This window comes from Sphingorhabdus sp. (assembly GCF_046154385.1).
Lineage (GTDB): Bacteria > Pseudomonadota > Alphaproteobacteria > Sphingomonadales > Sphingomonadaceae > Sphingorhabdus_B.
Genome location: NZ_JBJXFW010000010.1, coordinates 1 through 54,475, shown reverse-complemented (window position 1 = coordinate 54,475; position 54,475 = coordinate 1). Strand labels below are relative to the sequence as shown.

Here is a 54,475-nt window from a genome sequence, read left to right as displayed (position 1 = left end):
TGCTTCTTGCCAAGCTGCCTCACTACTCGGTGCACCGTGCGATAGTACTTTGGCCAAAGCTGCTCGCAGCGCTGCCATATCACGATTAACCGTAGAGTGTGCCCGCGCACGCTTGACTGGGTCTTCGCTATTGCGACGGCTCACAAGGACGGGTTGCACTTCTAACCGCTCCCGCCATTCTTTTACGTGGCGTCGCCGCAGTTTATCCAGTCTCACTTTCGCGATGGCATCGTCATAAACGTATCGTTGAAATCGTTGCTCTGCCTCTGGCCGGTCACTGGCGTAGTCGCGACAAGCATCAGCCACTGTTTCGACCTTGGCGCGGAGTACACCTCCAGTTTCTAACAGTTCAGCCAACTTTTCAGTCTCTCGCTTCGCCGCAGCGAACATCTCGTTCCCGAGAAGTGTTCCGAAGTCGCCCAGCGATTTTACGTGATACCTACTGGCGTCGTCATCGTAGATACGAGCAATCCAAGTTCCCTTACCTCCACGCTTGGACGGTCGGAATCCCAAGAAGCAACCGGCACGGAGCCTCTGCCAATGTGGCTCGCGCTGCACTTTTAACCTTTCCCGGTTGCCGACCTTGCTCAGGTCCAACGCCATTATCCGTTTCCTCTCAAACTACTGTATGGAATGAGTATGGAATATATATGGATATCACTAGACACAAGAAGATATATATTTCACTAATTTTCATGCTGTTAAGTGTATTCAGTTGCTTCCCATTGTCCGTATACCCTGCCCTCCGAAGGCAGAGGCCAGAGGTTCGAATCCTCTTGGGTGCGCCATTTTTCGGCTGTTGAAACGCGCCCCTCATGTCTGGCTCTCTTACATATTGGTCAAATGCATTACTTGCCTGCACTTTAATCGATTAAAACGATTACTGATTGCAAAAACAGTTGCTGGACGATTCTGTCACAATCCGCTCTTAAGCATGCATCGAATTACGCTTCAAAATCGAAAGGACAGAATATGGGTATCATTGGTTCAACACTTAAGCCGTTTACGACACAGTCTTACAAAGCCGGGAAGTTCGTTGAAGTTTCCGACACGGATGTGACTGGTAAGTGGGCCGTATTTTTCTTCTATCCTGCCGATTTCACATTTGTGTGCCCGACCGAGCTTGAAGATCTGGCCGACCAATATGCTGATTTGCAAGCGATGGGCGTAGAGGTTTACGCCGTGTCCACCGATACGCATTTCAGCCACAAGGCATGGCACGACAGCTCGCCGGCAATCGGCAAGATCAACTATCATATGCTGGGTGACCAGAATCACGTCATCAGCAACAATTTCGGCGTCCTGCGTGAAGGCCAGGGCCTTGCCGACCGCGCGACATTTGTTGTTGATCCAGACGGCGTTATCCAGGTTACCGAAATCACCTGCGAAGGCGTTGGCCGAAACGCGGTTGAACTGGTTCGCAAGATCAAGGCCGCCATCTATGTGCGTGAGCATCCCGGTCAGGTTTGCCCTGCCAAGTGGGAAGAAGGTAGCGAAACCCTGGCTCCTTCGATCGACCTTGTAGGCAAGATCTAACCAAGTCCGACAGGTGCCGCGCCGCTTTCCGGTGGCGCGGCCCTGCCTTCCCCTTATCGCAATCCGTCCCGTCGCTCATTTGCGGCTCCATTTCGCTCGTTTTGAAAAGACATCCTCATGCTAGATTCCTCAACAACAGCTCAGCTAAAAACCTATTTGGCCAATTTGCGGACGCCCGTTGAGTTGGTCGCGACGCTGGACGACAGCGCGAAGGCAGCCGAGATGCGGTCGCTGGTCGAAGAAGTCGTGGCGCAATCAGATCTGTTGAGCGCCCGCTTCGATGGTCAGGCAGACCGCGTTCCATCCTTTGCAATACGCCGGGCCGACGGGACAGCCGAAACTCACTTTGCCGGCCTGCCCTTGGGGCATGAATTCACGTCGCTCCTGCTCGCATTGCTCCACATGGGCGGCCATCCGCCCAAGGAAGAGGCCGAGCTTCTCGATGCCGTGCGGGCGCTGGAGGGTGAATATTATTTCGAGACTTTCTATTCGCTCACCTGCCAAAATTGCCCGGATGTGATTCAGGCGATCAACATCATGGCGGCGCTTAACCCAAATGTCAGCCATGTTGCCATCGATGGCGCTTTGTTCCGCGAAGAAGTGGAAACCCGCAAAGTCATGGCGGTTCCCGCGGTTTACCTGAATGGTGAGCCATTTGGCCAAGGGCGAATGGACCTCGCGCAAATCATGTCCAAATTGGACAGCGGAACTGTGGCACGCGCTGCCGAAAAAATTGCAGGCAAAGCACCATTTGACGTTTTGGTTGTCGGCGGCGGCCCTGCCGGCGCGGCGGCGGCAATTTATGCGGCCCGCAAGGGTATCCGCACAGGCGTCGTGGCCGAACGCTTCGGCGGCCAGGTTCTTGATACAATGGGCATCGAAAACTTCATTTCGGTTTCGCATACCGAAGGCCCCAAGCTCGCGTCGCAATTGGAACAGCATGTCCGCGATTATGAAGTCGATATCATGAACCTGCAATTGGCGGATGAACTTATCCCGGGAAAGGCAGGCGAATTGCATGAGATAAAGCTTGTGAACGGCGCGCGTTTGAAGGCGAAAACAATCATCTTGTCCACTGGCGCACGTTGGCGTCAAATGGGTGCGCCGGGTGAAGATGCCTATCGCAATAAAGGTGTTGCATACTGCCCCCATTGCGATGGGCCATTGTATAAGGGCAAGCGCACGGCGGTTATCGGCGGCGGCAATTCCGGCGTTGAAGCAGCCATCGACCTTGCCGGCATTGTCGCACACGTCACGTTGATCGAATATGACGGGCAACTGCGTGCCGATGCTGTTTTACAGGCCAAATTACGCAGTTTGCCCAATGTGGACATCATCACCTCGGCGCTTACGACCGAAGTACTGGGCGACGGCGAAAAAGTGACGGGTTTGTTGTATAAGGACAGGACAACAGACGCAGTGCATCAAATTGATCTGCAAGGGATATTCGTACAGATTGGTTTGGTCCCCAACACCGAATGGCTGAAAGGCCCGTTGGCGCTATCGGCGCGCGGCGAGATTGAAATAGACTCGCACGGTGCAACCAATGTGCCCGGAATATTCGCGGCGGGGGACGTGACCACCGTACCGTACAAGCAGATCATCATTGCAATGGGCGAAGGCACAAAGGCCGCCTTGTCAGCCTTTGACTATCTCATTCGGTCCTGACGTCAGGGTCGAACAGGCAAACTACCCAAGTAACAAGTGACTCAGTTTGGCGCGCTGCCATGCGGCGTCGCCAAATTGGGACGCATGGAAAATTGCGGCGCGGCGATGCAGCCCGGCGTCACAATCATGGGTAAAGCCAAAGCCGCCGTGAAATTGGATCGCGCGGTCTGCCGCAAAGCTATACACGCCGTCCGCAGCAGCCTTTGCCATTCGAACGGCAACTTCGCCCAATCCCTGATCGCTGAAGCTGCTGGCAGCGCTGTACAAATGCGACCGCGCTTTTTCATAATCTACATAAGCGTCGACCGTCGGATGCTTCAATGCCTGATATTCACCGATTATTTTCCCGAACTGCTTTCGCGTTTGCAGATAGCTGACGGTATAGTCGATCACGCTTTGCGACCCGCCACACATTTCGGCGCTCTGCAACAAAGTCGCCGCCTGTTCGATGTGCGCCAATATTTGCATGGCCTTGCCGATATCAAGCGCGGCGGATTTGGGTATTGAAAGTCCATCGAGCATTAAGGCAAAGCTGCGTTTGGTCTCGTCAATAATCGCTTCGCGGCGCAATCGGCCCGCAACCTGCGCCGCGTCGAGCAGAATGAGAGCAGCTTTGCCATCCAGCATCACAGAAGCGATGACCAATTCGGCATTTCCGCCCCACTGCACAAACAGCTTTTCACCCGACAATAGCAAAGAGTCGCCATCGGATTTTGCTGCGGCTGTGATATTGCCAAGGTCCCAATCTCCATGCGCTTCAAACAACGCCAATGTTCCGATTGCACCTTCGGCAAGCTTGGGAAGCCAATGTGATTGCTGGGTTTCTGTTCCCCCGGCAATCAGAGTTTGCGACGCGAGTGTTGATGCAACAAATGGCGAGGCCATCAAATGACGGCCCATTTGCTCCACGACCGGAACAACTTCTGCCAAAGACAGGCCAACCCCGCCATGCACCTCGGGGATCGCAATTGCCGTCCAGCCGAGCGCGGCCATTTCAGCCCAAATGTCGGCATCGAAGCCCGTGTCGCTTTCCATCAGCTTGCGAACCTTGTCGATAGGGGACTTGTCGCGGCAAAAGCTTGTCGCAACATCAAGCAGCTCTATCTGCTCCTCGCTATAGCCAAGTCCCGCCATCTGCATCGCACTCTCCCGTCTGGTATTTATTCCTCTATGACGCGATGGAGCACAAGAAATCAAGCGTGTTTAATCGCACGGTTAAATACGGCCGGTGTTTGTGAGCAGATTTTATCGCCCTTACGCAGATTCCAGAACCTTGCGACCCGGCCGCACTTTCATGCGATGGCTGGTTTTTGTCTCCATGGAAACATCTTTGACCGACTGCATAAACACCCACTCATTCGTCGCAGCCTGTTGCGTGAGTGACAAATGCATATAGCCACGATTGGAGGTATCGACCCAGCGCAGCTCCTGCTTGCTGCCTTCAACCAGTCCGCGTGCGATGACGGCGGGATCAGTGCCTTGCGTCGCACTTTCAAAACCGGGGGAGGACACGCTGTGCCCGCCAAATTCGACACCAGCCGGCTTGCCACCTTCGGGAAGATCATAGGCCCAGGCATTGTGACTATCGCCCGTGACAACGACCAGATTGGCATCATTGCGCTGCACCGCCGCCAAAAGCCGAGACCGGGCCGCAGGATAGCCGCCCCAATTGTCCAGATTATAAGGCAGCCCGGCTTTTGCCGTCGCAATGCCCTGCCGTACAAAATTCTTTGTGCGGTCAGGCGCATTTGCGGGGAACCAGTTCAAAGCGTCTTCCGGGGTGTAATTATACCCCATATTTGTGCCCGATCCGACAACCGCCCAAAGGCCCTGATTACGGCCGATTGCCTTGTACAGCCAGCTTTCCTGCTCTGTGCCCATCATCGTCATTGACGGATCGAGCCAATCGGTTTGGCGAAATTCTGACAACGCTTTTGCAGGGTCGGCCGCGCGCATATAATCGCTTGCTTCATAAGGTCGTGAACGACCGACTGCACGCGTGTCGGTGCGGTAATAGGTCGCTAAATCGCCTATCGGATATTCTTTCCAGGGTGTTTCACCGACCGGCAGCCATTCGCGCCAAACTTGCATCGCGGCGTTTTTGCGGTTGGTCCAATCGCCCTCGTCCGCTTGGTGATTTTGTGCGCCGCCTTCCCACATGTCATTGGTGCCTTCATGATCGTCCGTGCTCGGGACCATGGGGAAATTCGCGTGCAAAGCCTGCAACTGTTTGTCGGCGCGATAGCTGGCATAGCGCAACCGGTAATCGGCCAGCGTCAAAATTTCATCGGATGGGAAAATGCGCGCGGCAAATTTTGCGCCGCCGTCATATCCGCCGCGACCATATTCGTAAATATAGTCGCCCATGTGCAGTACCAGATCAATATCATCGCGCGCCGCCGCATGGCCATAAGCGTTAAATTCACCAAAGCCGAGGTTCGAGCAGGAAAATATAGCGATGTTAAATTTTGCGGTTTTTCCAACCGGAAGCGTCTTTGTCCGGCCAACGGGCGAAATCGTACCATCGGGCGCGATGAAGCGGAACCAATGCCATTTGCCCGGCGCCAGATTATCCACCGTAATCTTGACCGTATGGTCACGCCACGGCCCCGTGACCATTTGGCCTCCGCCGGCAATTTTCACAAAATCCTGACTTTCCGAAATTTCGACACGAACCTTGGAAGGGCCGCCGGTGGGGTTCACATAGCGGGTCCATAGCAACACAGAATCTGCGGATGGTTCACCGCTTGCAACATTATGTGTAAATCCGGTTAGCCCGAGCAACGCCTGTGCCATTAAAGCACCGCCAGGAAGCATCAGTCCGCCTATGCCGAAACCCGCAGTTGCCAACAAAGCGCGACGATTTATGATGAATGACATTCCTGTTTCCTTCTATTTTCAGTCTATTAACTTCAATATGTCGTGCAATCGGTCAACGTCTTTTTCATCTTGATAGATACCGAACCCGAATCGCAGAACGTCTCCTCTGACGTCGGTCACAACGTGATGCCCCGCCAAAGCCGCATGAATCTGTGACGCCCGCGGGCCCTTTAGCGCCAAAAACCGGGCATGGGGTTTATCGCCAAGCGGATTGACAATTTGCATATGCGACACATTCAAATTGCTAAGAAATTGCTGTTGCAGACGTGTGACATAAGCTGAAATAACTTCCGTTGTCAGGCCTTCAATTTCCAGCATATTGCGAACGGCGCAAAACCGGTAAAGTCCGGAAGGATCAAATGTACTCCCAAGAAACCGTCGGCCATCGGGCGCGTAACCGACGCTTCCGGGCGATAGGGCAAGGTCATCAAACTCCGCATACCAGCCCGTTATCTCCGGCCTCGGCGCAAATCCGGGTGGCGCGTGCAGGAAGCAAACCCCTTCGCCCGCCATGGCATATTTATACCCACCCGACAGATAGAATATCCTGTCGGCAACATCGGTCAGATTAGTGGGGATAGCCATGAAGCCGTGATAGCCGTCTACAACAACCCACGGCCCCTCGGGCTTTGCCAGCGCAGCCAACGGCGCAATGTCGACAACCCGGCCCGAATTGAACAGCACATGACTCGCAAAAATCAGATCATATTCGTTTCGGCCCGCTTCGGCCGCCAAAGCATCCGGCTGCACCTGTCTCCAGACGATTTTCCCGCTTTCCACCCAGCGCGCCATTTGCCGCCGGAAACTGTGAAACTCGCCATCGGTCGACAATATGCGCAACGTTGGACGGTCCATGGCGGAAATAATGCGCACCAGGAAATCATGCGTGTTCGGAGAAAAGCTGATCGTCGATGGATCGGGCAAGGCCAGTTCCGAAGCAACATGACCCTGCGCCGCTGACCAGAGGCTGCCCATGATGATGCCCCATTTATGATCCGCCATATGGGCGGCGTCCGCCCATGCCGCCATCTGCCCATCATGGCTCGCATCCGGCCACAAATGATGGCTATGTGCGGCAAAGTGCAGGCGATCGGGCGCAGCGGTCAGCGATCGGCTGAAGAGATGCTTGAAACTCACAACTGGGTCCGCAGCGACCACAATTCGGGAAAGGCGCGCTTGCTGAGAGTGCTGCTTAAATAGCTGACACCGGCGGTTCCCCCCGTACCGCGCTTTCCACCGATGATACGCTCCACCGTTATCACATGCTTGTGCCGCCACGTCGCCATGGCATCGTCCAGATCAACCAGCTTCTCCGCCAACTGATAGAGCTCCCAATAGCGTTCGGTATCGCGATAAACTTGCAGAAATCCGGCTTCGACTTCGGGCGAAAACACATGTGGCTGCGCCCAATCACGCGACAATTGCCCCAAGGGAACATCAATACCGGCACGCGCCAGAGCGATGATGGTATCATCCCAAATGCTTGGCTCTGTCAGCGCCGTCATCATCGCCGCGCGCGCTTCGGGACGATCCTCCTGAAACTTCAAATGCGCGCTGTCTTTCAGGCCCAGCATGAATTCGACGGTACGAAACTGGTCAGATTGAAAACCGGAGCTTGGCCCCAGAACATGCCGGAAACGCGTGTAGTCGGACGGCGTCATAGTCGACAAAACATCCCAACTCAGTGTCATAACTGCTTGAATACGGCTCACTCTTGCTAACGCCTTGTAAGCTGGAATAAGCGCATCGCTGCGAATTTGCGACTGCGCGAGTTGCAGTTCGCGGATCATCTGTTTCAACCAGAGCTCCTTGGTCTGGTGGATGATAATGAATAGCATCTCATCGTCCAGTTCCGACTGGGGATGCTGGCAGGATAGCAATTCGTCGAGCGCGAGATAGCGCGCATAGGTCATGGGGGCATCGCTCATGCCGCAACATTAACGTTGCATTTGAAACTATGCCAGCAAACTATCCAACCACTTTTCCGCAAGCGCCTCTGCCTCATCGACACTGAAGGGCGCGTTGCCCAGACTGAGTTCCAGCCAGAGTCCATCGACCATAGCCGTTAACGCAACCGCCATCAGGCGCGGATCATTGGGCGCGCCGGGACAGGCTGCGATCAACTGCTCCATATCGCGTCTATTGTCCGCGTATATCTCGCCATGGATTTGCCCGATCACGGGATCTGTTCGCGAAAGGCTCCAAAAGGCAATCCATGTGGCGAGCAACTCGGGATCAGCAATGGGCTCGCGAAAACTCGCGGTTACAAATGCGAGAAGCCGGCCGCGCGGATTATCGGCGGGCACCGCTGCGACCGCCTCATGCAGCGCCTTGGCAACCCTCGCTCCTGTTGCCCGGTAGGTTGCCGCGACCAGCGCATCGATACCGTCGAAATAATGACGCAGCAAACCCGGTGACACGCCTGCCTCAACACAGATGGCGCGTACCGATGTGCCCTGCGCACCGAATGTCGCAAGACAATGGGCACAGGCCGCAATCATCGCTTCCTTGCGGATATCGGCGCTCTCGCGGGTAAAGACTTGTCGCGCGCTCATGCTGTTGTTATACACTCGTATAACAAAGGAATCAACATGTCCGTTCAAACCGCTCAGGATCATACACACGCACTAGAAGGCTGGAGCCTTCCGGCATGGACGTACAACGATCCCGAATTTGCGAAACTTGAAGTTGAGCGCATCTTTCGCCCCGCATGGCAGGTTGTTTGCCATATCAGCGACATTCCCAATGCAGGCGATTGGCACAGCCTCGACTATGTTGGCGAGAGCATTATTGTTGTGCGTGGCGCAGACCAAATATTGCGCGCCTTTACCAATGTTTGCCGTCACCGCGGTTCGCGGCTCGTCGATGGATCGAGTGGTTGTGCAAAAAAGCTTGTATGTCCCTATCATGCGTGGACCTATGACCTTGAAGGCCGGCTGACCGGTGTTCCTGACAGCGCATCCTATCCTACTCTCGATAAAGACAAGGCCGGGCTGGTTTCGGTGGATATGGAACTTTGGCGCGGTTTCATTTTTGTCCGGTTGGAAAGTGGCGGACCATCGGTGGTCGAGATGATGGCCCCTTATGAAGATCAGGTTGCGCCGTATAAATTCGAAGAATTGAAGGCCTTGGGCCGCGTTACCTTGCGCCCACGCGCGGTGAACTGGAAAAATGTCGGCGACAATTATTCCGATGGTCTCCACATCCCGGTCGCGCATCCCGGACTGACCCGGCTTTTCGGCAAAAGCTATGGCGTCGAAGCCGAGCCCCATGTCGACCGCATGTGGGGGGATCTGGTGGACCGGACGTCATCCAACTGGTCGGAGCGTGCCTATCAAAGCCTTTTGCCGCCCGTCCCCTATCTGCCCGACGCCAATCAGAAGCGCTGGCTCTATTTCAAGCTATGGCCGTCGGTCGCCTTCGACATTTATCCTGATCAGGTCGATTTCATGCAATGGTTGCCGACCGGCCCCGACAGCTGCCTGATCCGCGAGATCAGCTATGTTCTGGACGACGATCGCCGCGAAATGCGCGCGGCGCGGTACCTCAACTGGCGTATCAACCGGCAGGTTAACGCCGAAGACGCCGAACTGATTACGCGTGTTCAACAGGGCATGGAAAGCCGCAGCTTTTCGATGGGCCCTTTGTCGGACAAGGAAGTTTGCCTGAAAAGCTTCTGCCGCCGCGTCCGTCACCTTATTCCTGAAGCCTGTCTCGAACATCGCCCCGCGCCGGGCTGGAGCCAAAAATGACCAAAAAATATGATGCCCTGATTATCGGTGCCGGCCACAACGGCCTTGTGTGCGCTTTCTACCTTGCGCGTGCCGGACTGAAAGTCCGGATTGTCGAACGCCGCGACGTCGTTGGCGGTGCTGCCGTGACCGAGGAATTTCATCCGGGTTTCCGCAACTCCGTCGCAAGCTACACCGTCAGCCTGCTTCAGCCCAAGGTTATTTCCGATATGCGGTTGGCCGATCATGGCTATCGCGTCATCGAACGTCCAATTAGCAATTTTCTACCACAGGAAGATGGTGGATATTTGAAGCTGGGTGGCGGGCTCGAACGCACGCAGGCGGAATTTGCCCGGTTTTCCAAACATGATGCGCAGGTTCTGCCCGATTATTATGAAATGCTGGAAAATGTCGCTGATGTCCTGCGCGATCTGGCACTCAAATCCCCACCAAATGTTGGCGATGGCCTGAAGACATTTATCGATGCCGCCCGCCAAGGGCGTGGCCTGATTAAATTGTCGCTCAGCCAGCAGCGTGATGTACTCGACCTGTTTACGAAATCGGCGCGTAGCTTCCTCGACAGCTGGTTTGAAAGCGAAGCTGTAAAGGCCGCGTTCGGCTTCGATGCCGTGGTGGGCAACTATGCCAGCCCCGATACACCCGGCAGCGCTTATGTCCTGCTGCATCACGTCTTTGGCGAGGTGAACGGAAACAAGGGTGCCTGGGGCCACAGCGTCGGCGGGATGGGCAACATCACGCAGATCATGGCCAAGGTATGCCGCGAACTCGGCGTGGACATCAGTCTGGAAGCACCTGTTGCACGCGTTCTGGTCGACGGCGAAAAAGTTGCGGGCGTGCGGCTCGAAAGCGGCGAAGAAGTCATGGCCGACCGCGTCATTTCCAATGTCGGACCCAAGATTCTGTACGAACGCATGTTTGATGACAGCGATCTGAAGCCCGAATTCAAGCGCCGCATCAAAGGTTTCAAGGCAGGCAGCGGCACTTTCCGCATGAACGTCGCCTTGTCGGAATTGCCGAAATTCACCTGCTTGCCGGAACCCGGCGAACATCACCAGTCCGGCATCATCATTGCCCCGACACTGGACTATATGGACCGCGCCTTCCTCGACGCAAAGCGCGATGGCTGGTCGCAAAAGCCGATCGTGGAAATGCTGATACCGTCAACAATCGACGACAGCCTTGCTCCGGCAGGCCAGCATGTCGCGTCGCTATTCTGCCAGCAATTTGCCCCCGAACTGCCCGATGGGCGGGATTGGGATGCCGAAGAAGGCAAGGCAGCCGATCTGATTATCGATACGGTGGAGGAATATGCCCCCGGTTTCCGTGCATCGGTTCTGGGTCGGCAGATATTGTCGCCAAAGGGACTCGAACGCAAATTCGGGCTTGCTGGCGGCGATATTATGCACGGTAATATGAGCCTCGACCAATTGTGGAGCGCGCGGCCTGTCCTTGGCCATGGCGCGTATCGCGGGCCATTGAAGGGCCTGTATATGTGCGGCGCTGGCGCACATCCGGGCGGCGGCGTGACCGGCGCACCGGGTCATAATTGCGCCGCCGAAATATTGGCGGACCGCAGCTTTCTGGGTCGTTTGTTCGGCTAACCGCACATGAAAAAGCCGGGTCTAACAAGACCCGGCTTCTCCCCCTGTCACCCTTGGCGATTAACCGTGGTCGTGACTAACTCATTAGAATTTTGTGCCCAGTTTCAATCCGAATATCTGCGGCTTGACCGGATAGACCCTTGAAAATGCGCCGCAAATGGTTGTTGAGCAAGCTGTGTTCAGGCTCAATTGGCCGCGTTTGTCGAACGCATTCTGGATGAAGGCTTCAACACTCCAATTTCCAAAATTGGTGCCTGCGGAAAAGTCGAAAGTGGTAAAAGCACCGGTCGGGCCAACAGCAGCGAAATCGTCGTCAGTCAGAAAAGTCCGGGTTCCACCTTGATGGTTCATCGAACCTTGGACAAAGGCGTCATTGCTGCCCAGTGGAAATTCATAGCGGGCGGTCAGGCTGCCCTTGAACTTTGGCTGAACCGGCAAACGGGTGCCCTTTGCCGCAGCCGGGGTAACGCCTGGAACACAGACAATATTGCCCGTCGCATCGACCTGACAGAAATCTGTTGTCAATTGCGCGTCGATATAAGTTCCCGAACCTGACAATGTGAAGCCACCCAGTGACAGCGCAAAGTCGCCTTCAATGCCATAAATGCGGGCATCACCGGCATTATAGGTGTTAGTCACGCCATTGTTGCCAACAGGTACAAGGCCGAACTGCAAATCTTTCCATTCTTCATAGAAGACCGCGCCATTCAGGCGGAGTTTCCGGTCCAGCCAACTGGTTTTCCAGCCAATTTCATAGTTGGAAAGCGTATCGGAATCGAAAGGAAGAATGCCCGGACGACGGTTGTTACCGCCCGGACGGAAACCGGTGGAATATGTCGCATAGATCATCTTTTCCGGCGTCACTTGCCAGCTCAGATTGACCTTATGTGTTTCACCGGTTTCTTTGTATTTCTTGTCGACATTGTCGCACGGACGGTTGGTTGCGGTCGTCGGCAAACAGATTGCCTGCAACGCATTGCGGTTAAAGCCGGAGAAACCAAATAGCGAACTTTTGGCTTCAAACCCGCGAATACCGGCGGTCAGCTTCACTTCTTCCGTTATGTCATATGTTGCTTCGGCAAAGGCGGCAAGATCGCGGTCTTTGCGGTCGATCCGGGTCAGGAACACGGTATCACCGAATGCAGCACCAACGGGTATCAAATTGCTGTTGGGCGGTGTTGGGATCCCGCTTAATCCGGCAATGTCGTAATTGGCTGCAATCGCATCGGTTTGACGCTGGAAAAACACGCCTGCAGTTACACGAAACCGGTTTTCCGACGGCGAAACAAACCGCAATTCATGTGTCTGCTTGGTGTACTTGTCGGCGGTAAACACAAATTGCGACGGATCAAGAAACCCGCCCGTTCCGGTGGGGAAGTTTGTGTAGTACGAACCGTAAGTGTCATAAGCGACCGAATAATAGGAATAATCTGCGGCACTATTGACCTTGCGTTCGAAATAACCACCGGAATAGACCATATCCCAATTGCCGATCTTGCCTTCAACCGTCAACGCGGCCTGGAACCAGCGATCCTTGTAACGGGTTTCCTGAAAGTCGGTGACTTTCAAGTCTCCTTTGCGGGGATCGAACAGGAATGGCCCGGAAGTCTCCTGATTCTGGTAGATGATCGTTGGCGTCACCGTCCAATTGTCATCGAGATCAATCTTCAACGCTGCGCGACCACCAAAGGTTTCGGCATCGTTGAAATCATCTTCCACAAGTGCCGCGTTGGTGACGGTCAAATTTGTTGCTGGATCGGTATCATCAAGCGTAAACGTCCGGCTGCCCGCGATATTGTCGATATAGCCGCCTTCACGACGGTAAAATCCGACGACGCGCAAGGCGGCATTGTCGGACAGCGGGAAGTTCAAAAATCCTTCAAGACTGCCGCCAAATTCGCCCTTGCCATATTTGTTGATCTGGACGTCGGCACCGCCTTCAAATCCAGCGGTAGATGGTTTGTTCGTAATCAGGCGCAACGTGCCCGAAAGCGAGCTTGCGCCAAAAAGAGTGCCCTGCGGACCTGACAGCGCCTCGATACGGGCGATATCATAGACATGAAGATCGACCGAACCTGCGATGGTCGTGACCGGAATTTCGTCAAGATAAAGGCCGGTTGCAGGTGCAGGCCCAATGTGCAGACCGTCGCCACCACTGGAAACGCCACGGAAATAAATCTGCGATTGACCGGGACCGAACGACTGGAAACTGACGCTTGGCAAAAGCTTTGAAAAATCATCAAGGCTTGCGACCTGTTGTTGGTCAAGCGTCTCTTCACCAAGTGCCTGTATGCTCAACGGCACCTTTTGCAGACTTTCTTCGCGCTTTGTCGCGGTAACGACGATTTCGCCCGGCAATGCCTCTTCATCTGCTGGTGCATCTTGCGCTACCGCGGGCATCGCAAAGCCCAAGGCAGTCGATGCGAGCAGCATGGATGCGGCTGCGCGGACTTTGGTTGTTCTGTTCATATGGCGCATATTGCGACCTCCCTAGTTTCCCTGAAACAATTAGACTCCTATTCCCTGCCGCAGCGCAATATATTTTCGGTTAATGTCGCAAATCGGCATCATTTAGCCTTCGCCCTGTTGCAAGGATGCAACTATTGTTTCCGGCGCGGTTGCAATTCACCGGCGCTATAGAACGTCGGGATAGCTGTCCAAAACACTGCCAAGAACAGTCTTTAGCGGTTGCAGATGCCGTTCATAGGGTTTCCATTGGTCAATCCCGTCGCGATTTATCGGACGGCGTACCTGTTCGGCGCTTGGAGTCTGAACGGCACGATCATTTTGCCAGAACTGCAGACACGCCTCCTCAAACGGCAGACCGAGATATTCCAGCAAAGCCCCGATTTCACGTTCCGGATTTTCAATCAAAGATTCGTGAATCACGCGATGGACACGGCCCGGCAAGACTGTATCGACCCGCTGCATATAACCGACATAGTCTGCATAATATTGGCCCACATCATGAAGGCTGTATGAAAAACTCTGGCCACGGGCAAAATGCTGTTTAAAATTGGAAAAGCAACAATCCATCGGGTTGCGCCGCGCATCGATAATTTTGGCGTTGGGCAGGATCAGGTGGATCAGCGCAACATTTTGCCAGTTATTCGGCATTTTATCGATAAAATATGGTTTGTCACTTTTACGATGTATGCGGGTGCGTGATATATATTCGGCTCCGATACGTTCACGGTCGGACGCACTCAAATTGGCAAGGCCCTGACAATAATCGCCCCCATGCGCTTCTTTCGCCTGCCCTGCGACACGTTGCGATATCATACCAATATCAGGCAACTCCTGCGTTCCTTCGACGCTGGAATGGCTGGACAATATTTGTTCGATCAACGTCGATCCCGCACGCGGCATTCCGAGAATGAAAATCGGGTCAACGGCGTCGTGACCGCCATTACGCGATGTAAAAAAATCCGGGGTCATTTGTTCAACCCGCCGCGCGATCATCGCGCTGTTTTCATCTGCATCATAATCAAGGGCCGACCGGCGCAGACGATTGGCGGCATCATAATGGGCAAAGGATTCGTCCCATGATTTGCGATCCTCCAACGCCTTACCCATTGCAAAATCGAGGTGGAAACGATCTTCATCAGCGATATCTTCGCGTGCCAGTTGCGCGCGCATCACCGCCAGTTCATCGTCCGAAATCCGCAATGTCTTCAAATTCGCGAGGCTCCAAAACGCCTCGCCATATTCGGGCTTTAACGTAACCGACTTGCGATAGGCGGCTACACTGTCGTCGCGTCTACCAACTGTTTTCAGAACATGGCCATAAGACAGCCATATTTTTTCCTGCTCCGGCTTTGATTTCAAAACCTGTTCATAGAGCGCGACCGCATCGGCGTAGTCGCCGATGCGACCGGCGGCGGCGGCCTTCAAATTGGCTGCGCCAATATCCTCAGGATCGTTGTCGAGCAACAGGTCCAGCTCGGCAATGGCTTCCTCGGGTCGCCCTTGCCGATACAGCACCAATGCCAGATTGGACCTTGCCGGAACGAAAGCTGGTGCAAGCTCGACCGCCCGGCGCAAGAGATTTTCGGCATCGGCAAAGCGGCCGATACGCCCGGCAAGTTCAGCAAGCATTCTGATCGTTGCCACATCAAACGGATTTCGTTTCAGCCGCGCCTTCAATATCGGTTCGGCATCGTGGAGACGATTTTCATATAAAGCCAACGCAGCCGCCATAAGCTCCGGGTTGCGAAGGGCGGAATTTATGGCGTGGTGTTCAGGGTTCGCTTTCATCTGGTGACACTAGGCGATGACCTCGTCATTTTGAAGCAGGCAAATCAGCGGCGGTATCGATATCACGCAAAAAGGCAGGATCGATTGCGACGATCCGCGCCGATCCTAAAAGCGCCGCGCCGCCACGATCCCCTGATGTGGCCAATAAATCCGGCCAGCTTTCCCGGGGAAACAAAGCGGGTGGCAAATTGGCCGTGCCGTTATCGGAAGCGGTCAAAACACCGGCGTGCGCGATGGCTTTTAGATGCGATTCGGGTACGAACGGCATGTCGGCTAACGTAACCATCAAAGCCTGCACCGTTGTGGCGCGCGCTGCTTCGACCGCCAGATGCAGGGAATGGGCTTGCCCTGCCCCGGGTAATGCATTCTCTATTATCTGAAATCCCAGGTCGGCATAATGAACCGATATCGCAGACGCCGGCCGGCAAACCGCAAAGCGCCAGCCAAAACCCATGTCGGACACGGTACGCCCGATATGAACGCCCAAGGGCAAATCACCCAGAGGAGTCATTAGTTTATCGCCGACAAACCGCGTGCCTAGACCGGCGGCCAATATCACGACAGCAATATCAGCGCAGTCCATTGTTAAACGCCCGCACCATTCCTGCCGCGATCGACAGAGCGATTTCAGGGGCGCTTATCGCATTGATCGCCACGCCCGCAGGCCCCTCAATACGTGTCAGCCGATCTGCGTTCATACCCGATGCCAACAGCCGCTCGGTTCGTTTGGCATGGGCTGCTTTTGACCCGAGCGCCGCGATATACCCGGCATCACTCGCCAATGCAGCAATGAGCGCCGGGTCATCGATTTTGGGATCGTGGCTTAAGGTGACGATTGCCGTTCGCATATCGGGTTTGCGCGCCAATATGGCGTCATCGGGCCATCGGTCATCCAGTTCGGCCTTGGGGAAACGCTCTTTTGTCAGAAACCGTGCGCGGGGATCAACCAAGATCGCTTCGATATCCAGACCGATTGCGATTTCAATCAGCGATGCGGCGATTTCGACAGCGCCGACGATAATCAGCCTGCGCGGTGGCAGATAATTATTGATAAATAGATCACGTTCATCGGTGTCGACAATGCGGCTCATGCCATTTTGCAAATCGGTTCCAATATGCAAAGCCTTGCCCGCTGTCCGCGCCTCGATTATCGAACCAAATAGCGCACCCGAAAACAGCTCGGGTGCGACATTTTGAACCAACACCACGATATCACCGCCACAGGGCAAGCCTACCTCCCACGCGGCTCCATCGGCAACGCCATAACGGCGGATAACAAAGCTGTTTTCAGCGATAACTTGCCGGGCCATTTCGAGGACGTCGCCTTCGACACATCCACCAGAAACCGACCCTGTAAAGCGTCCATCCGCATGAACCAGCATGTGGGTGCCCAAAGGACAAGGTGCGGATTTCCAAGTTTCAACGACAGTTGCCAGCGCCATGGGTGCGCCGCGCCATGACTGTGCACTGGCCAAAATGCGGTGATGATCGGCTAACCCTGTTTGCATCCGCAATTGCCTAGCAAAGCGTGCAACAGGTTGCTATATGAAACGCAATTGAGAGCAGGAGTTATTCAACATGGCGATAAACGCGACTATCAATGGCAAAGCCGTTACGCTTTCCGCAGAACCGGATACGCCCCTGCTGTGGGCTATCCGCGAAGAAGTCGGACTGACAGGTACCAAATTCGGCTGCGGAATTGCGGCCTGCGGTGCGTGTTCGGTTCATGTTGATGGCGAAATTACCCGGTCTTGCAGCGTACCCATCAGCGAAGTTGAAGGAAAATCAATCACGACGATTGAGGGATTGAAAAGCGCGGATGGCACGTTGCACGCGGTCCAGCAGGCGTGGATTTCCGCGCAAGTCCCGCAATGCGGATATTGCCAGTCTGGCCAAATCATGGCCGCCGTCGCGCTCATCAAAAAAACCGGCAAGCCTTCGGATACCCAAATCGACGAAGCCATGACGAACATCTGCCGCTGCGGGACATATCCGCGCATCCGAAAGGCCATTCATGCCGCCACGGGCCAAGCGGCAACCGCTATCGAAGGAGCTGCATGATGGCCGATAACCCCACATTGGAAATGGAACCCGCCGCCCCTGCCAAGCGCAAAGGTGTTAAGCGCCGCGCCTTTTTGATCGGCGGTGTCGCTGTCGCAGGCGCTGGCCTGTTTGGAATTTCAATCGCCGATAGCAACGCCGTCAAAACGGCCGCCAAGTTGACGGCTGGCAAAGGCGAGCACAGCTTTGCCACTTGGCTGAAAATCGCCGAAGACAACAGCATCACAATCTATTCGCCACACACCGACATTGGTCAGGGGTCGAATACCGGCCTTGCCCAGATGCTGGCCGAAGAACTTGATGCGGCTTGGGATCAAGTCAAAATCGTGTCCGCACCCGCCGAATCCGCCTTTGCCAATGTTGGTTTAGGCCGTGGTTTCTTGGGCGAAATGACCGGGCAGCCGGGCATTGTAAACGGCTTGCCCCAATCATTTCTGTCGCTCATCGCACGGCAAATGAACTTGCAGATCACCGGCGGCTCCTCGGCGCTTCGCTATACCGGACAAGTAACATTCCAGAAGGTCGGCGCGGCGACCCGCCTTGCGCTTATGGAAACCGCCGCCAAGCGCCTTGGCGTTCCGGTATCGGAACTGACTACACAAGACAGCCAAGTCCTGCATTCCAAGTCCGCACGGACCTTGCGCTATGGCGAATTGGCGGCAGAGGCAGCGACGCTTTCACTCGATAACAATCCTAAGTTAAAAGACCCGAAGCAATATCGTCTGGTGCGGCAATCCTTGCCTCGGCTCGACCTCCCGGCGAAGGTCGACGGAACCGCGCAATATGGAATGGACTTCTCGGTCCCCGATATGCGGGTTGCAACCATCATGGCCGCCCCTGCACGTGGTGGCAAATTGACATCTGTCGATGAAGCTCCCGCCCTTGCGGTCAAGGGTGTCGAAAAAGTCATCAAGCTGGACGACGCCGTCGCTGTCGTTGCCAAAGGCTATTGGGCCGCCATTAGCGGTTTGCGCGCCATGACGCCGCAATTCACAGATGGTGGTCATGGCGCCATTTCGACCGCATCCATTTTCAAGGCCTATGACGACCTGATCGCCAAGGGTGAACCGGCCGGGGAAGCGGGCGAAGGTGATGTCAAAGCAGGACTGGGTGCAAAGCCCAATGAGGCGAAATATCAGGTGCCTTTCCTGCATCATGCAATGATGGAACCTTTCGCCCTGACCGCCCACCACAAGGACGGGAAGCTGAATATCTGGGGAGGCATGCAGGATCCTCTGGCGACAAAGATGATGGCGGTAGAAGTGTCTGGCCTCGATACCAACGACGTCACATTCCACCCCATGCTGATCGGTGGCAGCTTCGGCCGCCGCTTGCCGATGTACATGGAAATCGTAAGTCAGGTGACCAAGTTGGCGATGCAATTGCCGTATCCGGTAAAGTTGATCTGGAGCCGCGAAGAAGAAATCGCACAAGGCGCGTATCGTCCACAAAGTTCGGCGCTGTTAAAAGCTGCCGTCAATAAAAATGGCCGGATTGCCGCATACACAAATGATTATGCCCAGACAGAAAGTGCCGAGGCAGAGACTAGCTTCATATATAATCTGCCGGTCGTGGCCCGTCGCCATTATGAGCATGCCTCCAACCAGATTACAGGGGCTTGGCGTTCGGTAAACTCGACGCAGCAGGGCTTTTATAATGAAAGCTTTATGGATGAACTGGCGCATTCGGCAGGTGTGGACCCCGTCGAGTTTCGCCGGAACCATTTAAAGGCAGACTCCCGCCATTTGCGTGTTCTTGACGAATGCGCACGTCTGGCGGGATGGGGCACGCCATTGCCTGAAGGCGTAGGCCGCGGGGTGGCGATTGTCGAAAGCTTCAAGACCATTGTCGCACATGTGATCGAAGCATCGGTTAAAGATGATGGCTTGCCCAAGGTGCACAAGATCACGACCGTCGTAGACGCAGGCAGCATTGTCAATCCCGATGGAGCCAAGGCCCAGATTGAAGGCGGGACGATCATGGGCCTGTCATCGGCGATAGGTGAAGCCGTTACGCTGGAAAAAGGCGCTGTGCAGCAGAGCAATTTTTCCGATTACCCCTTGCTGAAGCTTGCCGATGCGCCGTTGGTGCACGACATCCACTTCATCAACAGCGGGGCGTTTATGGGTGGCATCGGCGAACCCGGCGTGCCACCGGCTGCCCCGGCGCTTGCCAACGCATTGTTCGCTGCCACCGGAAAGCGTGTTCGTAATCTACCCATTTTGACGCAGGCAAAGGCTTGAGCAACAGCAAAGCAAAGCTTCTTGCCCCAACCGACAATCTGGAAATCGCGGAGACCTTGGCCCGCGCGTTCCAGACCGAAACGGGTTGGAGCTATGTCATCCCCGACCCGAAGCTGCGCGCGCAGCGGCTTGCGGGTGCATTCCACCTGTTCTTGCAGGACGAGCACCGCAAGGGCGCGGTATTCGGTACAGACGGGATTGAGGCGGTTACCTTGTGGCGTGGCCCGGGTCAGGCCCATGACAGCCTATGGGACCGCACCCGTCTGATCATTCCCTTTATCCAGCGTCTGCGCTTTTCGATTTTCCGTGGGCTGGAAGTCGCGGACCTGATCGAAAAGCACCTTCCTAAAGAACCTGTCTGGTATCTGCATTATGCGGGATGCGATCCGGCGCATCAAGGCAAGGGCTTTGGCGGCGCAGCAATCCGGGCAGGCCTTGAGCGCGCCGACGAGGATGGCTTGCCAGCTTATCTCGAAACCGCTGACGAACATAATATTGCGCTTTACCAAAGCTTTGGTTTCAAAATAAAGCACAGCTGGCAGGTTCCCGAAGGGCCGGTTTTTTGGGGAATGCAGCGGCCGGGAAAGACACGGCATTAAAACCGGGGGCGTCCCTATCCATTTGTAGCCTTGCCCTGAAGGCCGATCCGGCCTAACTGGCACGCACGCATCAGGTCTGCGCGGGAGCGTGGATAATAGGGAAGCCGGCGGAAATCCGGCGCTGTTCCCGCAACTGTAACCGGCGAGTTTTGCCCCTTATGCCACTGGGAAACTGGGAAGGCGGGGTTTGGATTTTGACCCGGGAGCCAGGAGACCTGCCTGTTTGCGGTCTGTCCTTTGTGCTTGCGGGACACTGGCGCAATCGGGGTTTTCCTCCGCGTGACGACATTTGTTTGGACGTCATGTGAAGGATCAGATTGATGAAATTGTTAAAATATTCGGCAGCGGCGCTCGCGCTGTCCCCTGTTTGCGTGTTCGCGCAGGATGCCAACGAAGACATTGTGGTTACCGCGAGCGGTTTTGAACAACCGCGCTCGGAAACCGGCCAAGCCATATCGGTTCTTGATAATGCACGGTTGGAAGAATTACAGGCAAACAGCATTATCGATGCTCTCCGCACTTTACCCGGTGTTGCAATCGCCACACGCGGACCCGTTGGCAGCCAAAGCAGCGTATTTTTGCGCGGCGGCAACAGTTCGCAGACTTTGGTGTTGATTGACGGCGTGCGGATCAACGATCCTTCCAGCCCCAACGCAGCATTTGATTTTGGCGCGTTGCTTACCGGCAATGTCGGTCGCGTCGAGGTTCTACGTGGTCCCAACTCGATTATCTGGGGCAGCCAAGCCATCGGCGGCGTCGTGAATGTGCAAAGCCTGTCTCCTACACAAGCTTTGGCCGTAAATGCCGGTGCAGAATATGGATTTGCGGATACGTTAAGGGCCAATGCCAATCTTTCGGGCACAAGCGGTCTATTTGAAGGCAGCATCGGTGGCGCGTTTTACCGCACCGATGGAATCTCTGCGCTTGCCGGCGGGGCCGAAAAAGACGGTTTTGAAAATTGGGCGGCCAATGGTCGGTTGAAAGTCAATGTTGCGGAGAATTTTGCGCTTGATTTCCGTGGCTATTATAATCGCGGAACCATAGAATTTGACTCACCATTCGGGGTCGGGGCAGACGGATTGCCCGTGGCACGCAATCGCCAGTTCATTGGCTATGTGGGTGCGAATTTCGATTTGGCGGACGGCCGGTTTCAAAATCGCGTGTCTTATGCACGTACCGACATCACCCGCGTTGGAACAGACCCCGTCGTTTTCAGCTTCAACAATTTTGACGTCAAAGGCACTATCGACCGATTTGAATATCACTCTGCCTTTGATGTCACCGACGCGGTTACGCTTGTATTTGGGGCTGACCATGAACGCACGTTCGCCAGCACTTCGTTCGAAGGTGCACCGGCCGACATCGCGCGCAATCAGGTAACAAGCGGCTTCGGCCAGTTGATCGTGCGCCCTGTCACAGGACTTACGATCACCGGCGGCGTTAGACATGATGATTATAGCGATTATGGCGGGCAAACGACGCTGGGCGGAAATATCGCATACACCCCCAATGGCGGCGATACAGTCTTGCGCGCGACATATGGCGAGGGTTTTCGGGCACCCACGCTGTCAGAGGGTCAACCGCCCTTTGGCAACCCGAACCTGAAACCGGAAACCGCGCGTAATTTCGACCTTGGGCTTGAGCATCGGTTTCTGGATAACAACGCGCAGGTCTATGCGACCTATTTCAACCGGAAAAGCAGCGATCTGATCGCTTTTTCCTTCACCACTTTCCAATCCGAAAACATTGACCAAGTGGACACAGACGGGATTGAAGTGGGATTTGCGCTGCAGCCTACCGACGGGCTGAATATTCAGGCCAATTACACATTAACCAACGCTATAAATCGTTCGGCCGGTGCCAATTTAGGTAACCGCTTGGCACTGCGTCCGCAACATTCCGGCAGCCTGACCATCGACTGGCAGACGCCCTGGCGCTTAAAGCTTGGGGCTTCGGTGTTGCTTGCCGGGGACAGCTTTGACAATGCATCAAACAGCGTGCGCTTGGATGGCTACACATTGGCGCATTTGCGTGCCTCTTATCCGTTAAATGACCAGCTCGAACTTTATGGTCGGGTCGAAAATCTGTTCGATACGCAATATGTTCAGGTGGCCGGTTTCAATACATATGGCCGCAATGCCCATTTCGGAATCAGGGCGAAGTTTTAATGTTCCGGGGCTGGCCGCTTCTGCTATTTTTGGGCAGTTGTAGCGGCCAGCCCGCTATTGCACCGGGCGGAATTGTATCAAATAATCCATGCATAGACGCGATCCTGGCTGAAATCGCCGCGCCACATCAAATATCGGCGGTCAGCGTGTATTCGCACGAAAGCGCAAGCGCGTCGGCGCCGGTCGATTGGGCCCGGCAATTTCCTGCGCTGGGAACGGCAGCCGAGGATATCATTGCGGCCAAACCGCGACTGGTGTTAACCGGCAATCTCGCATCGTCAGGCACAAATACGGCGCTGGCAAAAGCGGGAATCGACGTTGTTGCGATGGGCGTTGCGGCCACGTTAGACGAAGACATCGCGCAAGTCCGTCAAATCGCAAAGGCCATTGACCGCATTGATGCCGGCGAAGCTCTGGTTGCGCGGATCACGCAATCCATCTCCACCCCCGCTGCCATTCCGTATCGACCAACCGCAATCATATGGCAAAATGGCGGATTTGTCGCAGGCGAAGGCACCATGCAGGACGAATTATTGCAACGACATGGGTTTCGTAATGCCAGCTCCGGCTTTGGCCTGAAATCTTGGGGAATATTGCCGCTGGAAACCCTTATCCGCAACCCGCCGGAGGTCATTTTCATGCCCGTAAATGCCGACGGAAGAGAAGATCGGGCAATGGCAGCGCGCGTGCAACTGATAAACAATCTTCGCAACAAAACATCTATTGTGCATTTCCCCGACAGGCTGCTCTATTGTGGCGGTCCGACGACGATCAAGGTTTCAAAAATATTGGCCAAGGCGCGCGAAGATATATTGGCATTGCAGCAAAAGGATGCCCCATGACTTTGCGTTGGAACACAATTTTGCTGATGTGTCTAACCCTGGCGGCATTTTGCCTTTCTTTGATGGCGGGCAAGGCCTGGATTTGGCCCGCCGCTTGGTTTGACAATACTGCGGATGGCTGGATATTTCTGGAATTGCGCCTGCCACGGGCACTGCTTGGACTGGGAATCGGCGCGGCTCTAGGACTTTCGGGTGCCGTCTTGCAGGGCTATTTACGAAATGCCCTTGCCGACCCGACCGTGCTCGGTGTGTCATCAAGTGCAGCCTTCGGTGGCGTGGCCGCCATCTTTTTGGGCCTGAACTCGCTTCCTCTGGGCCTATTCGCCTGCGCCATGTTGGGGGCCGGGGCCAGCATTATTGCATTACTTGCCTTGGCGCGTGGCGGCGGGCCTTTGGGGTTCATCCTGGGCGGGATGGTCCTGTCGACCCTGGCCGGTGCGATGACCGCTTTCCTCATCAGTATCGCGCCAAATCCGTTTGCGACCAGCGAGATCATAAACTGGTTGATGGGCGCACTTACAGACCGGCTCATGAACGATGCCATTCAGGCATTGCCGTTCATTGCGGCGGGCGGCGCATTGTTGCTGACGACCGGGCGGTCGCTTGACGCACTGACCATCGGTGTCAACGGCGCGCGCAGCCTCGGCGTCGATATCGGGCGCTTGCAATGGGTCATCGTTGTGGGGGTCGGCTTGTCGGTCGGTGCATCAGTCGCCGTATCGGGCGTAGTGGGTTTTGTCGGCCTGATCGTGCCGCATCTGATGCGCCGGATTTACGGCGAACAGCCTTCCGCAATTTTGCTGCCGTCTGCAGTCGGCGGTGCGCTTTTAACACTAACGGCAGACAGCATTATTCGCATCATTCCAGGACCCACCGAAATTCGCTTAGGGATTGCAATGGCATTGTTGGGCGCCCCGTTCTTTTTCTTTCTGCTCCAGAAAAAACAGGGGCGCATGCTATGATCTTGCGAAGCGAAAATATATGTTTCGCCCATGACGGACGCCCAACTCTATCGGGGATTGATGCGCAATTTTTGCCCGGCCAGTTCAGTGTCATTCTTGGCCCGAATGGTGCAGGCAAATCGACATTGCTTGCGTGCCTTGCGGCGTTGTTGGAACCCGACACAGGCATGGCTACACTAGGGTGTAGGGCAATCTCCGGACTAAGTGCACAAGAACGCGCAAGGGCCATTGGCTTTCTCCCGCAAGGCGGCGAGACGCATTGGGCGCTGTTAACCGAGGCGCTCATTGCGCTGGGCCGTTATCCGCATCGAAACGGCTTTGGCCTGTCGGCCGAAGACCGAACAGCCATTGCCGCCGCTATGGCCGCCACAAACACGGCGCAATTCGCCAAACGCCCGATCACGCAATTGTCGGGCGGTGAATGCGCGCGCGTGTTGATGGCGCGGGTATTGGCAGGCGAACCCGATTGGATATTAGCCGACGAGCCGCTTGCCAATCTGGATCCGGGGCATCAACTGGACATGTTGGGTTTATTACGCGCCCAAGCCGACAGCGGCAAAGGCGTCATCGCCGTGCTGCATGATTTGCAACAGGCGGCACGCTTTGCCGATCATGTCGTTTTGTTGCACTACGGCAAGGTTTTCGCGCAAGGTGACGTCACATCCGTCATCACCGCCAATAATCTGGCCCATGTTTATGGCATTGACGCGAATCTTTTCACAGACGAGGAAGGGGTGACCCAGCTTTTGATAAAAGGAAAGATTGCTTCATGAAACGCATCCTCCCCATAGCTGCCCTGTTCCTGTCCGGTTGTGCTGTCAGCGTCACCAACAACGAAACCGCAACGCCGGCAGCAATCCCGCAAAGCGCGCCAGAAGCGCTGCGCCCCTTTTACGCGAGGCTCGATACCAAGTTACCGCAATCAGCGCCGAATCCGGCACTTTCCAGCGACGAGATTATCACCCGCTTTGCCTTTGGGTCGTGCGTCAATGAACACCGGGACATGAAAATATGGGACATTATCGCCGCCCAAAATCCGCAGGCTTTCCTGTTGATCGGCGACAATGTCTATGGCGACACACGCTCAACAAATAGCGCGGATATCCCCACCTTGACCGCAAGCTACCGCACGCTTGGCAGCCGCATCGAATTTGACCGTTTCCGCCGGACAATCCCCATGATGACAACATGGGACGATCATGATTATGGCGCAAATGATGCAGGCGGAACCTTTGCTTTCAAGGAACGGGCCGAAAAAATCTACGAAGCCTTTTGGAACAGCAGCGCAGAGGTCACGTCGCGACCTGGCGTTTATGAAAGCCGGATGGTCGGGCCAAAAGGCAAGCGGGTCCAGTTTATCATTCTTGATGCCCGGTTCTTCCGGTCCGACCTTGCCGTCATGCCCTATCGCGACCCTGGCCCTTCACTTGGTTGGTATATTCCGAACATTGACCCTAATGCTTCGGTTTTGGGCGAGGCGCAGTGGAACTGGCTCGCGGAAGAACTTGGCAAACCCGCCGACCTGCGATTCATCATTTCGTCCACACAAGTCATAACCGACGCGCATAATTTTGAAGGTTGGACGAATTTTCCAAAAGAACGGGATCGGCTCTATGATCTCCTGGCGGACAAAGGCGTCAGTAACGCCATTTTCCTGTCGGGAGATCGCCATTCGGGTGGCTTTTACAAAGTCAGTAATCCCCGGATTGCAAAACCATTGTGGGACTTCACGTCAAGCTCGCTCAACTTTGCCTTTGGCAAGGGCGACGGCGGCGACCGCGAACCTGATCCGCGCAGAACCGGAGGACTTTGGGGGGTTCCCAATTTTGGCCAGATCGACATCGATTGGGCGGCAAAGACGGTCAAAATGTCGCTTCGTAAAGATGACGGCAGCGTGATTGAAGAACAGGTCGTTCAGGCAATCGATTGAGGAGCAGTGGGCCGTTCACGTGCCAGCACGGCATAATCGACGGCCCCCACTTGCGACAGCACGGCATCGCGAATGGCCATCGCGGTGTCGAGCGGTAGCGCGATCATTTCCAGTGAACCACCTGAAATGCCAAAATTGATTGAAGCCAACCCCTGATGCCGGGCGATCGGGCCTTGGCAAATTTCGACTGTCTGAACCTTTACCTGAGGTGCAATCGACAGCCGCTCACGCCACCAGCCCTCGCGTACATATATCTGCCGACCGTCAATAAAATCTCCATAGCGCCGCCATTCGAGCCACCAGAGAAACCCGATAACGACCGGCACCAAAAGCAGCAGCACCGACCGATAAAAAGATATGCCTGCAAAAAACATGGCCGCCGCCATGGCGAGGATGATTATCGGCACCAGACCGAAAAACCGGATCGACCACCACCTCGCATCCCCGGATCGGAACCGCATCGACACATCCGGCGCATCAATCATAGCGGCATTCGCAATTGGCCATATCTCAGCCAATGTCGCAAATGGCGCAGCTACAAAATTGGTTTCTTCTTTGCTGTCTTGGGCCAGGCTGACAAATTTCAGGCTGTGCCAGCCGCGCCGTTTGCGGATCGGGCCCGTCTGGATCACAGCAGCCTGCACCCGATGCGCCGGCATGACGGCATCCGTCAGCGTCAACAAGCCACGCCGTCGCCGGAACCCTTTGGCGGTGCGATCCAGCCGAAAGCCATGTTCACGCAACAGGGTGCGAATGACACCTGTTGCAAAGCCAATGACGACAAGACCGACCAAGGCCACAACCGCCAACATAATTTGTGTGGCCCAGCCGATCCCGTCCAAATTATCGACGGTTACCCCACGCTTTTCGGCCACACCGATCCAGTGCCGGAAATCCCAAATCTCGAAAGGCAGCAGAAAATCAAACTGTTGCGCCAACCCGCCAAGCACCGCAAAAATCACCAGAGAAAATGAATATAGTCCAAAGATAAGGACACGCCGTGGGTCCATGGCGAAAATCGGCGGTGTCAGGTCATTGGACGCTTCATTTTCAGAATCTGCGACATGCACCAAACCGCTCTTATGGGCTTTAACCAGCTCCCTCAGGCGGCTCGCTTCATCCATGCTCACAAAGCTAAGCCTGGCATCATCGCCATCGCCGCCGCCCGTTTCAAACTTGACTTCGCCCAAAGCAAAAAGCCGTGCGAGCGGCTTTTGCTCTATGCTGACATCCTGTATCCGTTCGAACGGAATGGACCGCGCGTTCCGGCTCACAACGCCGCTTTCAATGCGAATATCATGCTCACCGATATGATAGTGGAACCGTATCCAAGCCAACCAACGAAAGAAAAGGCTGAACAAAAGTATCGCACAGACCGCTGCGATCGAAATCAACGGATTATCGCTGCCCCGTGTTCCGAAGAATGCAGCAAAGATCGGGAAAATAAGTTGCGGAAGGCCGGTAATAAAGCCGACGAATAGGCCGAGGATATGAAGCTTTGTTCCTTCACCCCCGGTAACCTCGCCGTCCGTCTCGGACGTGTCTCGAGAAGCGGAATTGGTCAAATCTGGTCCTGCCGGATGGCGGCGCGAATGGCCTCGCGCATCGACAGCGCATCTGCGTGCAGCAGGCCGGGCAAGGTTACGGTACTGTTATGATTTCCTGCGGTATGGACGGTAATTGTCGCAAGGCCATAACGGCGATCAATCGGCCCCTGCTCCACATCGATATGCTGGATACGGCCAAAGGGGACTACGGTATCGCGAAAGAACATATAGCCACGCACGATACGCAAGCGGTCACGCCCCATTTCATAACCCCAATGCCGATATTTGCGCGCCGGAACGACAAAAGCCGCAAATAAATAGAGCAAGAATGCAGGCACAAAAACACAGCCGGGCGGCAATAATTGCGCGTATTCCAATACCCCTGCTCCGACCACAAAGGGCAGATAGCCCAAGGCGGATGCAATCCGCGTTGTTGTCACATAAGCGGGATTGAGCGGTGTGAGTTCCGCCAAGGATTCGGTGGTCATGTCATCGATATGCGTCTACTGTGTTGTATTAGCAAGACGGTTTCGTGCCGCCCTGACGCACGGATGGCCTTATCGTGCCAAGGCTTCTTCCGCTTCTGTGACCAGCTTGGCGATAATATCAACCACCGGCCGTTCGACATGGACCATGCCCACCGATTGCCCCGCCATGACCGACCCATATTCGACATCGCCGTCGATAACCGCACGCCGTAAGGCCCCTGCCCAATATTTCTCGATTTCCAATTGGGCCGCTTCCATATCAATTTCGCCCCGGTCAAGCATAGCCGCCACTTCAACCTGCTTTTTCGTGAATTCTTCAGTGCCCTTGTTCTTCAGCGCACGTACCGGAATAACCGGCAGGCGCGGGTCAATCTGTACGCTTGCCACCGCATCACGGGCATTGGCACGCAGAAAAGCCGCCTTGAAATTCGGATGTGCAATACTTTCATGGGCGCATACAAATCTGGTGCCCAGTTGGACGCCACTCGCGCCCATTTCAAGGTAACTGGCGATCAACCCGCCCCGGGCAATTCCTCCCGCCACAAAAATCGGCAATTGCTCACCGAGTTCAGGCAAAATTTCCTGCGCCAAAACGGAGGTCGCCACCGGCCCGATATGCCCACCAGCCTCGCTGCCCTCGATAACCAACGCATCCACACCGGATCGCGCAAATTTCTTGGCGAGCGTCAGTGCTGGCGCAAAGCAGATTACCTTGGCGCCAAAGTCTTTTATTGCCTCGATACTGCCCTTGGGCGGCAGGCCACCGGCGAGAACCACATGGCTGACATTATGCTGGGCACACACAGCGATCAAATCCATGATCTGCGGATGCATGGTGATCAGGTTCACGCCAAAAGGCTTGGCCGTCATTGCCTTTGTCGCGGCAATTTCCGCGTCGAGCAATTCCGGCGTCATCGCCCCGCATGCAATGACCCCAAAACCACCCGCATTGGAAATAGCGGATACCAGATTACGCTCCGAAACCCAGGACATCGCGCCGCACATGATGGCAACCTCGCACCCCAGAAATTCGGTACCGCGTTGCATGAGATGTGTTAGTTTTGTCATGGTTTCCAAATTTCCAATTTCAGTCCGTCAATGTCTTCGAAATCATCGCCATTAATAGTGATGAGAGTAAGGTCAGCGACCAAAGCTGTGGCTGCGATCATGCGGTCGATTATTTTGCGTCGGGAAAATCCGGTTTGCCTCAGAATCTCTCCATATGCATCGGCCATTGAGGACATGAAATTTAATGTCGGTAACATTGCCAGAAGCTCATCCACTGCCTCGCGGCGAGAGTCAGTCCATTCTGGGTGGCTATATACGCCACTTTCCAACTCGACCCGCGTCACCACAGAAATATGGGGCTGCACACTCAGTTCGCTGAAACGGGTCAGGATGTTCTCGTTTCGCTCGCGCATATGCACGACGATATTCGTGTCGAGCAAAAAAGCCAATTTTCAATAAAGTCCGAGACGATCAGGAAACTCGATAGGTTCACGAGGCTCCGGATTTTTCACCGGGCCTAAAGCACGTAAGCGCCGAACCAGTTCCGTAACTTGCGCTTTTTCATATTCAGGATCGAGGATCGGTCGCAATTCAAGCTTACCTCCCCGCTGGATCAATTCGAATTCATCGCCGGGCTTCACACCAAAAGCCTTGGGTAAGCGCACAGCCACACTGTTCCCGCTTTTGAAAGCGCTGATTTTAGTGGAGGCATTCATATTATGTATATACCGGATATACCAGCTTAAGTCAAATCGAACAACGCTGGTTGCTTTAGCCTGGGATGTCTTTTGATTGCATATTTTATGCCGCGCAGCTTCAACGATCGGCATCCAGCCCATAAGCCGTGTGCAACACACGCACGGCGAGTTCGGTCTCGTCCTCGTCGATCAGCACGGAGACCTTGATTTCCGATGTCGAGATCGCCTGGATGTTGATCTTGCGGTCGGCAAGGCTGCTGAACATGGTGGAGGCGACGCCGGCGTGGCTCTTCATACCGACGCCGACGACGGAGATCTTGGCGACCTTGGTGTCGGGGATCAGGCGGTTGTAGCCGATGGCATCGCGCTGGTTTTCCAATATGTCGGTGCAGCGGGCAAGATCCGCCTGCGGACAGGTGAAGGTCACGTCCGTCTCGCCCTTGTCGCGGCCGACATTCTGGATGATCATGTCGACGTTGATATTCGCGTCGGCAAGCGGCGCAAAGATGTGCGCCACCGCGCCGGGACGGTCGGGGACGCGGGTCAGGGTGATTTTCGCCTCATTCTTGTCGGCGGCGATGCCGGTGATCAGCTGGCGTTCCACTTGGGCATTCTCCAATTCTTCGTCGGTCACGATCATCGTGCCGGGGATGCTGTCTGCGTCGGGGGCGTTTTCGTCGATGAAGGAGGATAGCACCTGCACGCGCACACCTTCTTTCATCGCAAGGCCAACCGAACGGGTTTGCAAAACCTTCGACCCGACCGAGGCCAGTTCGAGCATTTCTTCATAGGTCACCGCCTTCAGCTTGCGCGCGCGGGCGACGATGCGGGGGTCGGTGGTGTAGACGCCGTCGACGTCGGTATAGATATCGCACCGGTCCGCCTTGACCGCCGCGGCGACCGCAACCGCCGACGTATCTGACCCGCCGCGTCCTAGGGTTGTGACGCGGTTGTTATCGGTCAGCCCCTGAAAGCCCGGGATGACCGCGATGCAGCCTGTGCCCATCGACGCCAGCAATTCGTCGGTGTCGATCGAGCCAATGCGTGCCTTGGCATGGGCGTCGTCGGTGTGGATCGGCATCTGCCAACCAAGCCAGCTTCGCGCATTACAACCCAGGGCCTGCAACGTAATCGCCAACAGGCCAGACGTAATCTGTTCGCCCGCCGCAACCACCACATCATATTCCGCCGGATCGTAAAGCGCATTGGCTTCACGGCAAAAATTCACGAGCCGGTCGGTATCGCCCGCCATGGCCGAGACGACCACAGCCACCTCGTCCCCGCGTTCGGCTTGCCGCTTGACGAGCTGGGCAACGCGGCGGATACGTTCGGTTCCGGCCATAGACGTGCCGCCAAATTTCATTACAATGCGCGCCATACTAGGGCTCTGATTCCCAACCTTACAAAGTCGCTATATTACAATCGGGCGCCCTGATAGGGACAGGATATGACAAAGGCAAGCACCGCAACGACAATAAACGCCGCCGAAGCGGCACATTTCGGCGCACTGGCAGCGGACTGGTGGGACCCGAAGGGCAGTTCGGCGATGCTGCACAAGCTGAACCCGGTGCGGCTGGGCTTTATCCGCAATGCCATTGACGCCCATTTCGGCGGCGATGGCAAGACACGGACACCGCTCGCGGGCAAGAGCGCGCTGGACGTTGGTTGTGGCGCTGGCTTGCTGTGCGAACCCCTTGCCCGCATGGGCGCGGCCGTCACCGGCGTCGACGCGGCACCAGAAAATGTCGAGGCCGCCAAGGCCCATGCTGCGCTATCCGGCCTTAGCATCGACTATCGCGCCGGCGAAATTGCGGCACAAGGCTTGGGCACATTTGATGTCGTCTCCTCGATGGAGGTGATCGAACATGTCACCGACCCCGCCGCCTTCATCGCCGAATTGGCACGCCATCTGAAACCCGACGGCCTGCTCCTGCTGTCGACCCCCAACCGCACGGCGGCGTCGCGCCTGTTTCTGGTCGAGGCGGCAGAACGTCTGGGCCAGGTCCCGCGCGGCACGCATGATTGGGACCAGTTCCTGACGCCAGAAGAACTGACCGGGCTGCTGCACGAAGCTGGTCTGGAAGTTTCGGAAATGCGCGGGATCGCCTTTTCACCGCTGAGCGGACTGCATCTCAGCGATAATAAGGCGCTCAACTATATATTGTCGGCCAAAGTTGCCTAAACCCCTCTCCCATTGGGAGAGGGTTGCGCAGACTTATGAGCGAAGCGAATTAGTCGAAGCTGGGTGAGGGGTTGTGCGCTGTCGATAGGGCGCAGTCCCTCACCAACTGCGCCTAAGCGCAAGCGCTAAGGCTACGTATCCTCTCCCAAGGGGAGAGGGACAGTCTTTTAATCATACCCCGCATCGGCATATTGGTCGTCGGCAAGATCGCTAAAGCGCGTGATCTTCGCCTCGAACTTCATCCGCACCCGTCCGGTCGAGCCATGCCGCTGCTTCGAAACGATAAGCTCTGCAACCCCGTGGATTCTCTCCATTTTTTCGTTCCAGGCGTCGAATGCAGGCGTGCCTTCATCGGGCTTTTTCATCAACTCATAATAATCTTCGCGGAACACAAACCAGACCATGTCCGCGTCCTGTTCAATCGAACCAGATTCGCGCAAGTCTGACAGCATTGGCCTTTTGTCTTCACGCTGCTCCACGGCACGGCTCAGCTGCGAAAGCGCAATAACCGGCACGCCGAGCTCCTTGGCGAGCGTCTTCAGACCACGGCTGATTTCCGAAATTTCGTTGACGCGGTTATCGTTGGCGCGGCTCGATCCTTGCAGCAGCTGCAGATAGTCGACCACGATAAGGCCAATGCCATGCCGCCGCTGCAACCGCCGCGCACGCGTCCGCAACGCCGCAATGGTCAGCGCAGGCGTATCGTCGATAAAAAGCGGCAGTTCCTGCAATTCACGGCTCGCACGCGACAATTCACGGAAATCTTCGCGCGAGATTTTACCCATGCGCAGCAGTTCGGAGCTGATACCCGACTGTTCGGCCAAAATACGTGTCGCCAACTGGTCGGCGGACATTTCGAGGCTGAAAAAGGCGACCTTGGCCCCTGCCCCCTTGGCCTCTTCGATCCCGTCTTCGCGTTCCCGGATCCAGCGGCGCGCGGCGTTGAACGCAATGTTGGTCGCAAGCGAGGTCTTGCCCATGCCCGGACGTCCGGCGAGAATCACAAGGTCGCTGTTGTGCAAACCGCCGCATTTGGCGTTGATGCTGTCGAGGCCGGTGGTCACACCCGAAAGATGCCCGCCGGACTGCAATGCCTTTTCCACATTTTTGATGGCTTCGGTCGATGCAGCCAAAAAGCTTTTCATCGAGCCTGTTTCGCCCTCACCTTCGGCAACCTTGTACAACGCGCTTTCCGCAGCTTCTATCTGGCCCTTGGGATCGACGCTTTCGCTAGTGTCGAGGGCATTGTCGACAAGGGTGCGTCCGACCGTCACAAGTTCCCGCAATAAAGCCAGATCGTAAATCTGCTGTGCAAAGTCACGTGCACCGATTAGGCCGGCGCCATCGGCCGTTAGCTTAATGAGATAGCCCGGACCGCCCAATTCCCGCATCGCCTCGTCCGCCTCGAAAAAAGGCTTCAGCGTGACTGGTGTCACCAGCATATTCCGGTCGATCAGGCGCAATATCTGTTCAAAAATACGGCCGTGGAGCGGTTCAAAGAAGTGGTCAGGCTGCAACTTGATCGACACATCTTCGATGATGCGGTTATCGATCAGGATCGCGCCCAGAAACGCGGCCTCCGCTTCGATATTGCGGGGCAAGCGTTGGGGTTCAGCTTCGTTAACAGCAGCAAGTCTAATCGGTTCGGCCATACCGCCCTATCCTTTAGCACAAGCCCATGCGCAAGGCCCTCCAAAAATAGAATGGGGGACAGGACTGTGGACAAATTTTTTCCGCGAGGCAAACGCGCGGTCGGGAGGATTCACTTGCCCCAAAATTATCACAAGCTAACACAGCAATATGAGCGAAGCGCGCATCATCAAAGTAGAACTGGACGAGGCCACGATCCTGCGGCGCAATGCCGATATCGAGCAAGAACGACGCGTTGCGATATTCGATTTGATCGAAGACAATATTTTCAAACCGTTACGCGATTTTGGCGACGGCTATGCAGGGCCCTACCAATTGCATCTAAGTGTGGAAGAGGGTCGTCTTATCTGGGATATCCGCCGCGAAGACGGCAGCCCGTTCGAGGTCCTGATCCTGGGGCTTGGCCGTTTCCGCCGCGTGGTCAAAGATTATTTTGCGATCTGCGACAGCTATTATCAAGCCATTCGCAAAGCCAGCGCTGCCGAAATCGAAACCATTGACATGGCCCGTCGCGGCGTTCACAATGAAGCCGCCGAGATATTGATGGAGAGGCTTGAGGGCAAAGTCGAAGTCGATTTCGCGACTGCACGCCGGCTGTTCACCCTGATTTGCGTTCTGCATATCAAGGGGTGAATTCAGGCTCCATCGCGGATTTGCTGGTGGTGGCGGATTACCTCATCGATGATGAAGCGCAGGAATTTCTCGGTAAAGTCGGGATCAAGCTTCGCATCGCGGGCCAATTGGCGCAACCGTTCGATTTGCCGTTCCTCGCGCGCCGGATCAGCGGGTGGCAAGGCAGACTTGGCCTTGAATTCGCCAACCGCTTGCGTGATCTTGAACCGTTCCGCCAGCATGAACACCAATGCAGCATCGATATTGTCAATGCTATCCCGATAACTCTTTAAGGTGTCTGCATGGTCCATAGGCCTTCATCTGCCGACATTGACGGCGAAGAACAAGTATAAAAGCCCCATTTGCACTTGCCTTGCTGCCTCCGGCTTGCCAGAGCGGAAGCGTTATGACAGCTATCATTCACCAAATCGGCGGACACCGCGCACCTTCGCTGGATCCCATCCTGAAACTCGTCGCGCCCGAAATGAACAAGGTAAATGCGGTCATCCTCGACCGGATGCAGTCGGAAATCCCCTTGATCCCCGAATTGGCCGGGCATCTGATCGCAGGCGGTGGCAAGCGGATGCGGCCGATGCTGACCTTGGCCTGCGCGCGCTTGCTCGATTATCCAGGCGACCGGCACCATAAGCTGGCAGCGGCGGTGGAGTTTATCCATACCGCGACGCTGCTGCATGACGATGTCGTTGATGGCAGCGATATGCGCCGGGGCAAGACGGCGGCGAACCTGATTTTCGGCAATCCTGCCGCCGTTCTGGTCGGCGATTTCCTGTTCAGCCGGTCCTTTGAATTGATGGTCGAGGACGGATCGCTCAAGGTTCTGAAAATCCTCTCGCACGCGTCGGCGGTGATTGCGGAAGGTGAGGTCAACCAGTTGACGGCGCAGCGGCAGATAACGACGACCGAAGAAAAATATCTCGACATTATCGGTTCGAAGACCGCTGCCCTGTTTGCGGCGGCGTGCCGGATTGCGGCGGTTGTGGCCGAAAGCGGCGAGGCGCAGGAAATGGCGCTCGACGCCTATGGCCGCAATCTTGGCATAGCGTTCCAGCTGGTCGACGACGCCATTGACTATGTGTCCGACGGCGCGACGATGGGCAAGGATATCGGCGACGATTTCCGCGACGGCAAGGTGACCCTGCCGGTCATTCTGGCGCACAGCCGGGGTTCGGCGGAGGAGAAGAAATTCTGGCATGATGCGATGCTGGGCAACCGCGTGTCCGACGAAGATCTGGTGCACGCGACGAGCCTTTTGCGCGCCCATGACGCCATTGACGACACCATCGACCGCGCCCGTCACTATGGCCAGCGCGCTATCGATTCCATCGCCCATTTCCCGGGTAGTGAAGCCAAGGCGGCGTTGATCGAGGCGGTCGAATTCGCCATCGCCCGCGCTTATTAACCGTGGATCAACGCGAACCCCTGTCGGACGGATTTGATCGCATCGGTCCGTTCCATCCCTATGTGGTTATGGCGTCGGTCTTGGTGCTGGATCTGCTGCTGATTTTGCTCGTCCTGTCGGCGCTGACCTTTGCCGGGGACAAGATCGAGGACATCATCTGGCCGGGCGGCAGGGAATGGGTCGACCTTTGAATGCGGGATTGCCGGTGGACGCTGTCTTGCCGGATTTGCTTGCCACTCTGGCCTTACAGCCCAATGCCGTTCTAATTGCCCCGCCGGGTGCGGGCAAGACCACGATGGTTGCGCCGCGCCTGCTGGACCAGCCATATTGCAGCGGCAAAATCCTTCTCCTGTCCCCGCGCCGTCTCGCGGCCCGCATGGCGGCGGAGCGGATCGCGGAGCTGATGGGGGAGCAGGTGGGCGGCCTCGTCGGCTATGCGACGCGCATGGACAGCAAACAGTCCGACGCGACGCGCATATTGGTGTTGACCGAGGGCATCTTCCGCAACCGAATCATCGCCGACCCCGAACTCGCGGGCATATCCGCCGTGCTGTTCGACGAGGTGCACGAACGCAGCATCGACAGCGATTTCGGCCTCGCGCTGGCGCTGGAGGTGCAGGGGGCGTTCCGGCCCGACCTGCGGCTGATCGCGATGTCCGCGACGCTCGACGGCGCGCGCTTCTCCGCGCTGATGGACGGCGCGCCGGTCATTGAAAGCGAAGGGCGAAGCTGGCCGCTGGAGCTGCGCTATGTCGGGCGGCAGGTCAGCCAGCCGGTCGAGACCGACATCGCCCGCACCATCCGGCAGGCGCTAGGTGAGGAGAGCGGCGATCTGCTCGCCTTCCTGCCCGGCACCCGCGAGATCGACCGCACGGCCGAGGCGCTGGCCGGGATGCCGGACAGCATCGTCGTTCACAAACTGCACGGGCAGGTCGACCCCGCAGCGCAGCGGCAGGCGGTCCGGCCCGATCCGGAAGGCCGCCGCAAGATCATCCTTGCCACCAACATCGCGGAGACCAGCCTCACCATCGATGGCGTCCGCATCGTCGTGGACAGCGGCCTTGCCCGCCGCGCGCGCTTTGACCGGGCGGCGCGGGTGACGCGGCTGGTCACCGAACGCGCCAGCCTGTCCGCCGCCACCCAACGCGCAGGCCGCGCCGCGCGGCAGGGGGCGGGCGTCGCCTATCGCCTTTGGGAGGAGGCGAGCAATGGCGGCCTTCCGCCCTTTGACCCGCCGGAAATATTGGAAAGCGACCTCGCACCGCTGCTGCTAGATTGCGCCTTATGGGGGGAGGGCGATCCCACCCGCCTGCGCTGGCTCGACGCGCCGCCCGCCTCGGCGCTGAACGAAGCGCGCAAAGCGCTGTTTGCCATCGACGCGCTCAACGAGAATGGCAGTATAACACCACATGGCCAAAAGCTCGCCACCCTGCCGCTGCCGCCGCAACTGGCCCATATGGTCCTGCGCTCCGCCGCGCATGGGCAGGCAGACACCGCCGCAGAGCTCGCATTGCTGCTGCAGGAGCGCGGGCTTGGCGGGCAAAGTGAGGATCTGGAAAGCCGCCACGAACGCTTCGGCCGCGACAAGGGTGGCCGCACCGACGCCGCCAAGGCGCTCGCCCGACGGATCGGCAAGATGGCGGGCGAAGGCGGCACCCAAGCTCCGCTGTCGGTCGGCGCACTGGTCGCGCTGGCCTATCCCGAACGCATCGCCAAACGCCGTGATGCCAAGGGCGAGAACTGGATCAGCGCATTGGGCCGGGGCCTGCGCCTCGACCCGCTGTCGCCGCTGGCGCAGGCCGAATGGCTCGCCGTCGCCGACCTGCAAGGTGCGGCATCCGGCGCGCGCATATTGTCCGCCGCCGCCCTCAGCGAGGCAGAGGTGCTGGACCTGTTTGCCGACCGTTTGGAGACAAAGACCGAAACCCGCTACGACGCCGCCAACGACCGTGTCGAAATCCGGCAACGGCAAAGGCTCGGCGCGATTGTGCTGCGCGAGGCAAACGTCGCCAAGGCGGACGAGGCCGTGCTGGCCGGGGCGCTGCTGTCGGCGGTGCGCCAATGCGGCATTGCCGCGCTGCCCTGGTCCGATGCCGCCATCGCCCTGCGCCAACGTGCCGCCTTTGCCGGACATGATGAACTGTCCGACGCAAGCGTGCTGGAGACGCTCGACCAGTGGCTGCCCCCTTGCCTGAACGGCGCGGCGCGGTTGCGGGATATCTCGAAACAGGCGCTGTCCGATGCACTCGACACCCTGCTCGGCTGGGACAGCAAGCAACAGGTCGAACGCCTCGCCCCCGCCCATTTCACCAGCCCCGCCGGCACCACCCATCCGGTCGACTATGCCGCCGAGGCCGGACCGACGGTGGAGTTACGGGTGCAGGCACTGTTCGGGCTGGACACGCATCCGTGCATCGGCATCGAACGCCTGCCTCTGGTGCTCAGCCTGACCTCGCCCGCAGGCCGCCCGATCCAGACCACGCGCAACCTACCCGAATTCTGGCGGGGCAGTTGGCGCGATGTCGCCAAGGAGATGCGGGGACGCTATCCCAAGCATAATTGGCCCGATGCCCCGTGGGAAAGCGTCGCCAGCCTGAAAACCAAAAAGGCCCAAGCACGCAGCGCTTGACGAATCCGCCCTATTTGGCGCAAGGCAAATCCAGATTTTCAATCAGGAATTGGCTATGTCCGCACGTATCTATCAGCGCAGTAAAAACGCCATGCAGTCCGGCAAAGCACAGACTGACCAATGGATGCTGGAATACACCCCGACCGAAGCGCGCAAGGCAGACCCGCTTATGGGATGGGCCGGATCAGGTGACACGCAGGCGCAAGTGCAATTGAAATTCCCGTCATTGGAAGCCGCCCGCGCATATGCCGCGAAGAAAGGCATAACGGCCACACTTATCCCGTCGCCACCGAAGACTCTGAAAATTCAGGCTTATGCGGATAATTTTAGATAAGCGAACTTGCGGTTTTAGCGCATTCTGAATTCGGTTCATCGTCTGGTAACACGGGCCAGTTCGCCTTATTAACACCCGGTAAAGCAGGCATTGAAATTTTATTGCGAATCTGTTACACTCCGTGTTCGCAGGCCGGAAACGGTCAAGAGTTGTATAGGCTATGGGGCCTTGCAAACGACTAGCGCAAGGGATGAACAGATAAGTCTTATGGGTAACCCAGTGTTGCCGGCAAAGCCAATGCATCCCGAAAAATCAGAAAGGGTCCGAACATGACGTCCAACGCGGCGATATTTGATGTAGGTGATTATGTAGTTTATCCAAAGCACGGCGTAGGCCGCGTGATTGAGCTGCAAGACTCCGAAATCGCAGGAATGCAGCTTCAGCTTTATGTTCTGCGTTTCGAAAAAGAAAAAATGACCCTGCGCGTGCCCTTTAACAAGGCCGAAGGCGTCGGAATGCGTAAGCTTTCGTCTGACAAGACCTTGAAAGAAGCCATGTACACGCTGACCGGCAAGCCAAAGGTCAAGCGCACCATGTGGTCGCGCCGTGCACAGGAATATGAAGCCAAGATCAACTCCGGCGATCTGGTTTCGATTGCCGAGGTGACACGCGACCTGTTCCGGCCCGACGACCAGCCCGAGCAAAGCTATTCGGAACGCCAGATCTTCGAAGCCGCATCGAGCCGTTTGGCCCGCGAACTGGCGGCCATGGAAAAGACCGATGAAAAGGCGGCGCTGCAGAAAATCCTGGCGGTTCTTAATGAAGCCGCTCCACAATATTACGAAAAAGCGGAATAAGAATTTCCTTACCGGAAATCTGAGGGGGTGCTGGAAACGGCACCCCTTTTTTTGTTGAATTCCAGCTATTTTAGTGTATTATAAACACAATACAGATGGAGTGGATCATGAAAATAAAACTACTGCTTGTAGCTTCAGCCGTGTCAATAATTTCGGCCTGCGGCTATTCAATCATGGATGCAGCAGAGGATATCTCCGGCTCTGATAACGGCCTAGCCAACGGCAGCCAAATTAGTAAATCCCTCACAAAAATTGGCACGTTTACCGAAATCGAAGGTGTTGGGCCGGACAATATCATCTACGTCGTCGGTGACACTTTCAGTATCAAGGCAGAGGGGAATGACGAAGCCTTGGCCACCTTGCGTTATAAACTGGATGATGGCTCTCTGCGCATTGGGCGCACCAAAGGCACATGGTTCGGCGACAGTGCCAAAGCAGCCAATATTACTATTACGGCGCCGTTGCTCGACAAAGCCGAAATAGCAGGATCAGGTGACTTTATCGCAGACACCATGACGGCTGATGGCCTTGACCTGTCGATTGCCGGGTCTGGCAGCATTAAAGTTGGAGCGCTTACCGGTCGAAGGATCGACGTCAGCATCGCCGGTTCGGGCGAAGCAACACTGGCGGGGAAAGTTGACAAAGCAGAATTTTCCATCGCTGGCGCAGGTACTGTTGATGCAGCCAAGCTGGCGACTACCGATGCCGAAGTGTCCATCGCCGGATCGGGTGACCTGAAACTGAACGCCACAGGTACAGTGGAAATTAGCATCGCAGGTAGCGGCGATGTTGATGTGACAGGCGGAGCAAAATGCACAACCTCCAAAATGGGCTCAGGCAAGGTAACGTGCCCGTGAACGGCTTTTGGGACCGGCACGTCGTTCCCCGACTTATCGGCTGCGCCTGTCGTCAGCCTGCCATTACGAAGAATCGCGCCAAGATTATTCCGCAAGCGACCGGAGATGTGCTCGAACTGGGCTGTGGCGGGGCTGCCAATTTGCAATTTTATGATTGGTACAAGGTTCGCACTCTGTCTGGCGTAGATCCTTCGGCAGAGTTGCTTGAACGTGCACAAGCCGAACTTGCGGAACAAGGGCGGAGTGCAAAGTTCATCACCGGCATTGCCGAAGCATTACCTTTTGCAAATGATAGCTTTGATACGGTCGTCACCACCTTCACGCTGTGCTCCGTACAAGACCCCCAAATGGCGCTATCGGAGGCGAAACGTGTGCTAAAACCTGGTGGCAAGTTGCTATTTGCCGAACATGGTCTTGCGCCGGATTCGGCACCGGCCAAATGGCAGGAGCGAGTCGAACCCTTATGGAAGCATATCGCAGGCGGTTGTCATTTGACCCGTCCCGTAACAAGCGCCATATCAGCCGCAGGCTTTGTGACTGATGCGACGCAAGGTCAGTATATGAAAAGGACACCGCGATGGCTGGGCTGGGTCGAATGGGGCGAGGCGCGATTGGCTTCTTGATATCAATCATACTTGTTTGCAGTGCGTCCATGGCACAAATCAACAAGCCGATTGAACGCAAATTATTGGTAGCCAGCTTTGAAAATATCGTGGTGATCGGCGACATTGAAGTCACCATCGTCACCGGTAAATCGCCCTCGGCAATTGCCAATGGGGACAAACGTGTGCTGGAATCCCTAAAGCTGGAGCGGGTTGGCACGACATTGCGCGTTCGGTTACAGGATATAATCAACAACAATCGCGGCGTTCCGATCGTCGCACCCTTGAGGCTGAAGCTCACAACACCGGAAATCAAAGACATCACCTTGAGCGGGAATGGCGTGCTCACTATATCCGAAGTGCGGCAACAAAACCTCTCGCGCATATTGCTATCCGGAAATGGTTCAATCGAAATTGGGAAATTGGCCGTTGACCAGTTAACCGCTAATATCATTGGTAACGGCAAAATCCTTTTGGGTGGCGGTAACATCAGCGGTGCGCGGGTTACAATCGATGGATCGGGCGCGTTCGGAGCAGAGAAAGTATCGATGCGAAAGCTGCGCCTTGAACATATCGGCAATGCTGTTTCTACCGCAACCGTTGAGGAAGGAACCGATATCTACAACCGCGGTTCCGGTAAGATCAGCATAAGCGGCAAAGGCACATGTTTTATAAAACAGGCTGGTGCGGCGGCCATCAATTGTGCCAAAATTGACACGGGTTCAGGAAAATGAAGTGCGAAGAATTTATGAAGTTTAGCAGTTTGATTTTGGCTTTGGCAATATCGGCATGCAATTTGCCAGCCAATGGCGGAAGCGTGGCCAATGGGTGTGGTTCGGGCAATGAATTGGCGCCATCGACAGCGGGGCTGTCACAAACAACATTGTGTATCGAAAGCGGCACAAAGAAACAGATATTTACGGTCGAAATTGCCCGCAGTTCGATGGAACAGGCCAAAGGTTTGATGTTCCGGACCGAGTTACCGGATAATACTGGTATGATTTTCCCATTTCCAGAACCGAAGGTTGCGAGTTTCTGGATGAAGAATACCGTCATTCCACTCGACATAATCTTCATCCGCGAAAATGGAACAATCGAAAGCATTGCGGAAAACACTGTACCTTATTCGACAGAGCCGGTGAGCGCTGGTGAACCTGTCATATCCGTCCTCGAATTGCGGGGGGGATTGACTTCCGAACTTGGCATAAAGGCTGGCGACAGGGTGACGTGGCGATCCAAATAGGGATTGCACACGCGCCCGCTTCGCCCTAATCGCTCATCCATGGGAATCCTCGGAAAAATCTTCACGTGGTGGGACGGTGCCACCATTGGCACATCCTTCTATAGCTGGCGCAAAGGCAAGCCGGTTGGGCAAGATGATGCCGGAAACACCTATTATCAATCCGCTGATGGCAAGCGCCGCTGGGTGATCTATAACGGTGCAAATGACGCAAGCCGCGTCTCGCCCGACTGGCATGGTTGGCTGCACGGGACCCACGACGGGGCACCTGAAAGTTATTTGCCACCTGTGCGCGGCTTTGAAACGGCCCCTGTTCCGAACCTGACGGGTACCGACGGTGCCTATCGTCCAAGCGGGGCGATCGAACATGGCGGGCGTCGTGCCCGGGCAACCGGCGATTATGAGGCGTGGAGTCCCGACGCATTATGACTCTGCTTCGCGGTCTAATGCTGGTGCCATTGCTGGCAATGGTCGCCGCTTGTGGATCGCAAAATCCGAATGAGGCTACGTTGGCGCCGGTTAAATCCGGAAAAGCACAAACAACGCGGGACAAAATAACGATCTCAGCCGGCAAAACATTGGGCACCCCGATGGCCGAACGTGTTGCCATTTTGGGAATGCTGAACAAGCGCAATGGACAGACCCGTGACATCGAACTGAAGCCAGGTGAAGCGATCAGATTCGGCAAGGTCGTAGTGCGCCTACGTGCTTGCGAAAAAACGGCCCCGTGGGAAACGCACCCGGATGAGGGGGCATTCGTTCAACTCATAATCAATGAACGTCCACCAGGCACAACACAGGCCGAGCGTTGGCGTCAGGTTTTCTCAGGCTGGCTGTTCAAGGAAAATCCGGCCGCAAATGTTGTTGAACACCCGATCTACGATGTCTGGGTCAAGGCCTGCAAAATGAGTTTTCCCGGGGAGGAGGACGAAGTCGAAGAAAAATCAACCGATGCGGTCGCTGCACCAGAAGCCAAAAAGCCATCTAGCGCACCCCAATCACCCGCTCCCGAAGCTCCGGCTGATGCAGCAGGCGATTCTGAAAATACTACAGAAACCTGAAAGTCACGCCCGAGCGCTTCTTCCAAAAGCACAAGATAATCGACCTGACTGATTTCGATTGCGCCCAAGCTTTGCAAATGGTCAGTAATAAATTGGCAATCGAGTAATGCAAAACCCCCAATTTTTAGACGCGCTACAAGCCAAGCCAAAGCGACCTTTGAAGCGTCGGTTGCGCGCGAAAACATGCTCTCACCAAAAAATGCCCGACCCATCGCCATACCGTAAAGTCCGCCAACCAACTCTTCACCCACCCAGCATTCAATGCTATGCGCATGGCCGCGACGGTGTAGTTCACAAAACGCATTTTCAATATCGGGGTTAATCCAAGTATCCCGGCGATCATCTCGCGACTCGGCGCACGTTGCAATGACGCGCGCAAAAGCTGCATCAGCGGTTACCGTAAATCGCTGTTGCCGGATTGTTTTGGCCAATGATTTTGACAATTTGAAACCATTCAAGGGCAATATGGCCCTTTGCTCGGGCTCGATCCAGAATGTGTCGGGATCGTCCCGCGCATCCGACATCGGAAATATACCGCTGGCGTAAGCCCGCATCAGCAAATCGAGGTCGATGGGCAAAAAGCGGATCCTTTATAGCTTGGCATTGAAGCCCAACATCCTATCTCGAATTGCACCGGCGCTTGCAATGGATTATAGCAGCAAAATCAGCCCCGGCTGCGTTGAGTCCGCGAAGGACCTTCGCTGCCGGGGCGTATCATTTCTAGATAAGTCAGGGACCAAATATGACCCGCCGTCGCAAAATCTATGAAGGCAAGGCCAAGATCCTTTATGAAGGTCCTGAACCGGGCACGCTTATCCAGTATTTCAAGGATGATGCTACCGCATTTAATGCCCAGAAAAAGGGGACGATTGCGGGAAAGGGTGTCATAAACAATCGCGTTTCAGAACATGTTTTTACCCGTTTGTCGCATATTGGCATCCCGACCCATTTCATCCGTCGGCTCAACATGCGTGAACAATTGGTCCGTCAGGTGGAAATTGTTCCTATTGAAGTTATCGTGCGGAATGTCGCCGCAGGGTCATTGTCGAAGCGGCTTGGCATCGAAGAAGGCACGCCTTTGCCACATACCCTGCTTGAATATTGCTACAAAGATGACGCCTTGGGAGATCCTCTGGTTGCCGAGGAACATATCGCCTGCTTCGGATGGGCGACACAGGAAGAGATGCAGGACATCAGTTCGATGGCCATCAGGATCAACGATTTCATGTGCGGGATGTTCGCAGCGATTGGCATCCGGCTTATCGATTTCAAACTTGAATTTGGCCGATTGTTCGATGGCGATTTTTCACGGATTATCCTGGCGGATGAAATCAGCCCCGATGGCTGCCGCTTATGGGATATCGAAACCGGCGAAAAACTTGATAAAGACCGGTTCCGCCGCGATTTGGGGGGAGAGGCCGAAGCATATCAGGAAGTGGCCCGCCGCTTGGGACTGATGCCTGATGAAAATGAAGGCGCTGTTCTCGACATGGTCAGCCATCGCCTTCGCAAGGGTAAATAAGCCGGGGTGTTAAAGTGCGGAATTTGGGGGTTGGCGCTATCAGCTTTGCTGATCATTGCCCCCCCTTTGTCGGCGGCATCGGAAAAGGCACCTGAAGGGGCGGAACGGACTGCCGCTTGGAATGCCGAAACGTCTAATCTGGAGCCCGATCCAAGCATTATTTATGGAAGGCTTTCCAACGGGTTGCGTTATGCAATCCGCCCAAATCAACGGCCCGAGAATCAGGTGATTGTCAGGATGGCGATTGACTTTGGATCAGCTGCCGAGGCCGATGACGAACAAGGGCTCGCCCATTTTATCGAACATATGGCCTTTAACGGCACGACGCATGTGCCCGAAGGCGAAATGGTCAAGATGCTCGAACGGCTCGGGCTTTCTTTTGGCGCTGACACCAATGCGTCCACTGGATATACCCAGACGCAATACAAGCTCGACCTGCCGCGTGCTGATCCATCTTTAATCGAGCGCGCACTCTTTCTGATGCGCGAAACGGCCAGTGAAGTCCTTTTCAATGCCAACGCAGTTGATAGAGAACGAGGCATCGTCATCGCTGAAAAGCGCGAGCGGGAAAATTATGGTTTTCAAAGTGCGCGTGCCGCCAATGACCTTTTCTATCCCGGAACATATTACGCGACACGTTATCCGATTGGACAACAGGACATTCTGGAAACCGCACCTGCCGAACGGATGCGCGCACTCTACAAAAAATGGTATCGGCCTGACCGCACCAGAATAATCATCGTTGGCCCGGTCGATGTTGCGGCAATCGAACGGGAAATAGTTCGCAAATTCGCCAATTGGGAAAATGAAAGCTCGGCCTTACCTGATTTTGATACCTGCACCATCGACATCAACCGAAGCGGAGCAAGCAGCTTTTTTGTGCATCCAAAAATCGGGGAAGCCATCAACATTCAGCAATTCATTCCGGACCAACGCCGTCCCGATACAGTTGACCGTGCGTTGCTGGACCTGAAAATGCAGATTGCGTCCTCTATCATCTCCCAAAGGATGAGCCGCAAGTCGCGGGAGAATGATGTCGCGTTTCTGGGAGGCGGAACAAGTTTTGAAATCGGCTTTTGTGACCAATATGCGCGCATCGGTTTTGGTGCATCCGGAAAAGATGGAAGCTGGCGCGAATTGCTGCCCTTTGCCGAACAGATTGTCCGACAGGCCACCCAATTTGGCTTCAGCGAAATTGAAGTCGACGAACAACTAAAGCGGCTTGATTCTGCTTTTGAAAATGCTGCGAAAAGCGAACCGACCAAACCCAGTGTTGCATTTGCGAACGATCTGGCCGGGCTAAACGATGATGTTTTGAATTCCGCCGCTTATCGCCTCTTGCTGTGGCGACAGCTGCGGCCGTTCATGACGAAGACGGCAATCGACAGCAATTTTTCCAAATGGTTCGGCAAGCTGGAACAACCCATCATATTTTACACCACCAAAAATGGCGACGGATTTACACGCGATCAACTGCTCGCCGAGTTTACGGCAAGCCGCAACGTGGCTGTCACGCCGCCGGTGGCGCGCAAAGAGCAGATATTCGCCTATACTGACTTTGGTGCGGCGGGCATTGTGGTCAGCGATAATATGATTTCTGACCTCGGGATCCGAACCCTGAAATTTGCCAACGGTGTTCTGCTCAATATCAAAAAAACGGATTTTGAAGATAACAGACTGCGATATTCGCTGCGGATCGATGGCGGCGAATTACATTTCGGTAAGGACAATGCTGCGCTGGCCGCGCTGATGTCCGGCGCTTTTGTCTCAGGTGGACTTGAAGCGCATGACATAGAGGATTTGCGTTCGTTGTTGGCCGGGACAACAGTTTCCGCAAGCTTAAGTGTAGCCGATGAATATTTTGGGAGTTCCGGTACCATTGCGCCGGCCGACCTCGAACGCCAATTGCAGGTAATGGCAGCATTTACAAAATATCCCGGTTACTCGGACAAAGCGCTGCGTCTGTTTCAACGGCCTTTGCCCGAATTTTACGCACGCCTCGATGCAACGCCAGGTTCGGTATTGGGTGTATCCTCGATCAAGATCATGACGGACAATGATCCGCGCTTTAACATTGCGCCTCTAGAGACAATGAAAGCCCTCGACTTTGTTTCTCTCAAGTCGATCTTGGGCGACGCCTTGACAAAAAACCCGTTGGAAATCGCGCTCGTGGGTGACGTTGATGAAAATGCGGCAATTGAGAGCGTTGCGCGCACATTTGGTGCCTTGCCCCAGCGCAATTCCGATAAAAATGGCTATAGCGACCAACGTAAAACGGCATGGAGCAAGGCCAACGGCAAGTTCGACTTGCCCCATAAAGGAGAAGCCAACCAATTGGGTTGGCGTAGAATATGGACCACGACTGACGACAGTGACCAGAAGACAAGCCAAGGCTTGGATTTGCTCGCGCGGGTTATCACTTTGCGGCTGACCGACGAGTTACGCGAAAAATTGGGGGCGACCTATGGCGGCGGCGCCAGTTCTTTTATGTCGAGTGTATATCCGGGCCGGGGAACTTTCACCATCGGGACAAGCGGCGACCCCAAAGATATTCTTGTAATCGAAGCTACAGTTGACGCAATCATAGCTGAAATTCTGGCAAAGCCGGCCGAATCCGACCTCTTTGATCGGGCTCGCAAACCAGTGCTGGAGAGTTATGCCGATTGGAAAAAGCAAAATGCTACCTGGATCGGTATCGCCTCAATCGCACAAACGAAACCGGAGAGGCTGGACCGGTTTCGCAAAAGCGAGAGTCTATTCAAGGCGATAACAGCGGACGATTTATGGCAATTGGCAAAAATGTGGCTCGGCCAGCCGGCGCCGTTTACATTTCGGGCTTTACCCGACGAATTGGTCGATAAAAGTGCGGTTAACTCTCAGAAGATGAACAACTAAATAGGTTGTGGACAGCACAGCCCTACCCGCGGGTTTTATAACCGCAGACAATCCCCAGAATAAACGCAATAAACAATCCCAGTTGGACCTCATCATTGGGCACACCGCTCCAGCCGAGCATTTCATGCCCGAACGCGAACAGCCCTATAAACATCGCGGTTGCCAATCCAACCATAGGTCCCTCCGATCGGCACAATCACATCCACAAACCAATTGTGGTGAATGCGCTTAAACCCAATACCCTCAATACAGCATTGCCTATCATGGTTAAAATCTGGTTATCGGGCACCTGCCCCCTTGTTTCAATTTGCGTGCCTTCTATAGAAAGCGCAAGACAAGCAACACAGGTGAGTGCCATGAAAACCCGCGTCTTCGTTACCTTAAAAAATGGCGTGCTTGATCCGCAAGGCAAAGCGATTCATCACGCTATCGAAAGTCTCGGTTTTTCCGGCGTAAATGATGTCCGCGCGGGCCGGCTTTTCGAAATCGAACATGAGCCAGGCCTGTCGGCAACCGATATAGAAGCGATGTGCACCAAGTTACTCGCCAATATGGTCATCGAAAATTTCGAGATTGAACAGGCCGTCTGATGCGCGCGGCCGTCATTCAATTTCCCGGCTCAAATTGTGACCGCGACATGGCGGTGGCAATACGCCAGATAACCGGTGCCGATACGCACATAATGTGGCACCGCGAAACGGAGTTGCCGGAAAATCTTGACCTCATAGCGATTCCAGGTGGCTTTTCATATGGCGATTATCTGCGTTCAGGCGCAATGGCGGCGCGGTCGCCGATTATGCAGGCTGTTTTTGCAGCCGCGCATCGCGGCGTGCCCGTATTGGGCGTTTGTAATGGCTTCCAGATACTTACAGAGGCGGGTCTTTTGCCGGGCGCATTGATGCGGAACGCGGGCATCCGGTTTGTCTGCCGGAATGTGCAATTGACGGTCGAAAACAACCAATCGATTTTTACAAATCAATATGAATCCGGCCAGTCAATCACATGTCCTGTCGCCCATCATGATGGCAATTACTTTGCCGATGATGAAACGCTGAACCGTCTTGAAAGCGACGGTCGTATTGCATTTCGCTACGCAGAATCCGTCAACGGTTCAGCGCGCAATATTGCAGGGATTCTAAATGATTCAGGAAATGTTCTTGGCATGATGCCTCACCCGGAACGGATGATTGAAACGCTACAAGGTGGATCAGACGGCCGCAGGCTCTTTGAAGGCCTCATCCGCCAGATCGCGTGAAACATCCGGCTTGGTTTCGCGCTGCTTCCTTTGCGGTGGAAACAAAAAGCGGCCCAGTACCAGAATAACCGTTGGCCAAAACATTGTATTATACAGATCATGCACCGCGGCATCGATCGTAGCCTCGGCTGGCGCCACGCCATGAAAGTCGGCAAATTCGTTAAACAATTCGGCGATCAACACGATCAACCAGCACCACAAACTATCCGGTCGGCGTCGAAGCAGTATGGCCGAAACGAATAAGATCATAATCGAACCATGAATGTGCATCGCATCATTGGTTAAGCCGACAAAATCGATCAGCCAAATTTTATAGCCAATCCATTGATCAGCCAATTTCTGTAAGATATCCTGCATCATATTTTCGTCTTGAAAGGGGAGAAATCAGTGTCCTCGTCAAAAATATCGACGCCCTCTTTATTTTTCAACCATCCGACCACCAGATAGGTGACCGGAGTAAGCACCACTTCCCAACCCACTTTCAAAAGCCAGTTGGTTATCATGACAATAATAACTTGTTCGTTCGACCACACGCCCCAAAAGGCAAGCGGATAGAAAATCACGCTATCCACCCCTTGGCCAACAATTGTGGAGCCAATAGTCCGTGTCCATAAATGCCTGCCAGCGGTCCAGATTTTCATCCTTGCCATGACATAGCTATTGACGAATTCGCCTGCCCAAAAAGCGGTTATCGATGCCGCCACTATCCGCCAGACCTGACCAAAAACCGCTTCATAGGCCGCCTGCCCTTCCCAACCGGATGCGGGTGGCAGGGCAACGACGACCCAACTCATGAATGCCATGAAAATCAGACCGACGAATCCGGCCCAAATCACCCGACGCGCGCGGGCATATCCATATACTTCGGTTAAAACATCACCGATCACATAGCCGAGGGGGAAAAATAAAATTCCGGCACCAAAAACCCATTGTTCCCCGCCAAGTGTAAGAGCAGCCGGCTTGGCCGCACCGATCACGTTGGACAGCAACAACACAGCGACAAACGCCGCCATGACAAAATCATAATATCGAAAGTGGCGACCGGTCGAAGCACTGGCGCTTTCGGTAATAATTGGGGTGTCTTGCATATTTGTCGTCATAAGCAGCTTTGCAGGCGCACGCAAAGTGGTTATTGCCCTCCCCAGCGCGCGCCCTTAGCTCAGCTGGATAGAGCGCGAGACTTCTAATCTTGAGGCCACAGGTTCGACTCCTGTAGGGCGCGCCACGCAGTCCTTAAAATCACAGTTATCCAGAGACTTTTGATGCATCACTGCGAAAGCGGCGGACTTCCGCGCGCTTTGGCGGGTGCAAAATTCAAACAGAAGCCAAATCAGTCTCTGATTTGAGACAGTTTGCCAAAAATATAGGCCCCGTCTCAGGGGCCCAAAAAACAGACTTCTGTTGGAATGTGCGAGGGGTCAGCCGAATCCGAGTACGCGCTTCTGTTCGGCCCAGGCAAGCGGAAGCTCGGCCGCAAGTAGCTTGCCTGGTGTGAGTTTAAAGGGCTGACGTCCTTCGACAATTGCAGTGACAATTTCGGGCGCGAGGCAGACGAGCTTTGCAACGTTCATCATACGAACGCGGCATCGGCCCTGCTCCGAAGCAAGAGTGGGGATCGATTTATCCGGGCTTTCAATGATCTGCGCCATAATTGTACGAGACTCGGCGATCAGTGCGATGAGTTTTTCATCGCGCATTTGGATATCGCTTTCCGATGTTGGTGCCGGGATGATTAGTCGTAGTGCTTTTCCCCGTCGCAGCCTGATCGCCTGACGCTCAATCATCAGATTTGTGTGTGAGGGTTGGACCGAACTGTCGGCTCTAACAATGTGCAGCAAGCCGCGATTGTCCATCCGGATAACAACGCGGTTCTCGTGCAGTTCGATACGGTCCAGCACGTTTCGAATGACTTCCTGTTTCCGGGCATACTTGGCAGCGCCTAGTTCGGTCGCCAGCTTGCTGCACCGTGAGATTACATTGTGCAGCTGTTCACTTGTATATGAGCCGTCCAACAGCAATCTCTGCACCTTGTTGCCGGAAGCTAGTGTTTGCGAAAGCTGATCGACAACAATGTTCTCGATATCCCGCGCGCTAACGCGTGATGCCGTTGAGTCACCAAGGGTTTCATAACGGTTCGCGTAATAGTGGAACCTGCGATTGCCTTTCTGGGTGTGGGTAAGGGCCATTGGCCTGCTCTCGCCATCAAATATGAGGCCTGCCAATACGCCGGTTCGGGGACTGACCTTGCGCGAACTGCCACCCTGCCCTTGCTTTGCAAGCCTTGCTTGGACCTGATTCCACAATTCTTCGGTCACTATTGCTTCATGCTCGCCTTCAAAGGCTTCGCCCTTATGGACTGTCATGCCGCGATAAATGCGGTTCGACAGGAGGTGGTACAAATTGCCGCGCTTGAAGTGGACCCCACCCTTAGTGCCGCCATCTTTGCGCTGTTGGACTTTGGTGAAGCTGCCGGTCCGGGCCAAAATCTCGACCAACTCGGGAACCGAGCTTGCTGTCAGATAAAGATGCACGATATTGCGGACCTGTTCGGCTTCTGGCTCGTTAACGACCAGTTTGCGCTCCACAACGTCGTAGCCCAGCGGAACTGGTCCGCCCATCCAGATGCCCTTGCGTTTGGATGCGTAGATTTTGTCGCGGATGCGCTCGCCGGTAACCTCACGTTCGAACTGGGCAAAGGACAAGAGCATGTTGAGGGTCAACCTGCCCATGCTGGTAGTAGTATTGAACGATTGGGTGATCGACACAAAGCTTGCGCCCTTGCGGTCGAGGATTTCAACGATTTTGGCAAAGTCAGACAGTGAGCGGGTAAGTCGGTCGATCTTATAGAGCAGGATGATATCGACTTTGCCTGACTCGATGTCGGCCAACAACCGCGTGAGACCTGGACGTTCCAACGTACCGCCCGAGAACCCGCCATCATCATAGCGGTCTTTGGTTACAGTCCAGCCTTCGTGCCGCTGGCTTAGAGCATAGGCTGTGCACGCATCATATTGCGCATCGAGGCTATTGTACTCTTGCTCGAGACCGTCCTCGGTGGATTTGCGGGTGTAGATCGCACAGCGGACCAGCTTCTTTGTTCGGTCCATATTAGGCCGCCTTCGCTGTCAGGCCGAAGAATCTTGGGCCTGACCAATGTGCGCCGGTAACAGCGCGGGCGATTTCGGACAGCGAGCGAAAGGTTTCACCATCCCATTCGAATCCGCCTTCGGTCGCCGTAACAGCGATGGTCTTCCCGTTCCATTCGCGAACGAACCGTGTTCCGGGCAATATAGGGCCGCGTCGGGGTAATGTTGACGCGGTTGCATCGTTGTTTCCGCCAAGTCTATCGAGTTCGCGCTCAATATACGTTGGTAGCTTGCCCAGAGTCTTTTCTTGCAGTCGCTGCGCTATCATATGCCGCAGCAGGCTCGGTGAGGCATGTGGTAGATTTATGCCGGATAGGACTAACCACGATTGTCTGAGTTGCACCGGCGACAACGTCGCTAGTGATTTCAGTTCGGAATCAAGCTTAACGGAGCGCGCCATCATGCGCCTCCGCTAGATACAATTCGATAGCGGCGGACGCCATCGATCTTATCACTCTTAATGACATGGCCCTTTTTCTTCAGGCCGGTCATGAAAGATCGCGTCGAATGAGGGAGCCAACCGGCAACCTTTGACATCTCTTCGAGCGTCGCACCGTCCTCGCGTGACAGTAGATCGATAACTAGCTGGCTCTTGGTTCTTGTTTCCGGCTTTGCAGATAGGGCAGCCGGTTTAGCGGCTGACGTTTTTGTCATGGGTGATGGGGTGGACGCCCCCTGACGGCATTTGTGTGGTAAGCGAGGGGTCATTTTGCACCTATGGATGGGAGGTTAGGATGAGTGATGTTAAGATAATCGGCTTGGATATTGCGAAGAACGTATTTCATGCGCACGGCGCCGACAGCGCGGGAAATCAGATTTACAGCCGGAGGATCAGTCGCGGCGCATTGCTTAAATTTATGAAGTCTCAGCCTAAGTGTCTGATTGCTATGGAGGCTTGCGGAGGAGCGCATCACTGGGCACGCGAGTTTATGGGGCTGGGCCATGAGGTTCGACTGATCCCACCTGCTTATGTCAAACCCTTCGTGAAGAGGCAGAAGAATGATGCCACGGATGCGGAAGCAATTTGCGAGGCGGTGCAGCGTCCGAACATGCGGTTCGTAAGTGTCAAAAGCGAGAATCAGCAGGCGGCAGCTCTCATTTTTCGCACGCGTGATATATTCGTGCGCCAACGCACGCAGATGACAAACGCGGTCCGCGGTCATCTTGCCGAGTATGGCTGGGTCGCACCAAAAGGACCATCGCATATGGCGCAACTCAGCAATGTGCTCGATGGCGATATGGGAACTTCGGTTCCGCCAGACGCGCAGGCGATGTTGAAAGTGATGCTCGACACGATAGAGCACCTTGGCCACAAGATTGCCGAACTGGATAAAGAGATCGGCATTCGTGCACGTGAAGACGAAGTTTGCCGAAGGCTTATGACGATCCCGGGCATCGGCCCCATAGCCGCAACCGCAATAGCGGCATTGGCTCCCCCAGCGGAGACTTTCCGGCGAGGCCGTGACTTTGCCGCCTGGCTCGGCCTCACCCCACTTCAGAAGTCTACCGGTGGCAAGACTCGGTTGGGCCGAACGTCGAAAATGGGAGAACGCACGCTGCGGCGCCTTTTGGTCATCGGCAGCAGTTCGGTTGTAATGCACACCAGTCGGCGCGGCGCACCCGCTGGCTCGTGGCTCGAACGGATGCTGGCTTGCAAGCCGCGCATGTTGGTTACAGTTGCACATGCCAACAAGATGGCCCGCACCGTCTGGGCGCTGCTGACCAGTGGGCAAGATTATAGAGCTCCGGTCTCGATCACGGCCTAGGCCAGGGTCGCCGATCAGAGGTCGTCGGAAACGTAGGCGGTCGAAGGAGAGTATGGCACAACAGTCGGCGAGACGGGGCTGGAAGAACCAGTGAGAACCAAAGTGCTTCAAAGCACGCATTGGGTGATTTGGATCTGGTCCGCGAACTCCCATACAGGCCAGCGGTGAAAATACCGCACAAACAGGCCGGACAGATGGCAGCATCCGACTACGTAACAGACTCAATTTTATGCTTGCGTTTCTTCGGGCGTCCACAGATGGTTCTCC

The 54,475-nt window shown here is 55.3% G+C and carries 52 protein-coding genes, 1 tRNA gene, 2 pseudogenes and 1 riboswitch; of the genes and pseudogenes, 31 read left to right on the top strand and 24 right to left on the bottom strand.

Features of this window, described 5'->3' with window-relative positions; all coding sequences use genetic code 11:
• A pseudogene (locus ACKVOS_RS02830) lies at positions 1–603 on the bottom strand (integrase); the annotation flags it as partial.
• A 369-nt stretch (positions 604–972) separates the two neighbouring features.
• Between ACKVOS_RS02830 and ahpC the strand changes: the two are divergent.
• Together ahpC and ahpF are read left to right on the top strand one after the other, a co-directional pair.
• Positions 973–1,536 carry an alkyl hydroperoxide reductase subunit C gene (gene ahpC / locus ACKVOS_RS02825; protein WP_409210506.1) on the top strand — a complete coding sequence of 188 codons (564 nt, stop codon included), beginning with the start codon at positions 973–975 and terminating at the stop codon, positions 1,534–1,536.
• 117 nt (positions 1,537–1,653) lie between these two features.
• Positions 1,654–3,204, top strand: a complete 1,551-nt coding sequence (gene ahpF, locus ACKVOS_RS02820) for an alkyl hydroperoxide reductase subunit F (protein ID WP_409210505.1) — start codon at positions 1,654–1,656, stop codon at positions 3,202–3,204.
• Between the two features lie 21 nt (positions 3,205–3,225).
• On the opposite strand, the gene ACKVOS_RS02815 is transcribed toward ahpF, so the two are convergent.
• From ACKVOS_RS02815 to ACKVOS_RS02795, 5 genes are all read right to left on the bottom strand, one after another.
• Entirely contained in the window at positions 3,226–4,344 is a 1,119-nt protein-coding gene (locus tag ACKVOS_RS02815; RefSeq protein WP_409210504.1) for an acyl-CoA dehydrogenase family protein, read from the bottom strand.
• Positions 4,345–4,458: 114 nt separating this feature from the next.
• Positions 4,459–6,084, bottom strand: coding sequence for an alkaline phosphatase D family protein (locus ACKVOS_RS02810; RefSeq protein ID WP_409210503.1), 1,626 nt, complete (start codon positions 6,082–6,084; stop codon positions 4,459–4,461).
• Between the two features lie 18 nt (positions 6,085–6,102).
• Positions 6,103–7,221 (bottom strand): aminotransferase class V-fold PLP-dependent enzyme, encoded by a 1,119-nt coding sequence (locus ACKVOS_RS02805; RefSeq protein WP_409210502.1) that lies wholly within the window; start codon positions 7,219–7,221, stop codon positions 6,103–6,105.
• Positions 7,218–8,012, bottom strand: a complete 795-nt coding sequence (locus ACKVOS_RS02800; RefSeq protein WP_158897655.1) for a tryptophan 2,3-dioxygenase — start codon at positions 8,010–8,012, stop codon at positions 7,218–7,220. Before ACKVOS_RS02800 ends, ACKVOS_RS02805 begins: the two co-directional genes overlap by 4 nt.
• 27 nt (positions 8,013–8,039) lie before the next feature.
• On the bottom strand, positions 8,040–8,639 hold the full coding sequence (locus tag ACKVOS_RS02795; protein ID WP_409210501.1) for a TetR family transcriptional regulator C-terminal domain-containing protein: 600 nt from the start codon (positions 8,637–8,639) through the stop codon (positions 8,040–8,042).
• A 36-nt stretch (positions 8,640–8,675) separates the two neighbouring features.
• Between ACKVOS_RS02795 and ACKVOS_RS02790 the strand changes: the two genes are divergently transcribed.
• Positions 8,676–9,836, top strand: coding sequence for an aromatic ring-hydroxylating oxygenase subunit alpha (locus tag ACKVOS_RS02790; protein WP_409210500.1), 1,161 nt, complete (start codon positions 8,676–8,678; stop codon positions 9,834–9,836).
• A complete protein-coding gene (locus tag ACKVOS_RS02785) occupies positions 9,833–11,437 on the top strand; it encodes a phytoene desaturase family protein (protein ID WP_409210499.1) in 1,605 nt (534 codons plus the stop codon). Before ACKVOS_RS02790 ends, ACKVOS_RS02785 begins: the two co-directional genes overlap by 4 nt.
• Before the next feature lie 84 nt (positions 11,438–11,521).
• Here the strand turns inward: ACKVOS_RS02785 and ACKVOS_RS02780 are convergent, their stop codons facing one another.
• The 4 genes from ACKVOS_RS02780 to ACKVOS_RS02765 form a co-directional block, all read right to left on the bottom strand.
• The gene (locus tag ACKVOS_RS02780; RefSeq protein WP_409210498.1) at positions 11,522–13,906 is read right to left on the bottom strand and encodes a TonB-dependent receptor; all 2,385 of its coding nucleotides are present in this window, start codon (positions 13,904–13,906) and stop codon (positions 11,522–11,524) included.
• A 165-nt stretch (positions 13,907–14,071) separates the two neighbouring features.
• A complete protein-coding gene (locus ACKVOS_RS02775) occupies positions 14,072–15,694 on the bottom strand; it encodes a sulfotransferase (RefSeq protein WP_409210497.1) in 1,623 nt (540 codons plus the stop codon).
• Positions 15,695–15,719: 25 nt separating this feature from the next.
• On the bottom strand, positions 15,720–16,277 hold the full coding sequence (locus ACKVOS_RS02770) for a nucleotidyltransferase family protein (RefSeq protein WP_409210496.1): 558 nt from the start codon (positions 16,275–16,277) through the stop codon (positions 15,720–15,722).
• A complete protein-coding gene (locus ACKVOS_RS02765) occupies positions 16,264–17,202 on the bottom strand; it encodes an XdhC family protein (protein WP_409210495.1) in 939 nt (312 codons plus the stop codon). The genes ACKVOS_RS02770 and ACKVOS_RS02765 overlap by 14 nt, the downstream gene beginning before the upstream one ends.
• Positions 17,203–17,272: 70 nt before the next feature.
• On the opposite strand from ACKVOS_RS02765, the gene ACKVOS_RS02760 reads away from it, so the two are divergent.
• From ACKVOS_RS02760 to ACKVOS_RS02725, 8 genes are all read left to right on the top strand, one after another.
• Positions 17,273–17,755: a (2Fe-2S)-binding protein gene (locus tag ACKVOS_RS02760; RefSeq protein WP_409210494.1), complete on the top strand. Its 483-nt coding sequence runs from the start codon at positions 17,273–17,275 to the stop codon at positions 17,753–17,755.
• Positions 17,752–19,998: a molybdopterin cofactor-binding domain-containing protein gene (locus ACKVOS_RS02755; protein ID WP_409210493.1), complete on the top strand. Its 2,247-nt coding sequence runs from the start codon at positions 17,752–17,754 to the stop codon at positions 19,996–19,998. Before ACKVOS_RS02760 ends, ACKVOS_RS02755 begins: the two co-directional genes overlap by 4 nt.
• Positions 19,995–20,597, top strand: coding sequence for a GNAT family N-acetyltransferase (locus tag ACKVOS_RS02750; protein ID WP_409210492.1), 603 nt, complete (start codon positions 19,995–19,997; stop codon positions 20,595–20,597). The genes ACKVOS_RS02755 and ACKVOS_RS02750 overlap by 4 nt, the downstream gene beginning before the upstream one ends.
• A 55-nt stretch (positions 20,598–20,652) precedes the next feature.
• Positions 20,653–20,835: riboswitch (cobalamin riboswitch) on the top strand.
• 82 nt (positions 20,836–20,917) lie between these two features.
• Entirely contained in the window at positions 20,918–22,765 is a 1,848-nt protein-coding gene (locus ACKVOS_RS02745; protein WP_409210491.1) for a TonB-dependent receptor plug domain-containing protein, read from the top strand.
• Positions 22,765–23,607 carry an ABC transporter substrate-binding protein gene (locus ACKVOS_RS02740; protein ID WP_409210490.1) on the top strand — a complete coding sequence of 281 codons (843 nt, stop codon included), beginning with the start codon at positions 22,765–22,767 and terminating at the stop codon, positions 23,605–23,607. Before ACKVOS_RS02745 ends, ACKVOS_RS02740 begins: the two co-directional genes overlap by 1 nt.
• Positions 23,604–24,569, top strand: a complete 966-nt coding sequence (locus tag ACKVOS_RS02735) for a FecCD family ABC transporter permease (RefSeq protein ID WP_409210489.1) — start codon at positions 23,604–23,606, stop codon at positions 24,567–24,569. Before ACKVOS_RS02740 ends, ACKVOS_RS02735 begins: the two co-directional genes overlap by 4 nt.
• Positions 24,566–25,342, top strand: a complete 777-nt coding sequence (locus tag ACKVOS_RS02730) for an ABC transporter ATP-binding protein (protein ID WP_409210488.1) — start codon at positions 24,566–24,568, stop codon at positions 25,340–25,342. The genes ACKVOS_RS02735 and ACKVOS_RS02730 overlap by 4 nt, the downstream gene beginning before the upstream one ends.
• The gene (locus tag ACKVOS_RS02725) at positions 25,339–26,499 is read left to right on the top strand and encodes an alkaline phosphatase D family protein (protein WP_409210487.1); all 1,161 of its coding nucleotides are present in this window, start codon (positions 25,339–25,341) and stop codon (positions 26,497–26,499) included. The genes ACKVOS_RS02730 and ACKVOS_RS02725 overlap by 4 nt, the downstream gene beginning before the upstream one ends.
• Here the strand turns inward: ACKVOS_RS02725 and ACKVOS_RS02720 are convergent.
• The 6 genes from ACKVOS_RS02720 to ACKVOS_RS02695 form a co-directional block, all read right to left on the bottom strand.
• Positions 26,484–28,064 (bottom strand): PH domain-containing protein, encoded by a 1,581-nt coding sequence (locus tag ACKVOS_RS02720; RefSeq protein ID WP_409210486.1) that lies wholly within the window; start codon positions 28,062–28,064, stop codon positions 26,484–26,486. The two genes, ACKVOS_RS02725 and ACKVOS_RS02720, sit on opposite strands and share 16 nt — an antisense overlap.
• Positions 28,061–28,534, bottom strand: coding sequence for a PH domain-containing protein (locus ACKVOS_RS02715; protein ID WP_409210485.1), 474 nt, complete (start codon positions 28,532–28,534; stop codon positions 28,061–28,063). Before ACKVOS_RS02715 ends, ACKVOS_RS02720 begins: the two co-directional genes overlap by 4 nt.
• Before the next feature lie 69 nt (positions 28,535–28,603).
• A complete protein-coding gene (locus ACKVOS_RS02710; RefSeq protein WP_409210484.1) occupies positions 28,604–29,602 on the bottom strand; it encodes an NAD(P)H-dependent flavin oxidoreductase in 999 nt (332 codons plus the stop codon).
• Complete coding sequence (locus ACKVOS_RS02705) at positions 29,599–29,991, bottom strand: PIN domain-containing protein (protein WP_409210483.1); 393 nt, start codon at positions 29,989–29,991, stop codon at positions 29,599–29,601. Before ACKVOS_RS02705 ends, ACKVOS_RS02710 begins: the two co-directional genes overlap by 4 nt.
• Before the next feature lie 3 nt (positions 29,992–29,994).
• On the bottom strand, positions 29,995–30,258 hold the full coding sequence (locus tag ACKVOS_RS02700) for an AbrB/MazE/SpoVT family DNA-binding domain-containing protein (protein WP_409210482.1): 264 nt from the start codon (positions 30,256–30,258) through the stop codon (positions 29,995–29,997).
• A gap of 100 nt (positions 30,259–30,358) precedes the next feature.
• Positions 30,359–31,618: an aspartate kinase gene (locus tag ACKVOS_RS02695; protein ID WP_409210481.1), complete on the bottom strand. Its 1,260-nt coding sequence runs from the start codon at positions 31,616–31,618 to the stop codon at positions 30,359–30,361.
• A 69-nt stretch (positions 31,619–31,687) separates the two neighbouring features.
• Between ACKVOS_RS02695 and ubiG the strand changes: the two genes are divergently transcribed.
• Entirely contained in the window at positions 31,688–32,422 is a 735-nt protein-coding gene (gene ubiG / locus ACKVOS_RS02690) for a bifunctional 2-polyprenyl-6-hydroxyphenol methylase/3-demethylubiquinol 3-O-methyltransferase UbiG (RefSeq protein ID WP_409210480.1), read from the top strand.
• Positions 32,423–32,589: 167 nt separating this feature from the next.
• Here the strand turns inward: ubiG and ACKVOS_RS02685 are convergent, their stop codons facing one another.
• Positions 32,590–34,074, bottom strand: coding sequence for a replicative DNA helicase (locus ACKVOS_RS02685; protein ID WP_409210479.1), 1,485 nt, complete (start codon positions 34,072–34,074; stop codon positions 32,590–32,592).
• Positions 34,075–34,222: 148 nt separating this feature from the next.
• Here ACKVOS_RS02685 and ACKVOS_RS02680 point away from each other — a divergent pair, with 148 nt between their 5' ends.
• Positions 34,223–34,705, top strand: coding sequence for a UPF0262 family protein (locus ACKVOS_RS02680; RefSeq protein ID WP_409210478.1), 483 nt, complete (start codon positions 34,223–34,225; stop codon positions 34,703–34,705).
• Between the two features lie 2 nt (positions 34,706–34,707).
• On the opposite strand, the gene ACKVOS_RS02675 is transcribed toward ACKVOS_RS02680, so the two are convergent.
• A complete protein-coding gene (locus ACKVOS_RS02675; protein WP_409210477.1) occupies positions 34,708–34,995 on the bottom strand; it encodes a chorismate mutase in 288 nt (95 codons plus the stop codon).
• Between the two features lie 95 nt (positions 34,996–35,090).
• Here ACKVOS_RS02675 and ACKVOS_RS02670 point away from each other — a divergent pair, with 95 nt between their 5' ends.
• The 11 genes and pseudogenes from ACKVOS_RS02670 to ACKVOS_RS02620 form a co-directional block, all read left to right on the top strand.
• A complete protein-coding gene (locus ACKVOS_RS02670; protein WP_409210476.1) occupies positions 35,091–36,104 on the top strand; it encodes a polyprenyl synthetase family protein in 1,014 nt (337 codons plus the stop codon).
• A 2-nt stretch (positions 36,105–36,106) separates the two neighbouring features.
• The gene (locus ACKVOS_RS02665) at positions 36,107–36,295 is read left to right on the top strand and encodes a hypothetical protein (RefSeq protein WP_409210475.1); all 189 of its coding nucleotides are present in this window, start codon (positions 36,107–36,109) and stop codon (positions 36,293–36,295) included.
• Positions 36,280–38,733: an ATP-dependent helicase HrpB gene (hrpB, locus tag ACKVOS_RS02660; RefSeq protein WP_409210474.1), complete on the top strand. Its 2,454-nt coding sequence runs from the start codon at positions 36,280–36,282 to the stop codon at positions 38,731–38,733. The genes ACKVOS_RS02665 and hrpB overlap by 16 nt, the downstream gene beginning before the upstream one ends.
• A 55-nt stretch (positions 38,734–38,788) precedes the next feature.
• Positions 38,789–39,067 carry an ETC complex I subunit gene (locus ACKVOS_RS02655; RefSeq protein ID WP_409210473.1) on the top strand — a complete coding sequence of 93 codons (279 nt, stop codon included), beginning with the start codon at positions 38,789–38,791 and terminating at the stop codon, positions 39,065–39,067.
• A 269-nt stretch (positions 39,068–39,336) separates the two neighbouring features.
• Positions 39,337–39,864 (top strand): CarD family transcriptional regulator, encoded by a 528-nt coding sequence (locus ACKVOS_RS02650; RefSeq protein ID WP_409210472.1) that lies wholly within the window; start codon positions 39,337–39,339, stop codon positions 39,862–39,864.
• Between the two features lie 107 nt (positions 39,865–39,971).
• Positions 39,972–40,721: a head GIN domain-containing protein gene (locus ACKVOS_RS02645; RefSeq protein ID WP_409210471.1), complete on the top strand. Its 750-nt coding sequence runs from the start codon at positions 39,972–39,974 to the stop codon at positions 40,719–40,721.
• On the top strand, positions 40,718–41,344 hold the full coding sequence (locus tag ACKVOS_RS02640) for a class I SAM-dependent methyltransferase (protein ID WP_409210470.1): 627 nt from the start codon (positions 40,718–40,720) through the stop codon (positions 41,342–41,344). The genes ACKVOS_RS02645 and ACKVOS_RS02640 overlap by 4 nt, the downstream gene beginning before the upstream one ends.
• A 29-nt stretch (positions 41,345–41,373) precedes the next feature.
• Positions 41,374–42,057, top strand: a complete 684-nt coding sequence (locus ACKVOS_RS02635; RefSeq protein ID WP_409210469.1) for a GIN domain-containing protein — start codon at positions 41,374–41,376, stop codon at positions 42,055–42,057.
• Positions 42,058–42,071: 14 nt separating this feature from the next.
• Positions 42,072–42,566, top strand: a complete 495-nt coding sequence (locus ACKVOS_RS02630; protein WP_409210468.1) for a DUF192 domain-containing protein — start codon at positions 42,072–42,074, stop codon at positions 42,564–42,566.
• A gap of 39 nt (positions 42,567–42,605) precedes the next feature.
• Positions 42,606–42,992: an NADH:ubiquinone oxidoreductase subunit NDUFA12 gene (locus ACKVOS_RS02625; RefSeq protein ID WP_409210467.1), complete on the top strand. Its 387-nt coding sequence runs from the start codon at positions 42,606–42,608 to the stop codon at positions 42,990–42,992.
• A pseudogene (locus tag ACKVOS_RS02620) lies at positions 42,989–43,405 on the top strand (DUF2155 domain-containing protein); the annotation flags it as partial. The gene ACKVOS_RS02625 and the pseudogene ACKVOS_RS02620, both read left to right, overlap by 4 nt.
• Positions 43,406–43,440: 35 nt before the next feature.
• Here ACKVOS_RS02620 and aat read toward each other — a convergent pair.
• Positions 43,441–44,178 carry a leucyl/phenylalanyl-tRNA--protein transferase gene (gene aat, locus ACKVOS_RS02615; protein ID WP_409210507.1) on the bottom strand — a complete coding sequence of 246 codons (738 nt, stop codon included), beginning with the start codon at positions 44,176–44,178 and terminating at the stop codon, positions 43,441–43,443.
• 188 nt (positions 44,179–44,366) lie between these two features.
• Here aat and purC point away from each other — a divergent pair, with 188 nt between their 5' ends.
• The 4 genes from purC to purQ all read left to right on the top strand — a co-directional run bounded on the left by purC (position 44,367) and on the right by purQ (position 49,296).
• A complete protein-coding gene (gene purC / locus ACKVOS_RS02610) occupies positions 44,367–45,146 on the top strand; it encodes a phosphoribosylaminoimidazolesuccinocarboxamide synthase (RefSeq protein ID WP_409210466.1) in 780 nt (259 codons plus the stop codon).
• A gap of 30 nt (positions 45,147–45,176) precedes the next feature.
• On the top strand, positions 45,177–48,041 hold the full coding sequence (locus ACKVOS_RS02605) for a M16 family metallopeptidase (protein ID WP_409210465.1): 2,865 nt from the start codon (positions 45,177–45,179) through the stop codon (positions 48,039–48,041).
• A 356-nt stretch (positions 48,042–48,397) separates the two neighbouring features.
• Positions 48,398–48,631 carry a phosphoribosylformylglycinamidine synthase subunit PurS gene (gene purS / locus ACKVOS_RS02600; protein ID WP_409210464.1) on the top strand — a complete coding sequence of 78 codons (234 nt, stop codon included), beginning with the start codon at positions 48,398–48,400 and terminating at the stop codon, positions 48,629–48,631.
• Positions 48,631–49,296, top strand: a complete 666-nt coding sequence (gene purQ / locus ACKVOS_RS02595) for a phosphoribosylformylglycinamidine synthase subunit PurQ (protein ID WP_409210463.1) — start codon at positions 48,631–48,633, stop codon at positions 49,294–49,296. The genes purS and purQ overlap by 1 nt, the downstream gene beginning before the upstream one ends.
• On the opposite strand, the gene ACKVOS_RS02590 is transcribed toward purQ, so the two are convergent.
• Together ACKVOS_RS02590 and ACKVOS_RS02585 are read right to left on the bottom strand one after the other, a co-directional pair.
• A complete protein-coding gene (locus ACKVOS_RS02590) occupies positions 49,249–49,656 on the bottom strand; it encodes a hypothetical protein (protein WP_409210462.1) in 408 nt (135 codons plus the stop codon). The genes purQ and ACKVOS_RS02590 overlap by 48 nt on opposite strands.
• The gene (locus ACKVOS_RS02585; protein ID WP_409210461.1) at positions 49,653–50,384 is read right to left on the bottom strand and encodes a queuosine precursor transporter; all 732 of its coding nucleotides are present in this window, start codon (positions 50,382–50,384) and stop codon (positions 49,653–49,655) included. The genes ACKVOS_RS02590 and ACKVOS_RS02585 overlap by 4 nt, the downstream gene beginning before the upstream one ends.
• Before the next feature lie 60 nt (positions 50,385–50,444).
• Here ACKVOS_RS02585 and ACKVOS_RS02580 point away from each other — a divergent pair.
• Positions 50,445–50,521 (top strand) — tRNA-Arg (locus ACKVOS_RS02580).
• Positions 50,522–50,714: 193 nt separating this feature from the next.
• Here the strand turns inward: ACKVOS_RS02580 and ACKVOS_RS02575 are convergent.
• Genes ACKVOS_RS02575 through ACKVOS_RS02565 form a run of 3 tightly spaced genes read right to left on the bottom strand, consistent with a single transcriptional unit; the run spans position 50,715 to position 53,096 of the window.
• Positions 50,715–52,403, bottom strand: coding sequence for a recombinase family protein (locus tag ACKVOS_RS02575; RefSeq protein ID WP_409210460.1), 1,689 nt, complete (start codon positions 52,401–52,403; stop codon positions 50,715–50,717).
• Position 52,404: 1 nt separating this feature from the next.
• A complete protein-coding gene (locus tag ACKVOS_RS02570; protein WP_409210459.1) occupies positions 52,405–52,845 on the bottom strand; it encodes a DUF2924 domain-containing protein in 441 nt (146 codons plus the stop codon).
• Positions 52,842–53,096 (bottom strand): DUF3489 domain-containing protein, encoded by a 255-nt coding sequence (locus ACKVOS_RS02565; RefSeq protein WP_409210458.1) that lies wholly within the window; start codon positions 53,094–53,096, stop codon positions 52,842–52,844. The genes ACKVOS_RS02570 and ACKVOS_RS02565 overlap by 4 nt, the downstream gene beginning before the upstream one ends.
• 80 nt (positions 53,097–53,176) lie before the next feature.
• On the opposite strand from ACKVOS_RS02565, the gene ACKVOS_RS02560 reads away from it, so the two are divergent.
• Entirely contained in the window at positions 53,177–54,208 is a 1,032-nt protein-coding gene (locus tag ACKVOS_RS02560; RefSeq protein ID WP_409210457.1) for an IS110 family transposase, read from the top strand.
• Positions 54,209–54,475: the final 267 nt, after the last annotated feature.

Excerpts from the sequence above, each read along its gene's own strand:
- ahpC (WP_409210506.1), top strand. The coding sequence starts at position 973 with ATGGGTATCATTGGTTCAACACTTAAGCCGTTTACGACACAGTCTTAC.
- ACKVOS_RS02710 (WP_409210484.1), bottom strand. The coding sequence starts at position 29,602 with ATGACAAAACTAACACATCTCATGCAACGCGGTACCGAATTTCTGGGG.
- ACKVOS_RS02800 (WP_158897655.1), bottom strand. The coding sequence starts at position 8,012 with ATGAGCGATGCCCCCATGACCTATGCGCGCTATCTCGCGCTCGACGAA.
- ACKVOS_RS02755 (WP_409210493.1), top strand. The coding sequence starts at position 17,752 with ATGATGGCCGATAACCCCACATTGGAAATGGAACCCGCCGCCCCTGCC.
- ACKVOS_RS02795 (WP_409210501.1), bottom strand. The coding sequence starts at position 8,639 with ATGAGCGCGCGACAAGTCTTTACCCGCGAGAGCGCCGATATCCGCAAG.
- ubiG (WP_409210480.1), top strand. The coding sequence starts at position 31,688 with ATGACAAAGGCAAGCACCGCAACGACAATAAACGCCGCCGAAGCGGCA.
- ACKVOS_RS02565 (WP_409210458.1), bottom strand. The coding sequence starts at position 53,096 with ATGACAAAAACGTCAGCCGCTAAACCGGCTGCCCTATCTGCAAAGCCG.
- ACKVOS_RS02745 (WP_409210491.1), top strand. The coding sequence starts at position 20,918 with ATGAAATTGTTAAAATATTCGGCAGCGGCGCTCGCGCTGTCCCCTGTT.
- aat (WP_409210507.1), bottom strand. The coding sequence starts at position 44,178 with ATGCGGGCTTACGCCAGCGGTATATTTCCGATGTCGGATGCGCGGGAC.
- ACKVOS_RS02575 (WP_409210460.1), bottom strand. The coding sequence starts at position 52,403 with ATGGACCGAACAAAGAAGCTGGTCCGCTGTGCGATCTACACCCGCAAA.
- ACKVOS_RS02775 (WP_409210497.1), bottom strand. The coding sequence starts at position 15,694 with ATGAAAGCGAACCCTGAACACCACGCCATAAATTCCGCCCTTCGCAAC.
- ACKVOS_RS02770 (WP_409210496.1), bottom strand. The coding sequence starts at position 16,277 with ATGGACTGCGCTGATATTGCTGTCGTGATATTGGCCGCCGGTCTAGGC.
- ACKVOS_RS02740 (WP_409210490.1), top strand. The coding sequence starts at position 22,765 with ATGTTCCGGGGCTGGCCGCTTCTGCTATTTTTGGGCAGTTGTAGCGGC.
- ACKVOS_RS02765 (WP_409210495.1), bottom strand. The coding sequence starts at position 17,202 with ATGCAAACAGGGTTAGCCGATCATCACCGCATTTTGGCCAGTGCACAG.
- purQ (WP_409210463.1), top strand. The coding sequence starts at position 48,631 with ATGCGCGCGGCCGTCATTCAATTTCCCGGCTCAAATTGTGACCGCGAC.
- ACKVOS_RS02670 (WP_409210476.1), top strand. The coding sequence starts at position 35,091 with ATGACAGCTATCATTCACCAAATCGGCGGACACCGCGCACCTTCGCTG.
- purS (WP_409210464.1), top strand. The coding sequence starts at position 48,398 with ATGAAAACCCGCGTCTTCGTTACCTTAAAAAATGGCGTGCTTGATCCG.
- ACKVOS_RS02645 (WP_409210471.1), top strand. The coding sequence starts at position 39,972 with ATGAAAATAAAACTACTGCTTGTAGCTTCAGCCGTGTCAATAATTTCG.
- ACKVOS_RS02675 (WP_409210477.1), bottom strand. The coding sequence starts at position 34,995 with ATGGACCATGCAGACACCTTAAAGAGTTATCGGGATAGCATTGACAAT.
- ACKVOS_RS02590 (WP_409210462.1), bottom strand. The coding sequence starts at position 49,656 with ATGATGCAGGATATCTTACAGAAATTGGCTGATCAATGGATTGGCTAT.
- ACKVOS_RS02680 (WP_409210478.1), top strand. The coding sequence starts at position 34,223 with ATGAGCGAAGCGCGCATCATCAAAGTAGAACTGGACGAGGCCACGATC.
- ACKVOS_RS02695 (WP_409210481.1), bottom strand. The coding sequence starts at position 31,618 with ATGGCGCGCATTGTAATGAAATTTGGCGGCACGTCTATGGCCGGAACC.
- ACKVOS_RS02650 (WP_409210472.1), top strand. The coding sequence starts at position 39,337 with ATGACGTCCAACGCGGCGATATTTGATGTAGGTGATTATGTAGTTTAT.
- ACKVOS_RS02785 (WP_409210499.1), top strand. The coding sequence starts at position 9,833 with ATGACCAAAAAATATGATGCCCTGATTATCGGTGCCGGCCACAACGGC.
- ACKVOS_RS02625 (WP_409210467.1), top strand. The coding sequence starts at position 42,606 with ATGGGAATCCTCGGAAAAATCTTCACGTGGTGGGACGGTGCCACCATT.
- ACKVOS_RS02585 (WP_409210461.1), bottom strand. The coding sequence starts at position 50,384 with ATGCAAGACACCCCAATTATTACCGAAAGCGCCAGTGCTTCGACCGGT.
- ACKVOS_RS02570 (WP_409210459.1), bottom strand. The coding sequence starts at position 52,845 with ATGATGGCGCGCTCCGTTAAGCTTGATTCCGAACTGAAATCACTAGCG.
- ACKVOS_RS02725 (WP_409210487.1), top strand. The coding sequence starts at position 25,339 with ATGAAACGCATCCTCCCCATAGCTGCCCTGTTCCTGTCCGGTTGTGCT.
- ACKVOS_RS02685 (WP_409210479.1), bottom strand. The coding sequence starts at position 34,074 with ATGGCCGAACCGATTAGACTTGCTGCTGTTAACGAAGCTGAACCCCAA.
- ACKVOS_RS02560 (WP_409210457.1), top strand. The coding sequence starts at position 53,177 with ATGAGTGATGTTAAGATAATCGGCTTGGATATTGCGAAGAACGTATTT.
- ACKVOS_RS02655 (WP_409210473.1), top strand. The coding sequence starts at position 38,789 with ATGTCCGCACGTATCTATCAGCGCAGTAAAAACGCCATGCAGTCCGGC.
- ACKVOS_RS02760 (WP_409210494.1), top strand. The coding sequence starts at position 17,273 with ATGGCGATAAACGCGACTATCAATGGCAAAGCCGTTACGCTTTCCGCA.
- ACKVOS_RS02790 (WP_409210500.1), top strand. The coding sequence starts at position 8,676 with ATGTCCGTTCAAACCGCTCAGGATCATACACACGCACTAGAAGGCTGG.
- ACKVOS_RS02715 (WP_409210485.1), bottom strand. The coding sequence starts at position 28,534 with ATGACCACCGAATCCTTGGCGGAACTCACACCGCTCAATCCCGCTTAT.
- purC (WP_409210466.1), top strand. The coding sequence starts at position 44,367 with ATGACCCGCCGTCGCAAAATCTATGAAGGCAAGGCCAAGATCCTTTAT.
- ACKVOS_RS02815 (WP_409210504.1), bottom strand. The coding sequence starts at position 4,344 with ATGCAGATGGCGGGACTTGGCTATAGCGAGGAGCAGATAGAGCTGCTT.
- ACKVOS_RS02730 (WP_409210488.1), top strand. The coding sequence starts at position 24,566 with ATGATCTTGCGAAGCGAAAATATATGTTTCGCCCATGACGGACGCCCA.
- ACKVOS_RS02630 (WP_409210468.1), top strand. The coding sequence starts at position 42,072 with ATGAAGTTTAGCAGTTTGATTTTGGCTTTGGCAATATCGGCATGCAAT.
- ACKVOS_RS02780 (WP_409210498.1), bottom strand. The coding sequence starts at position 13,906 with ATGAACAGAACAACCAAAGTCCGCGCAGCCGCATCCATGCTGCTCGCA.
- ACKVOS_RS02635 (WP_409210469.1), top strand. The coding sequence starts at position 41,374 with ATGGCACAAATCAACAAGCCGATTGAACGCAAATTATTGGTAGCCAGC.
- ACKVOS_RS02700 (WP_409210482.1), bottom strand. The coding sequence starts at position 30,258 with ATGAATGCCTCCACTAAAATCAGCGCTTTCAAAAGCGGGAACAGTGTG.
- ACKVOS_RS02810 (WP_409210503.1), bottom strand. The coding sequence starts at position 6,084 with ATGTCATTCATCATAAATCGTCGCGCTTTGTTGGCAACTGCGGGTTTC.
- ACKVOS_RS02735 (WP_409210489.1), top strand. The coding sequence starts at position 23,604 with ATGACTTTGCGTTGGAACACAATTTTGCTGATGTGTCTAACCCTGGCG.
- ahpF (WP_409210505.1), top strand. The coding sequence starts at position 1,654 with ATGCTAGATTCCTCAACAACAGCTCAGCTAAAAACCTATTTGGCCAAT.
- hrpB (WP_409210474.1), top strand. The coding sequence starts at position 36,280 with ATGGGTCGACCTTTGAATGCGGGATTGCCGGTGGACGCTGTCTTGCCG.